The 57,211-nt window shown below is 42.1% G+C and carries 59 protein-coding genes and 2 pseudogenes (1 of these 61 cut by a window edge); 15 read left to right on the forward strand and 46 right to left on the reverse strand.

Annotation, left to right across the window (positions count from 1 at the left end; genetic code table 11):
• Positions 1–144 precede the first annotated feature (144 nt).
• Positions 145–1,353, forward strand: coding sequence for a hypothetical protein (locus HYI04_RS06220; RefSeq protein WP_178896011.1), 1,209 nt, complete (start codon positions 145–147; stop codon positions 1,351–1,353).
• Between the two features lie 28 nt (positions 1,354–1,381).
• On the opposite strand, the gene rplT is transcribed toward HYI04_RS06220, so the two are convergent.
• Both rplT and rpmI read right to left on the reverse strand, forming a co-directional pair.
• On the reverse strand, positions 1,382–1,741 hold the full coding sequence (rplT, locus tag HYI04_RS06225; protein ID WP_004692276.1) for a 50S ribosomal protein L20: 360 nt from the start codon (positions 1,739–1,741) through the stop codon (positions 1,382–1,384).
• Positions 1,742–1,752: 11 nt separating this feature from the next.
• Complete coding sequence (gene rpmI / locus HYI04_RS06230) at positions 1,753–1,947, reverse strand: 50S ribosomal protein L35 (RefSeq protein WP_004278281.1); 195 nt, start codon at positions 1,945–1,947, stop codon at positions 1,753–1,755.
• Positions 1,948–2,168: 221 nt separating this feature from the next.
• On the opposite strand from rpmI, the gene HYI04_RS06235 reads away from it, so the two are divergent.
• On the forward strand, positions 2,169–3,422 hold the full coding sequence (locus HYI04_RS06235) for an MFS transporter (RefSeq protein WP_178896012.1): 1,254 nt from the start codon (positions 2,169–2,171) through the stop codon (positions 3,420–3,422).
• A 104-nt stretch (positions 3,423–3,526) separates the two neighbouring features.
• Entirely contained in the window at positions 3,527–4,258 is a 732-nt protein-coding gene (locus HYI04_RS06240; protein WP_178896013.1) for an energy transducer TonB, read from the forward strand.
• Positions 4,259–4,362: 104 nt separating this feature from the next.
• On the opposite strand, the gene HYI04_RS06245 is transcribed toward HYI04_RS06240, so the two are convergent.
• From HYI04_RS06245 to HYI04_RS06255, 3 genes are all read right to left on the reverse strand, one after another.
• On the reverse strand, positions 4,363–4,791 hold the full coding sequence (locus HYI04_RS06245) for a YqaA family protein (protein WP_178896014.1): 429 nt from the start codon (positions 4,789–4,791) through the stop codon (positions 4,363–4,365).
• Position 4,792: 1 nt separating this feature from the next.
• Positions 4,793–5,086 carry a hypothetical protein gene (locus tag HYI04_RS06250; RefSeq protein WP_178896015.1) on the reverse strand — a complete coding sequence of 98 codons (294 nt, stop codon included), beginning with the start codon at positions 5,084–5,086 and terminating at the stop codon, positions 4,793–4,795.
• A gap of 115 nt (positions 5,087–5,201) precedes the next feature.
• Entirely contained in the window at positions 5,202–5,822 is a 621-nt protein-coding gene (locus tag HYI04_RS06255) for a glutathione S-transferase family protein (RefSeq protein WP_176537176.1), read from the reverse strand.
• A 324-nt stretch (positions 5,823–6,146) separates the two neighbouring features.
• Here HYI04_RS06255 and HYI04_RS06260 point away from each other — a divergent pair, with 324 nt between their 5' ends.
• Complete coding sequence (locus tag HYI04_RS06260) at positions 6,147–6,599, forward strand: Hsp20 family protein (RefSeq protein WP_178896016.1); 453 nt, start codon at positions 6,147–6,149, stop codon at positions 6,597–6,599.
• A 51-nt stretch (positions 6,600–6,650) separates the two neighbouring features.
• Here HYI04_RS06260 and HYI04_RS06265 read toward each other — a convergent pair.
• The 3 genes from HYI04_RS06265 to thrS form a co-directional block, all read right to left on the reverse strand.
• Positions 6,651–7,888 (reverse strand): IS3 family transposase gene (locus HYI04_RS06265; RefSeq protein WP_178896017.1). Its coding sequence is split into 2 segments (ribosomal slippage): positions 6,651–7,552 and positions 7,552–7,888, totalling 1,239 coding nucleotides; the frame shifts between segments, so codons are not numbered across the junction.
• A 101-nt stretch (positions 7,889–7,989) separates the two neighbouring features.
• On the reverse strand, positions 7,990–8,541 hold the full coding sequence (gene infC, locus HYI04_RS06270; protein ID WP_050796974.1) for a translation initiation factor IF-3: 552 nt from the start codon (positions 8,539–8,541) through the stop codon (positions 7,990–7,992).
• Positions 8,542–8,546: 5 nt separating this feature from the next.
• Entirely contained in the window at positions 8,547–10,469 is a 1,923-nt protein-coding gene (gene thrS / locus HYI04_RS06275) for a threonine--tRNA ligase (RefSeq protein WP_005400751.1), read from the reverse strand.
• 510 nt (positions 10,470–10,979) lie between these two features.
• Here thrS and HYI04_RS06280 point away from each other — a divergent pair.
• Positions 10,980–12,623, forward strand: coding sequence for an acyl-CoA synthetase (locus HYI04_RS06280; RefSeq protein ID WP_178896018.1), 1,644 nt, complete (start codon positions 10,980–10,982; stop codon positions 12,621–12,623).
• Positions 12,624–12,702: 79 nt separating this feature from the next.
• Here HYI04_RS06280 and yjgA read toward each other — a convergent pair whose 3' ends face one another.
• From yjgA to mazG, 9 genes are all read right to left on the reverse strand, one after another.
• Entirely contained in the window at positions 12,703–13,236 is a 534-nt protein-coding gene (gene yjgA / locus HYI04_RS06285; protein WP_005400753.1) for a ribosome biogenesis factor YjgA, read from the reverse strand.
• Between the two features lie 2 nt (positions 13,237–13,238).
• Positions 13,239–13,508: an HPr family phosphocarrier protein gene (locus tag HYI04_RS06290; RefSeq protein ID WP_010325935.1), complete on the reverse strand. Its 270-nt coding sequence runs from the start codon at positions 13,506–13,508 to the stop codon at positions 13,239–13,241.
• On the reverse strand, positions 13,505–14,356 hold the full coding sequence (gene rapZ, locus HYI04_RS06295; protein ID WP_159153643.1) for an RNase adapter RapZ: 852 nt from the start codon (positions 14,354–14,356) through the stop codon (positions 13,505–13,507). The genes HYI04_RS06290 and rapZ overlap by 4 nt, the downstream gene beginning before the upstream one ends.
• Positions 14,357–14,382: 26 nt before the next feature.
• Positions 14,383–15,225 carry a pantoate--beta-alanine ligase gene (panC, locus tag HYI04_RS06300; RefSeq protein ID WP_159153642.1) on the reverse strand — a complete coding sequence of 281 codons (843 nt, stop codon included), beginning with the start codon at positions 15,223–15,225 and terminating at the stop codon, positions 14,383–14,385.
• A 3-nt stretch (positions 15,226–15,228) separates the two neighbouring features.
• Positions 15,229–16,038, reverse strand: coding sequence for a 3-methyl-2-oxobutanoate hydroxymethyltransferase (panB, locus tag HYI04_RS06305; protein WP_004692301.1), 810 nt, complete (start codon positions 16,036–16,038; stop codon positions 15,229–15,231).
• Between the two features lie 36 nt (positions 16,039–16,074).
• Complete coding sequence (gene folK, locus HYI04_RS06310) at positions 16,075–16,563, reverse strand: 2-amino-4-hydroxy-6-hydroxymethyldihydropteridine diphosphokinase (RefSeq protein ID WP_159153641.1); 489 nt, start codon at positions 16,561–16,563, stop codon at positions 16,075–16,077.
• A complete protein-coding gene (gene pcnB / locus HYI04_RS06315; protein ID WP_159153640.1) occupies positions 16,560–18,029 on the reverse strand; it encodes a polynucleotide adenylyltransferase PcnB in 1,470 nt (489 codons plus the stop codon). The genes folK and pcnB overlap by 4 nt, the downstream gene beginning before the upstream one ends.
• A 137-nt stretch (positions 18,030–18,166) precedes the next feature.
• Positions 18,167–18,565 carry a ComEA family DNA-binding protein gene (locus HYI04_RS06320; protein WP_159153639.1) on the reverse strand — a complete coding sequence of 133 codons (399 nt, stop codon included), beginning with the start codon at positions 18,563–18,565 and terminating at the stop codon, positions 18,167–18,169.
• A gap of 18 nt (positions 18,566–18,583) precedes the next feature.
• Positions 18,584–19,345, reverse strand: coding sequence for a nucleoside triphosphate pyrophosphohydrolase (gene mazG, locus HYI04_RS06325; RefSeq protein ID WP_159153638.1), 762 nt, complete (start codon positions 19,343–19,345; stop codon positions 18,584–18,586).
• A gap of 118 nt (positions 19,346–19,463) precedes the next feature.
• Between mazG and HYI04_RS06330 the strand changes: the two genes are divergently transcribed.
• Complete coding sequence (locus HYI04_RS06330; RefSeq protein WP_159153637.1) at positions 19,464–20,231, forward strand: SDR family oxidoreductase; 768 nt, start codon at positions 19,464–19,466, stop codon at positions 20,229–20,231.
• Between the two features lie 38 nt (positions 20,232–20,269).
• Here HYI04_RS06330 and HYI04_RS06335 read toward each other — a convergent pair whose 3' ends face one another.
• Genes HYI04_RS06335 through cysM form a run of 4 tightly spaced genes read right to left on the reverse strand, consistent with a single transcriptional unit; the run spans position 20,270 to position 25,778 of the window.
• Positions 20,270–22,576 (reverse strand): bifunctional (p)ppGpp synthetase/guanosine-3',5'-bis(diphosphate) 3'-pyrophosphohydrolase, encoded by a 2,307-nt coding sequence (locus tag HYI04_RS06335; protein WP_004979149.1) that lies wholly within the window; start codon positions 22,574–22,576, stop codon positions 20,270–20,272.
• A 33-nt stretch (positions 22,577–22,609) separates the two neighbouring features.
• Complete coding sequence (rlmD, locus tag HYI04_RS06340; protein WP_159153636.1) at positions 22,610–23,998, reverse strand: 23S rRNA (uracil(1939)-C(5))-methyltransferase RlmD; 1,389 nt, start codon at positions 23,996–23,998, stop codon at positions 22,610–22,612.
• Between the two features lie 6 nt (positions 23,999–24,004).
• Positions 24,005–24,826 carry a 3'-5' exonuclease gene (locus HYI04_RS06345; RefSeq protein ID WP_004692313.1) on the reverse strand — a complete coding sequence of 274 codons (822 nt, stop codon included), beginning with the start codon at positions 24,824–24,826 and terminating at the stop codon, positions 24,005–24,007.
• A 22-nt stretch (positions 24,827–24,848) separates the two neighbouring features.
• Positions 24,849–25,778: a cysteine synthase CysM gene (gene cysM / locus HYI04_RS06350; protein WP_005400763.1), complete on the reverse strand. Its 930-nt coding sequence runs from the start codon at positions 25,776–25,778 to the stop codon at positions 24,849–24,851.
• Between the two features lie 153 nt (positions 25,779–25,931).
• Between cysM and HYI04_RS06355 the strand changes: the two genes are divergently transcribed.
• The 5 genes from HYI04_RS06355 (at position 25,932) to rsfS (ending at position 31,847) form a co-directional block, all read left to right on the forward strand.
• Positions 25,932–28,745, forward strand: a complete 2,814-nt coding sequence (locus tag HYI04_RS06355; protein WP_010325926.1) for an ATP-binding protein — start codon at positions 25,932–25,934, stop codon at positions 28,743–28,745.
• A gap of 113 nt (positions 28,746–28,858) precedes the next feature.
• On the forward strand, positions 28,859–29,647 hold the full coding sequence (locus HYI04_RS06360) for a crotonase/enoyl-CoA hydratase family protein (protein ID WP_010325925.1): 789 nt from the start codon (positions 28,859–28,861) through the stop codon (positions 29,645–29,647).
• A gap of 34 nt (positions 29,648–29,681) precedes the next feature.
• The gene (locus tag HYI04_RS06365) at positions 29,682–30,557 is read left to right on the forward strand and encodes an NAD(P)-dependent oxidoreductase (RefSeq protein WP_159153635.1); all 876 of its coding nucleotides are present in this window, start codon (positions 29,682–29,684) and stop codon (positions 30,555–30,557) included.
• A 15-nt stretch (positions 30,558–30,572) separates the two neighbouring features.
• Complete coding sequence (locus HYI04_RS06370) at positions 30,573–31,367, forward strand: hydroxypyruvate isomerase family protein (protein WP_159153634.1); 795 nt, start codon at positions 30,573–30,575, stop codon at positions 31,365–31,367.
• A 75-nt stretch (positions 31,368–31,442) separates the two neighbouring features.
• Complete coding sequence (gene rsfS, locus HYI04_RS06375; protein WP_004692321.1) at positions 31,443–31,847, forward strand: ribosome silencing factor; 405 nt, start codon at positions 31,443–31,445, stop codon at positions 31,845–31,847.
• A 47-nt stretch (positions 31,848–31,894) separates the two neighbouring features.
• On the opposite strand, the gene HYI04_RS06380 is transcribed toward rsfS, so the two are convergent.
• The 6 genes from HYI04_RS06380 to HYI04_RS06405 all read right to left on the reverse strand — a co-directional run bounded on the left by HYI04_RS06380 (position 31,895) and on the right by HYI04_RS06405 (position 37,760).
• Positions 31,895–32,503 carry a hypothetical protein gene (locus HYI04_RS06380; protein ID WP_159153633.1) on the reverse strand — a complete coding sequence of 203 codons (609 nt, stop codon included), beginning with the start codon at positions 32,501–32,503 and terminating at the stop codon, positions 31,895–31,897.
• A gap of 16 nt (positions 32,504–32,519) precedes the next feature.
• Positions 32,520–33,857 carry an ammonium transporter gene (locus HYI04_RS06385; RefSeq protein ID WP_159153632.1) on the reverse strand — a complete coding sequence of 446 codons (1,338 nt, stop codon included), beginning with the start codon at positions 33,855–33,857 and terminating at the stop codon, positions 32,520–32,522.
• 183 nt (positions 33,858–34,040) lie between these two features.
• Positions 34,041–34,742 (reverse strand): FG-GAP repeat protein, encoded by a 702-nt coding sequence (locus HYI04_RS06390; RefSeq protein ID WP_159153631.1) that lies wholly within the window; start codon positions 34,740–34,742, stop codon positions 34,041–34,043.
• A 97-nt stretch (positions 34,743–34,839) separates the two neighbouring features.
• Positions 34,840–36,294: an NAD(P)(+) transhydrogenase (Re/Si-specific) subunit beta gene (locus HYI04_RS06395; protein ID WP_004692329.1), complete on the reverse strand. Its 1,455-nt coding sequence runs from the start codon at positions 36,292–36,294 to the stop codon at positions 34,840–34,842.
• A gap of 3 nt (positions 36,295–36,297) precedes the next feature.
• Positions 36,298–36,621 carry a proton-translocating transhydrogenase family protein gene (locus tag HYI04_RS06400; RefSeq protein WP_004692331.1) on the reverse strand — a complete coding sequence of 108 codons (324 nt, stop codon included), beginning with the start codon at positions 36,619–36,621 and terminating at the stop codon, positions 36,298–36,300.
• A gap of 11 nt (positions 36,622–36,632) precedes the next feature.
• Entirely contained in the window at positions 36,633–37,760 is a 1,128-nt protein-coding gene (locus HYI04_RS06405; protein ID WP_159153630.1) for an NAD(P) transhydrogenase subunit alpha, read from the reverse strand.
• A 1,064-nt stretch (positions 37,761–38,824) separates the two neighbouring features.
• Here HYI04_RS06405 and HYI04_RS06410 point away from each other — a divergent pair.
• Entirely contained in the window at positions 38,825–40,015 is a 1,191-nt protein-coding gene (locus tag HYI04_RS06410; RefSeq protein ID WP_159153629.1) for an MFS transporter, read from the forward strand.
• A 62-nt stretch (positions 40,016–40,077) separates the two neighbouring features.
• Here HYI04_RS06410 and HYI04_RS06415 read toward each other — a convergent pair whose 3' ends face one another.
• On the reverse strand, positions 40,078–40,722 hold the full coding sequence (locus tag HYI04_RS06415) for a HEPN domain-containing protein (RefSeq protein WP_058868943.1): 645 nt from the start codon (positions 40,720–40,722) through the stop codon (positions 40,078–40,080).
• 695 nt (positions 40,723–41,417) lie between these two features.
• Positions 41,418–41,594: pseudogene (locus tag HYI04_RS17050) on the reverse strand (ATP-dependent helicase); the annotation flags it as partial.
• Here HYI04_RS17050 and HYI04_RS06420 point away from each other — a divergent pair.
• Positions 41,589–42,011 (forward strand): annotated as a pseudogene (locus tag HYI04_RS06420) (transposase); the annotation flags it as partial. The pseudogenes HYI04_RS17050 and HYI04_RS06420 sit on opposite strands and share 6 nt — an antisense overlap.
• 99 nt (positions 42,012–42,110) lie before the next feature.
• Here HYI04_RS06420 and HYI04_RS06425 read toward each other — a convergent pair.
• The 10 genes from HYI04_RS06425 to HYI04_RS06470 all read right to left on the reverse strand — a co-directional run bounded on the left by HYI04_RS06425 (position 42,111) and on the right by HYI04_RS06470 (position 50,898).
• The gene (locus HYI04_RS06425) at positions 42,111–43,178 is read right to left on the reverse strand and encodes an ArsO family NAD(P)H-dependent flavin-containing monooxygenase (protein ID WP_151707333.1); all 1,068 of its coding nucleotides are present in this window, start codon (positions 43,176–43,178) and stop codon (positions 42,111–42,113) included.
• A 101-nt stretch (positions 43,179–43,279) separates the two neighbouring features.
• On the reverse strand, positions 43,280–44,233 hold the full coding sequence (trxB, locus tag HYI04_RS06430; protein WP_151707332.1) for a thioredoxin-disulfide reductase: 954 nt from the start codon (positions 44,231–44,233) through the stop codon (positions 43,280–43,282).
• A gap of 17 nt (positions 44,234–44,250) precedes the next feature.
• Complete coding sequence (arsH, locus tag HYI04_RS06435; protein WP_178896019.1) at positions 44,251–44,955, reverse strand: arsenical resistance protein ArsH; 705 nt, start codon at positions 44,953–44,955, stop codon at positions 44,251–44,253.
• A 5-nt stretch (positions 44,956–44,960) separates the two neighbouring features.
• Positions 44,961–46,004 (reverse strand): ACR3 family arsenite efflux transporter, encoded by a 1,044-nt coding sequence (gene arsB / locus HYI04_RS06440; protein ID WP_178896020.1) that lies wholly within the window; start codon positions 46,002–46,004, stop codon positions 44,961–44,963.
• A gap of 7 nt (positions 46,005–46,011) precedes the next feature.
• Positions 46,012–46,485 carry an arsenate reductase ArsC gene (locus HYI04_RS06445; protein WP_178896021.1) on the reverse strand — a complete coding sequence of 158 codons (474 nt, stop codon included), beginning with the start codon at positions 46,483–46,485 and terminating at the stop codon, positions 46,012–46,014.
• A gap of 6 nt (positions 46,486–46,491) precedes the next feature.
• Positions 46,492–46,812, reverse strand: a complete 321-nt coding sequence (locus tag HYI04_RS06450) for a metalloregulator ArsR/SmtB family transcription factor (RefSeq protein WP_178896022.1) — start codon at positions 46,810–46,812, stop codon at positions 46,492–46,494.
• A 59-nt stretch (positions 46,813–46,871) separates the two neighbouring features.
• On the reverse strand, positions 46,872–47,306 hold the full coding sequence (arsC, locus tag HYI04_RS06455; RefSeq protein ID WP_151707328.1) for an arsenate reductase (glutaredoxin): 435 nt from the start codon (positions 47,304–47,306) through the stop codon (positions 46,872–46,874).
• A gap of 209 nt (positions 47,307–47,515) precedes the next feature.
• On the reverse strand, positions 47,516–49,345 hold the full coding sequence (locus HYI04_RS06460) for a ferrous iron transporter B (RefSeq protein WP_151707327.1): 1,830 nt from the start codon (positions 49,343–49,345) through the stop codon (positions 47,516–47,518).
• On the reverse strand, positions 49,335–49,592 hold the full coding sequence (locus HYI04_RS06465) for a FeoA family protein (RefSeq protein WP_004655745.1): 258 nt from the start codon (positions 49,590–49,592) through the stop codon (positions 49,335–49,337). Before HYI04_RS06465 ends, HYI04_RS06460 begins: the two co-directional genes overlap by 11 nt.
• 10 nt (positions 49,593–49,602) lie before the next feature.
• Positions 49,603–50,898, reverse strand: coding sequence for a cation transporter (locus tag HYI04_RS06470; RefSeq protein ID WP_151707326.1), 1,296 nt, complete (start codon positions 50,896–50,898; stop codon positions 49,603–49,605).
• Positions 50,899–50,984: 86 nt separating this feature from the next.
• Here HYI04_RS06470 and cadR point away from each other — a divergent pair, with 86 nt between their 5' ends.
• On the forward strand, positions 50,985–51,377 hold the full coding sequence (gene cadR / locus HYI04_RS06475; RefSeq protein ID WP_004655749.1) for a Cd(II)/Pb(II)-responsive transcriptional regulator: 393 nt from the start codon (positions 50,985–50,987) through the stop codon (positions 51,375–51,377).
• Positions 51,378–51,417: 40 nt separating this feature from the next.
• On the opposite strand, the gene HYI04_RS06480 is transcribed toward cadR, so the two are convergent.
• From HYI04_RS06480 to HYI04_RS06510, 7 genes are all read right to left on the reverse strand, one after another.
• Positions 51,418–52,311, reverse strand: coding sequence for a hydrolase or metal-binding protein (locus HYI04_RS06480; protein ID WP_151707334.1), 894 nt, complete (start codon positions 52,309–52,311; stop codon positions 51,418–51,420).
• A 105-nt stretch (positions 52,312–52,416) separates the two neighbouring features.
• Positions 52,417–53,460 (reverse strand): YqaJ viral recombinase family protein, encoded by a 1,044-nt coding sequence (locus tag HYI04_RS06485; protein WP_151707325.1) that lies wholly within the window; start codon positions 53,458–53,460, stop codon positions 52,417–52,419.
• A 143-nt stretch (positions 53,461–53,603) separates the two neighbouring features.
• A complete protein-coding gene (locus HYI04_RS06490) occupies positions 53,604–54,650 on the reverse strand; it encodes a DUF932 domain-containing protein (protein ID WP_151707324.1) in 1,047 nt (348 codons plus the stop codon).
• Between the two features lie 80 nt (positions 54,651–54,730).
• Entirely contained in the window at positions 54,731–55,030 is a 300-nt protein-coding gene (locus HYI04_RS06495) for a hypothetical protein (protein ID WP_151707323.1), read from the reverse strand.
• Positions 55,031–55,161: 131 nt separating this feature from the next.
• Entirely contained in the window at positions 55,162–55,542 is a 381-nt protein-coding gene (locus HYI04_RS06500; RefSeq protein ID WP_151707322.1) for a hypothetical protein, read from the reverse strand.
• Positions 55,543–55,553: 11 nt separating this feature from the next.
• On the reverse strand, positions 55,554–56,138 hold the full coding sequence (locus tag HYI04_RS06505) for a hypothetical protein (RefSeq protein WP_151707321.1): 585 nt from the start codon (positions 56,136–56,138) through the stop codon (positions 55,554–55,556).
• 17 nt (positions 56,139–56,155) lie between these two features.
• Entirely contained in the window at positions 56,156–56,416 is a 261-nt protein-coding gene (locus HYI04_RS06510) for a hypothetical protein (protein ID WP_151707320.1), read from the reverse strand.
• Between the two features lie 694 nt (positions 56,417–57,110).
• Between HYI04_RS06510 and HYI04_RS06515 the strand changes: the two genes are divergently transcribed.
• Positions 57,111–57,211, forward strand: partial view of a hypothetical protein gene (locus HYI04_RS06515; RefSeq protein WP_171494569.1) — the 5' portion only. The gene runs 49 nt beyond the window's last position; 101 of the gene's 150 nt are visible here — the first part of the coding sequence; the start codon lies at positions 57,111–57,113; its stop codon lies beyond the right edge, outside the window.

Raw genomic sequence — 57,211 nt, forward strand, 5'->3', positions numbered from 1 at the left:
ACTTTCAACTTTTGCCAGTGTTGATCTGTCAGCATGGTACGAGGCATAGCGAATAGTAAAATTGGGTTTGGCGATTTGATTTTACTACTTCGCTATTTTTTTAAGCTAAAAGTGTCAACACACCCTAGTTATCGGAATTAAAAAGTGTATCTAAATAGAGCTTATCGCCAAATTGCTTTTGTAAGCTATGGAAATGAATATTTAAATGGTGCCGTTGATACAGAGATCCTAGATAGACATCCATTATTATTCAACCATTTTCCAATATTACGTGATACTAAATACGGTACGCTTTTATGCGGTTCTGCTTCACATCTATTGGGTCGCCTACAAGAATCCGGAGCCATAAAACTGAGTTTACATGTTGCTCAAGACTTGCATATGGAACTCAATGACTCTTCAATTTTTTATTTTTCAACCGATAAAGAAAGTTTTTGTATTGTTGTGCATTATCCTCATAATGAATATAAAGTTTTAATCCTTAGCGATGAAAAACCAACATGGCAAAGTTTTGATGAATATGGAAACAAAGATTTTTATGATTATTCCAATTATTACCAAAATGTAGAGGCATACACGTTACACCACCCATCCCCTCAAGCAATTTCTACTATAGAACAAGACTTAAAGCCAATCAATTGGGATACTTTTTTTAAAGACACAGAAGCACGTCTTTATTTTAATGATATGGCAAAACAATATGGCAGTTATCCAATTCCATTAGATATCAATAATTGCTATGTCGGCGATTTATTCAATGATTCTATAAAAGAGCAGTATCCGATATTTCCATTCACTATTCGAAAAAATTACGCTTCGAATTTGATAGAAAATACAGCTTTATTAGAACAGCAATATTCCGCTGCATCACATTCAAAAAATGAATATTCCGATTATGTTCAAATGAATAGTAACGAAAAAGATACTTTTTCAGCAGCCTATAATCAACTGACCCTACTCCGCCCACTAATCTTTAAACACTGTGCAAATCAATATCAGTTTTCAGACATTAAAAATTGCAATTACTTGTCCAATATTCCCGAAACAACAAAAGATTCTTCTTTTTCTATTAAAAAAAACACCGTTCAAATTCCGACATCTAATGATGTAGTAGAAAATACCGCGCACCTAAAAGACATAGAACATCAAGTAGAAACAAAGAGCGTAGCTGTAAGCTCTTTTAATTTATTCAAAATCATGAAATTTTTATGGTACATCATTTGGTGTTACTGTGCATTGTGGACTTTGGCATTCTATTCCGTATCGTGGGGAAATACTTTTATACTAACGATTGCATTTTTATATGCACTTTATAAAAGCATCATTCATTCAAACAATAAAAAAGACCGCTAAAAAGCGGTCTTTTTTAAGTCTTAAAGACTTATGCAGCTAATGCATCTTTAGCTTTAGAAGCTAAAGCAGCAAATGCAACTGCGTCATGCATAGCGATGTCAGCAAGTACGCGACGGTCGATAATCACTTGAGCTTTTTTCAAGCCAGCGATCATACGGCTGTACGATAAACCATTTAGACGAGCACCAGCGTTAATACGCGCAATCCATAGAGCACGGAATTGACGTTTTTTCTGACGACGGTCACGGTAAGCGTATTGACCCGCTTTGATTACTGCTTGGAACGCTACGCGATATACGCGTGAACGAGCGCCGTAGTAACCTTTAGCACGAGCAAGAATTTTTTTATGACGGCGATGAGCCTGTACACCACGTTTTACACGAGCCATTTATAATCTCCTTAGATGTATGGGCACATACGACGAACTGAAGCAACGTCACTCACGTGAACCATTACACAGCCGCGTAATTGACGAATACGCTTAGCAGATTTTTTGGTCAAAATGTGGCGTTTGAACGCTTGTTTACGCTTGAAACCGTTAGCAGTAGCTTTAAAACGCTTAGCTGCACCACGGCGAGTTTTCATCTTAGGCATAACAACCTCTTTTGAACACCTGTTCGGAACGTTTGCACCATTGCAAAACGACCTGCAGGTAAGGGAGCGAATATTCTAATCGAACTTTGTCTAAAACAAAAGCAAATAATCAACAATAAAAGCAAGCTTAGTTTATTTCCCGATAAGCTTTAAGCGATGAATTTATAACCGAGGTTTAGTCCAAGTCGTATAATGCCTCATCCATTCCATACTGTACCCTTATGAACGCTACACAGGATGCTTTTGCCGCACTCCGATACCGAGACTTCTCTCTTGTTACACTCAATCAATTTTGCCTGACGCTTGCCATTTTAATCCAGGAAATTATTGTGGCGTATTCTTTGTATAAAATCACCAAAGACCCACTCACTCTAGGCTTGATTGGTCTGGCAGAAGCAATCCCCTTTATTGCGCTCTCCTTATGGGGCGGTTATTTTGCCGATCGCTTTAATAAGCAAACCATCATGAAAATCTGCTTATTCTTTGCCATTCCTCTGCCCCTAGTTTTATGGGGGTTATTTCATGCTTATGGCTTAAAGCACATTGAACTCTCCACCCTGTCATGGGGTGTTTATGCCGTGATCTTTGGCTTAGGAATAATTCGAGGTTTCTATAATCCATCTGCAACATCACTCAAACCCTTTTTAATTCCTCGGGAAATTTATGCCAATGGTGCCACATGGACCACCATTGGTTGGCAAAGTGGGGTGATTATTGGCCCGATGCTCGGTGGATTTATGCTGGCATTTTTAGGCCGTGAAACCAGTTTAATCAGTGTAGCGGTACTGCTCAGCCTATGTTTCTTACTCGTCAATCTTTTAAGCAAACGCACTTTTTCTAAAATAGAAACGGAACGTGTACTACAAAGTTTAGGTGAAGGTTTTCGCTTTATTGCTAAAACTAAAATTGTCCTCTGGGCCATCTCACTCGACTTAGTCTCGGTGCTGTTCGGCGGTGTGATCGCTTTACTTCCGATCTTTGCTGAAGATATTTTGAAAATTGGGCCTGAAGGATTGGGCTATTTACGGGCAGCACCATCGATTGGTGCACTCATCACCATGATTGCGCTGACGCGTTTTCCGCCCACCCGACATGCATGGCGCAATATGCTGCTTGCTGTTGCAGGTTTTGGCCTATTCACCTTATTGTTCGCTTACTCAAACTACCTCTGGTTGTCTTTGTTTGCTCTTGCTATGACGGGTGCATGTGACAGTATTTCAGTGGTAATTCGTCAGACCATTTTACAAATTTACCCTCCTGAAAATATGCGAGGCCGTGTTGCAGCGGTAAATGGCATGTTTGTGTCGAGTAGTAATGAACTGGGGGCATTTGAGTCAGGTCTTGCAGCAAAATATTTAGGCCCTGTGATTGCAACGGTTTTTGGTGGCAGCATGACGCTCTTGGTGGTCGCATTCAGTTGGGCTAAAACCAAAGACTTATTTGGTGTAAACATCACCCAAGCCGAGCAAAAATAGTTTTAATTTAACAATATAACTTGCGAGTCTTTCTAATTCAGGAAATACTCGCAACAATTATTTAAGTCATGCGCACTGGATGCGTTATAAAAGAAATCGATCATATGAAACCACTCTTCTTGCTCGCATTATCTACACTGCCCTTTCATCTCAGTCATGCAGCTCAACCACCATTAGAACTCACCATTCAAAAAAGTTCAGCTCAATCGGCGCATTTGACGACGCGTATTCAATGGCTAGATTTTCCCAAACCCCAATATAAAAATAGTGATTTAAACCAACAAAACCGTGCAGCAATTATTCGTGTGTATGCAGATGAAACAGGTGAAGTGACCAAAGCGACAGTCCAAGAAACGACTGGAATCAAAGCTTTGGATGAAAAGCTGGTAAATGCCGTGCTTCAAGCTAAAGTAAAACCGTTTATGGAGGACGACACCGCTTTAGCCGTCATTGGTTATCAAGTTTTTAATTTAAACCTAACCCCAGATGATGCCGAAGCATGTAACTATAGCTTTGACTCGAAGAACTGGCGTGCGCAGCAACAGCAGCAAAAAGTGCCTTTTCAATATCAGGTTCAACCTAAGCTTGCGCTAGATTCTACGCAGTTAAATAATCATGACCGTCAAATTAAATTTAGCTTTAAAGCCGATAAACATGGCAACATCAAGAAGCCTAAAATTATCAAAGGTTCAGGCATTTACGCGCTTGATCAACAAGTTTTACAAGCCGTTGCAAACAGCAAAGTTAGTGTTAAACGCACGGCAAGTAGACTGTGGCTCTATAAAAAATCTAAATTTAAAGATGCGATTGAATTCGATCTAAATGCTTGTCGTTAAAAATTTAGCATGACACGAGTTTTCACTCACTCGTGTCATCTCTATATCAACTTTAAACCCATTCAGCACATATAAGCATGTGGCTAGTTAGTCTCTGAAAATAATTAGAACTGACTAAACATCCAATACACAAAAAGATAGCGTCCTATTTTTGCAATACTCACCATCACAACAAAACGAACAAAGTTTTCTTTGAGTAATCCTGCAATGAGGGTAATCGGATCACCAATAACGGGCACCCAACTGAGTAATAAAGACCAAAAACCATATTTTTGATAAATACCCTGCGCCTGCAACATCTTTTGCTCTGAGATGGGAAACCATTTTTTGTTTTTGTATTGCTCAACTTTCAAGCCGAGCCACCAATTCACACAGCTACCTAGAATATTGCCTAGACTGGCGACAGCTACCAATAACCACACTGGATACTGCGTCTGAGCCAACAATCCCACCAAGACAGCCTCTGATTGCAAGGGTAGCAGAGTCGCTGCCCCAAAAGCAGAAAGGAAAAGTAGTCCTAAGGCCCACATCATTTTATGATTTTAAACCCAGCTTTTTCTTGGTTGAGCTATAGGCAAAACTTGACCAGATCAATGCCAGAATCAACAAAGACCAACGTGACCATGAATATTTATCGGCAATCGGTTCAATTGCAGCTCGAAGTACCACCTGATCTTTGGTATTCAGCAGTTCAATGATTTTTTGAATGTGTACCGCTTCAGCTACAAATAGCACCAAACATCCCGCAACCCCCACAATAATACTGAGATAGATTTTAGGATTCGCTTCAATAATGCGGGTTAAATTGAGAAAAAACTCTTTTTTCATTACACTAATGTCCAAACAACCTTTCAACAAAAAAGCCACCCATCGGTGGCTTTAAAGAATGGCTTATACCTTGAAGGCGCTAAGCTTAACACAGTTCAAGTCAGCGCTTCTGTAACTAATTCACTTGAAGCGCCAACGCACGCTGAACTGCAGGACGCGCTTGAATACGCTCCATATACGCCTTCACATTTGGGTAGTCATTTATATCAATTTGTTGCCATTCATAACGCAAAATCCATGGGAAAATTGCCATATCCGCTATCGAATACTCTCCAGCCACATAGTTTTGACCAAAAAGTTGCTTGTCTAGTACACCATACAAACGCTTGGTTTCATTGACATAGCGTTCAGTTGCATATCCAATACGTTCGGGAGCAAATTTACTGAAGTGATGGTTCTGTCCAAGCATTGGACCAAAACCACCCATTTGCCACATCAACCACTGCTCAACTTCAACACGAGACTGTTCGTCGCTTGGATAAAACTGTCCTGTTTTACGCCCTAAATACTGCAAAATCGCCCCTGACTCAAACACAGAAATGGCTTCACCTTTAGGACCATCTTGATCCACAATCGCAGGGATTTTATTGTTGGGTGAAATGCGTAAAAAGTCGGGTTGAAACTGATCATTTTCTAAAATATTGATGGGAAAAACTTGATACTCCAAACCCATCTCTTCTAATGCAATGCTAATTTTATGTCCGTTGGGTGTTCCCCAATAGTACAAATCGATCATGTGGTTATCCTGTTACTTTTCTCGTTTTAGTTCATATTGTCGAGGTTTGATACTGTTTATAACATGATTCCAGCCTAGAAACATTAGGTTAAACTGAAATTGAAATCTTAAAATATGCATGACTAGCTTCATATAAATAGAATAATTATCAACCAAAGAGAATTTTTTAAAAAACCTTATTTTTTAATCTTGAAATTTCATAGAGTATCCAAATATTAAAAGTACAGCAAACATCCACACCAATTATTGCAGTGACAACCATGCTAATCGAGTCGCATAGGTTGCTTATTTATATCACTTTTCCTAATAGTGGAGGTTTTATCAATGAGTAATTTAAGCTTAATGCCATTATTCCGTCGTAGTATCGGCTTTGACCGTTTAAACGATTTGTTTGATCATACAATGCTCAGTGAAGCACCACATTATCCTGCGTACAATATTGAAAAAGTCGGTGATGATCACTACCGCATTGTCGTAGCTGCGACTGGTTTTAACCAAGATGAGCTCACGATTGACTTAGAGAATCAGGTACTTAATATTTCAGGTCAACATGCTGACCAGACCAAAGACAATCATGCTGAGTTCTTGCATAAAGGCATCACACAGCGTTCATTTAAATTATCTTTACGTTTAGATGAACACATTGAAGTACAAGAGGCCAATTATGAAAATGGTTTACTCACCATCCAGCTACAACGGATTGTTCCAGAAGAAAAAGCGCCATGCCGAATTCCAATCGGACAGAAGAAATTAACAACTGAAAACACTGCGGCATAGTCAATCTGTCTTGTCCTGAAATAGATTGACAGTATTCCACTTCAAACCGAGTTAAGCAATTAGCTCGGTTTTAGTTTGCTCATACATCTGATTCGGGGTGTTCATATTTAAACTTAAATGTGGTCTATAGTAATTATAAATCATGATAGATTCCGTAATTAAGTGGTCTAACTCCTTCATGGTTTGACATCGTGTAGTTAAAAACTCCTGCTTTAATATTCCATTAATCCGCTCTGCTAATGCATTTTGATATGAGAAACACTGTTTCGCAAGGTATCCATCTGTCATGGAAGGACATATCCCATAATGGCGCAATGCCGATTGATATAGCTCAGAGCAATACTGAGAGCCTCTGTCTGAATGATGAATCATCCTAGTCGCTCGATCCGTCACATGCTGCATCGCCATATGTAGAGCCTGCATAACATTCTCCGCACGCATATCATTCGATAACTTATAACCTTTAATCTGTCGGGTATAAGCATCTGTCACCAAGGATAAATAATGCACACCTTCAGCACTCTCAACATAGGTAATATCACTAACAAAGACTTCATTGGCTTGCACTGCTGAATAATCCTTTAATAAATTTGGATGCTTCTTCATCCAATGCTTGCTATCCGTAGTTTTTGTATAGCGACGCTTAGGGCGAATCAATAAGTTATTTTCTTTCAATATTTTAAATAACTGATCCCGTCCACACTTTAAACCACGTTGCAACAATTTGCCTTTAATAAGCCAATACAGCTTACGTGTTCCGATACTTGGCATGAGACAGCGATATTCCATAATCAACTCGAGTATTTGTTCGGTTATTTGTGCAGTCATTTGAGCACGTTTTTCTGCTTGATAATAAGATTGTCGAGTGATTCCTAACCACTGACAATAACGTGAAACGCTTAGTCTTCTTTGGCTTTGCCAATCTTTGAAACGTGCTCGGTATACTTTTTTCCAAGATCAGTCCCACACTCTTTATCAATGTGATAAATCACATCCTGTATAAATTCAGTTTTGAGCTTTTCTGCGGCTAACTGTTTTTCTAATTGGCGGATTCGTTGTTGGGGTGTCAATTGGCGTTTAGAAGAAGTCGGCATATTCGAAGTCCAATCTTGTTGTCCGTGCTTGCGTAACCATACCAGCACAGTTGATCTTCCTTGAATACCATATTTTGCCTGAGCTTGTTTATAAGTAATTTGCCCTTTTTCTACTTCATGTACAACCATCATTTTAAAGGCAAAGCTATAATCACCTTGTGTACGTTTAACTCTTTGTTCTCGTTCATGTTCCATAAAATAAGCCTCTTAAAGGTGTAAACTTATTTCAGGACGGGACAATCAACAAAATAAAAAAAGCACTGCATAGGCAGTGCTTTTTTAAGATCAATGGATCATTACTTTTTCTTTTTAGGACCAAGCAACATACCCATTTGACGACCTTCCATTTTTGGTGATTGCTCAACAACACCAATTTCAGCCACATCTGCTTCAACTTTTTGAAGTTGAGCCAAACCAAGCTGTTGGTGCGCCATTTCACGACCACGGAAACGAAGAGTAATTTTTACTTTGTTGCCTTCTTCAAGGAACTTAGTGATTGCACGTAGTTTTACGTTGTAATCACCAACATCAGTACCCGGGCGGAGTTTGATTTCTTTCACCTGTACTTGATGCTGTTTTTTCTTCGCTTCTTTCTGCTTTTGCTTTAGATCAAACAAATGCTTGTTGAAGTCCATGATTTTACAAACAGGCGGTTCAGCGTTTGCTACGATCTCAACAAGATCAAGCTCAACACTTTCAGCAGCGCGTAATGCTTCTGCCAAGCTAACAATACCTTTTTGCTCACCATTTTCGTCTACAAGACGGACTTCTTTCGCACGAATTTCATCATTCAAAGCAGGACGGTTTGATTTGTTACCGCCCTGTTGATTACGGTCAGGCTGTTTAATCGCTGTTACTCCACAATGTACCGGCCGCGTTCGGCAACGGCTGCTTTTACTAGGTCAACGAAAGCGTCGATTGACATAGTACCCAAATTTGTTCCAGAGCGGGTACGCACGTTCACTGTACCTTCCTCTACCTCACGGTCCCCAAGTACCAGTAAGTAAGGAATACGCTCTAATGTACGTTCACGAATCTTAAAGCCGATTTTCTCATTTCTCAAGTCTGAAATCGCACGGAGACCGTTTTCTTTAAGTTTAGCGACGACTGACTCACATGCTTCCGCTTGTGAATCGGTAATGTTCATCACACATGCTTGAATTGGTGTTAACCAAGGTGGCATAAAGCCCGCATAGTGTTCGATTAGTATACCAATAAAACGTTCAAAACTGCCAAGTATTGCACGGTGCAACATTACAGGTTGATCACGATCATTGTCTTCAGTGACATATGACGCATCTAAACGTTCTGGCAAATTGAAGTCACATTGGATTGTACCACATTGCCATACACGGCCTAAGCAGTCTTTCAGTGAGAATTCAATTTTCGGACCATAGAATGCGCCTTCACCTGGTTGAAGTTCCCACTCCAAACCAGCAGCATCTAAAGCATCTGCTAAAGATTTTTCAGCCATATCCCAAAGTGCATCATCACCCACACGTTTTTCTGGACGTGTAGACAACTTCATTTGCACGTCTTCGAAACCGAAGTCTTTATACACATCTAAAGTCAGTTGAATGAAGTCAGCCACTTCTTGACCAATTTGCTCTTTGGTACAGAAAATGTGTGCATCATCTTGAGTAAAGCCACGAACACGCATAATGCCGTGCAATGAACCCGATGGTTCGTTACGGTGACACGAACCGAACTCGGCCAAACGAATTGGCAAATCACGGTATGATTTTAAACCTTGGTTGAACACTTGTACGTGACAAGGACAGTTCATCGGCTTAATTGCATAGTTACGGCTTTCTGAATGCGTCGTGAACATGCCATCTGCATAGTTTGCAGCATGGCCTGATTTTTCCCAAAGCGTGAAATCAACCACTTGTGGAGTACGAATTTCAAGGTAACCATTATCTTGTTGTACTTTGCGCATGTATTGTTCAAGCACTTGATAAATGGTCCAACCGTTTGGATGCCAGAACACCATACCTGGTGCTTCTTCTTGCATATGGAACAGGTCTAAAGCTTTACCAATTTTACGGTGGTCACGCTTTTCAGCTTCTTCAATACGTTTGATATAAGCTGCAAGCTGTTTTTTGTCTGCCCACGCTGTACCATAAATACGTTGTAACTGTTCATTCTTCGCATCCCCGCGCCAATAAGCGCCTGACATTTTAGTCAGTTTGAATGCTTTTAAAAATTTAGTATTTGGCACGTGTGGACCACGGCACATATCCAAATAATCTTGATGGTAGTACAAGCCCATTTCTGTTTCTTCAGGCATGTCTGCAATCAAGCGTAATTTATAATCTTCACCACGCGCTGTGAATTCTGCAATCACCTCATCACGTGGTGTCATTTTTTTGATGACATCATAGTCTTGATCGATGAGCTTTTTCATGCGCTCTTCAATGGCTAGCATGTCTTCTGGCGTAAATGGCTTTGCGCTAAAAATATCGTAATAGAAGCCATCTTCAATGACAGGACCAATCACCATTTTCGCTTCAGGGAACAATTGCTTAACCGCATGCCCTACCAAGTGAGCGCAAGAGTGACGAATGATTTCGACACCTTCTTCGTCTTTAGGCGTAATAATTTGAAGGCTGGCATCCGTGGTAATCAAGTCAGATGCATCAACTAAACGACCATCGACTTTTCCTGCAACTGTATTTTTCGCAAGACCCGGACCGATGCTCAGTGCAACGTCCATCACAGATACAGCTTGATCAAATTGTTTTTGATCGCCATTTGGCAAAGTGATAATTGGCATAAAAAATCCTTAAGGAGTGATGCCCCGTACCATGGAGCATATCACCGCGAGATTATGATCGAGGTAAAACCTCAAAAGATAAAAACGGTGGATAAATAAAATCAGTCGAATTTTACACGTGTTATCCACAGGATTAAACCTTTTCCCCTATAAAATTCACGTTTCAGCGCATTTTGAATTTATTTGCCAGTCCATCAGCCTCCCTAAAATGAGGGGGATTGATGTTCCGCAATCCTTATCGCTACATTTTATAATGACTCTATCGGTCACTTTTTATTGAACAATACAGCAACACAAGCATACACATTTTGCTTAAAAAGCAGGCTAAAATCTAATTAAAAGAGTTTATATCGCACAGAATCCATAGATTCAGTTTAGATAAACTAAACAAAAAAAATTCAATAAATTCATCTAAAAAGAGCAACTCGACTAAAGCATAAATGCAAGATGGCTGAAAAATGCATATCTTTTAATCAATGGAAAAATAATACTGAATTTGGAGTGATCAACATGGTGAGTGCTTATGATGAGTTACCAAGAACCCCCGCAAACTTTGTGGCTTTGTCACCGCTACGTTATTTAGAACGAGCTGCTTATATTTACCCTCATCAAGATGCCATCATTCATGGGCACCGCCATATTTCATGGCGTGAAACTTACCTTCGCTGCTGCCAATTTGCCTCACAATTACAAAAACTGGGAATCACAAAAAACGATACTGTCTCTGTTTTGCTGCCCAATGTCCCTGCAATGATCGAAGCACATTTTGCAGTCCCAATGGCAGGTGCTGTGCTCAACACATTGAACACGCGCTTAGATGCCAAAACCATCGCATTTATGCTTGATCATGCAGAAACCAAAGTCTTATTGGTGGATCCAGAGTTTGCATCGGTTGCACAAGAAGCCTTGGCTTTGGTCGGACGCGATATTTTCGTGATTGATGTAGATGATGCTGAGTACGAAAACTGTTTTGCAGCCCCGATTGGGCAAATCGAGTATGAAGACTGGTTAACCGAAGGCGATGAGAACTTTGAATGGCATTTACCTCAAGATGAATGGGATGCCATCAGCCTTAACTACACCTCTGGCACCACAGGCAACCCCAAAGGCGTGGTTTATCACCACCGTGGCGCTTATATCAATGCAGCCAGTAATATTATTGCTTGTGGCATGACACCACGTGCGACCTACTTGTGGACCCTCCCCCTGTTTCACTGCAACGGTTGGTGCTTTGCATGGACTATGGCAGCCAATGGTGGCACCAACATCTGTTTACGTAAAATTGACCCTGAACTCATTTTTAAACTCATCGCTGAACACAAAGTTGATTATTTCTGCGGTGCGCCGATTGTGTTATCAATGCTGATCAATACTCCAGAAGAGCAACGGGTTCACTTTGAGCACCGTGTCGAAGTGATGGTGGCAGGTGCTGCGCCTCCTGCTGCAATCATTGAAGGCATGCGTAATATTGGCATCAATGTCACCCATGTCTACGGTCTCACTGAAACCTATGGTCCTTCTGCGCTTTGTGCCTCTCAAGCAGGTTGGTCAGACTTATCGATTCAAGAACAAGCGCAGCTGCACTCACGCCAAGGTGTACCGTACCCACTGCAAGATGGCATGAAAGTCCTTGATCCAGATACCATGCAACCTGTACCGCATGATGGTCAAACCATGGGTGAAATTATGTTCCGTGGCAACATTGTGATGAAAGGCTACCTCAAAAACCCTGAGGCGACCGCAGAAGCGTTCGCTGGTGGTTGGTTTCATACAGGCGATCTTGCAGTCTGCCAACCCGATGGCTATGCCAAAATTACTGACCGCTCTAAAGATGTGATCATTTCTGGAGGCGAGAATATTTCATCACTAGAAGTTGAAGAAATTCTCTATCAACATCCTGCTATTTTAACGGCTGCGGTGGTCGCGAAACCCGATCCTCGTTGGCAAGAAGTGCCCTGTGCATTTATTGAACTCAAAGCAGGTAAAGAAACCACACCTGAGGAAATCATTGAATTCTGTAAGCAACATCTGGCACGTTTTAAAGTCCCGAAAGATGTAGTGATTACAGAAATTCCAAAAACGTCGACAGGCAAGTTACAAAAATTTGTTCTACGCGATTGGGCCAAAGAGCGTGCAACGGGCGAGTTTAGCTAAACATTCAGCAGTCTATACAAGCAAATACTCTCAAATAAAAAAGCGACCTTGAAGGTCGCTTTTTTTATGTCTAAATGACTTAATTATCTGAAATTAAAGCCACTTGCTGAATGTAGTTAAACAACTTCAAACGCGAAGCTTTAAGTTGTTCTTCATCAGCCTGCTGTTTCATATCACGGTGAATACGCAATACATGCTGACGAATGGTATGACGTTCCGCGGCATTATAGGTTTTGGAAAACTCATTAATGACCACATCACCATCTTTGATCATACGATCAACCCAACGCTGCAATTGAGCGGTTTTTTTCGCGCCTTGTTGCGGTGTCAAATAAGACAAAATCACCGTTTCATCTTCATTACGCAACAACTTCCCAATGCGTAAAAATTGGCGACGACGAGCTTCATTTGATGTAATCAGTTTCACATCCAAAAGGGCTTCAATCAAACGCTCTTCAACAGGTAAGTTTTGAATTTGTTTAGTGTTCAACTCTGCAAGTTGAGAACCCAAAGATGCCATACGTTGTACGGCTTTTTTCTGTTCAGTTTTACTTGCACGTCCTTCTAAAGATTCAAAGTCCTCTTCAGTAAAACTATGCGGTCGACGTGCCACGATTAATCTGCCTCGTAAAATTTTGCTGCAAATAGTGCCTGAATCTCAGATAAAGCTTGTTCTTCATCTGCGCCTTCAAGCACCAAGCGTAAAGTGGTGCCCTTTCCTGCGCCTAGCATCAGGAGGGACATAATATTTTTGGCATCCACCAATTTGTCTCCTTTTCCAATTTGGATTGAAGAACGGAATTTGGTGGTCACTTCAATGAGCTTGCCAGATGCACGCGCATGTAACCCTAGTTTATTAATTACGTCAACAGTTGTGTCAATCATGCCCAGTGCTTCATTTCTCGATGGAGGACCTGAATAGACCATTTTGCCTCAAGGGCTTTTTTTAGTCTATCCACAATATATACAGAGCGATGCTGCCCACCCGTACAACCAATTGACACGGTCATATAGTGACGATGCCCTTCAGCAAAAGCTGGTAACCATTTATCTAAAAACTTATAAATATCTTCGAACATTTCGTGCGTTTGCTCACTTTGTTCCAAAAATTTTTGCACAGGGGCATCTAGTCCTGAATACTTCCGCAGTTCTAAATCCCAATGGGGATTGGGTAAATGTCGAACATCAAACACATAGTCAGCATCCAACGGAATACCGTGTTTAAAGCCAAAAGACTGCAAAATCAAAATCAGGTTATCCGACTGCCCCAACTTTGACAGCAAGGTATGCTTTAAGTCGTGCACACTTTTATCGGTGGTATCAATATGCACAGTTGAGCGCAAATTAATCGGCAATAAAAGGGTTTTCTCTTCTTGAATGCACTGATTCAAACTTTGAAAGCGTGTCGCCAACGGATGCGGACGACGTGAAGCACTAAAGCGCGCAATCAGCTCTTGGTCACGCGTGGTCAAATAAATAATATCGACCGTACCATGCCTTTGCAATTGTTCAAACACCAAGTCGAATTCTTGCAAATCTGCACGTGTACTGCGTACATCCACACCAAGCGCCAACTGCTCAAGATTATTTTCCCGATCCAGTTTAGCCACAATCTCTGGGAGTAAGGCCAAAGGCAAATTATCAATACAGTAATAACCAAGGTCTTCCAATACTTGTAATGCAGAGGATTTACCCGAACCAGACTGTCCTGTAACAATTAAAATGCGCTTCATCTTAATCCTTTGAGAGGTGAGCTTGCCTAAATATGTTTCACTTTCAAGTTATCAATTAAACGAGTTGCCCCGAGTTTTGCCGCAACAAAAAGTACCACATCTTGGTCAAACGCATCCAATTTCTGCAATGCAGGTGTGCGTGCTTCCACATAATCCACAACAAAACCAGCCTGTGTCAATGTCGCCTTTATATTTGCTAACACATCAGCTAAAGCGGTACCGGCTTGTAGTGACTGTTCTGCCGCTTTTAAACTTTGATAAATGATCGGTGCTTTTTGACGGTTTTCTTCGCTTAAATAACCATTACGGGAACTTAAAGCCAAACCATCTTCTGCACGTGCAATTGCCACACCCATCACTTCAAGTGGCATATTCAAATCATGAACAAACTGACGAATCACAGCCAACTGTTGATAGTCTTTTTCACCAAAGAAAGCAAAATTAGGTTGCACAATATTGAACAGTTTCGTCACCACAACGGCAACACCATCAAAATGACCTGGACGTTGTAGACCACACAAATCATTGGTGATATCTGAAACAGTAATATTGGTCAAACGTGGACTGTTGCCATACATTTGCTCAACCGATGGTGCAAACACGATGTCACAACCAACCTCGGCCAACAAGCGCTGATCTTGTTCCAAAGTGCGTGGGTAACTGTCAAAATCTTCATTGGGTCCAAATTGAATAGGATTCACAAAAATGCTGACTACAACCACATCACAGAGTTTTTTCGCTTCGCGCACAAGGTTCAAATGCCCCTGATGCAAGTTGCCCATGGTCGGGACGAAACCAATACTTTTTCGAGCCGTTCGCGCAGGATTCAATGATGCTGATAGGCCTTGGATGGTGGTTTCAGTTTTCATGTTTTACAGCTCGACTTGGAATGTTTGTTCTTTCGCAGGGAATGAGCTATCAAGCACCGCTGCATGGTATGCCTTGAACGCATCCAAAATCGCCGTTTCCCCTGCTTGTTCTTTCATAAAGTTACGCACAAATTTTGCAACACGACCAAAAGTCAGTCCAAGCATGTCTTGTACTACCAAGACTTGACCATCGGTATCCACACCTGCACCAATACCAATGACAGGTACATGTGGGAACAACTCACTAATTTCTTTGCCGAGCTGCGCAGGCACACACTCTAATAACAGCACCGCAGCACCTGCATCAACCACCGCTTGGCAGTCCGCAATCAGTTGGTCTGCTGCTTCACGTGTACGTGCTTGTAATTTATAGCCACCAAACACATGTACAGACTGTGGGGTTAAACCTAAGTGTACACATACAGGAATACCGTTGCGTGTCAAAACCTGAACCGTTTCAGCCAGCCATGCTCCACCTTCGACTTTGACCATTTGTGCACCCGCTTGCATCACTACTTTTGAGCTTTGCAAAGCATCATTTAAGGTGGCATAGCTCATAAACGGTAAATCGGTCATGATTAAGGCATGCTGGTTACCACGGCGTACAGCTGCGGTATGGTAAGCCATATCTTCAACTGTAACAGGCAAAGTGGAATCACGACCTTGAATGGCCATACCGAGTGAATCGCCAATTAAAATGGTATCAATTTCAGCAAGTTCCATTGCCTTTGCCATACTTGCATCATAGCAAGTCAGGCAGGAAAATTTGCGACCTTCTGCTTTAAATTTTCTTAAGTCATTTAAACTAATCATCAAACTATTCCTTTCAACATCTTTAGCTCGGCTAAATTAAATCTCTGCCCAATTGCCTGCATCCAGCACGCTCAACGTGGGTTGTTGTACAACAGGCAACTGTTTCAACGCAATACCATCAATGTGTAAATTGGGGTCTAAATCCAGCAATGGAATCAACACAAAATCACGTTCCATCACACCGACATGTGGCACGGTTAAGCGTTCATGCTGAATTTTCTCTTCTGCATAAATCAGTAAATCTAAATCTAAAGTGCGCTCACCCCAATGGCGTAAACGTAAACGTCCCGACTCTTGCTCAAAACGTTGCAGTTCATCCAGCAAAGCCAACGGCGCCAAGTCTGTACTGAGTTGCACCACGGCATTTAAATAATTGGGTTGATCTTGCGGCCCCATCGGTGGGCTTTGATACAACTTGGAGATCTTCACACCGCCAAGACTAGCCAACTTGTGCACCGCTTCAGTCAAAATCACTTTAGAGTCGCCTAAGTTGCTACCTAGACCAATGTACGTGACGATGCTCATTGTGTCGGTCCAAAAATCACGCTGCTTAAATCACGCTGAACACGTTTACGTTTTAAAATCGGGTGATCTGCGCCAATCTCGGTCGAGCTGTGACCTGTTCCTTTACCAGTCTGGGTACGAGTTTCAGCGTGTTGCTTCGGTTTACGTGCGCGACGGCTGCGCGATTCTTGCTCTTGCACCAAAGGCTCAATTTCATGACTTACCGTTTTAGCAATCGCCGCTTCTTCAGCACTTGCTTTACCACTGCGACGTGATTTTGCACGTTGGCGGTTATATTGGCTGATGGCACGTTCTTTTTCATCGGTGCTCATCAACTGATAGGCATCCCACCATTGTCCCATGCCGAGCGTGCCGTCATCACCGGATTTTTCGCGAAGCAACAAGAAGTCAAAGCCTGCACGGAAACGTGCATGGCTAGATAAGGCTTGAATTTGCTGTGCCTTTGGGTTGAGTAAACGAGTTTGCATTTCCCACACTTCACGAATGAAGGTTTCAGCAAAGCGCGGAATAATAGTCCGCGTGGCTTGGCGTTTTAATACATCAAGTCCCGCTTGTGCACGAGCTTCAGCCGCAACCACACCTTTACCGCTATAAAACTCACAACGCTCTAAGAACGGCTGCCATAACAACACCGCATAAAAAAATGCAGGATTGATGGTTTTGCCCACTTGAATACGCTGATCGGTATTTTTAGCAGCACGTTCAATAAATGGGGTGATATTCGGTTGGATATCTGCAAATAACTGCTTCCAAATGCCGAAGTCAATCAGCATTGGCAACACACGATTTAGATGCCCCATCGTGAACAGCTTCTGAGATTCATCATATAAACGGTGCGGCGATACATCACGCAGCAACTGTGTCATTTCCAAGGTAAAAACGTCGAGAATTTGCTGATCGATTGAGAAACCTAATTTTGCAGCAAAACGTAAAGTCCGCAGCATTCGCACAGGATCTTCTTCAAAACGCGTTTGTGCATCGCCCAGTAGACGTAAGGTTTTATTTTTAATGTCATCCACAGCATGACAGAAATCTAAGACAACGCCCTTACGTGGCTGATAATACATTGCATTAATTGAAAAATCGCGGCGAGCAAAGTCTTGCTCGATTGTGCCCCAATTGTTATCACGCAAAATCATGCCTTGCGCAGAGGTGACTTCTTTCTTCGGCGGTGCACGGAAAGTTGCCACTTCAACCAACTCACGACCTGAATAGACATGAGCCAGCTCAAAACGGCGTCCGATAATACGGCAACGTCGTCCGAAAACTTCTTTTACCTGTGACGGTGTTGCATTGGTCACTGCATCAAAATCTTTGGGATTTAGGCCAAGCATCATGTCGCGAACACCGCCACCGACGATATACGCTTCATAGCCTGCCTTAGTTAATGCATCGATCACATCTAAAATGTAAGAAGGTAATTGAGCGGTTGATAAACCACATTTTGACGCGCGCAAAGTTTGCAAAAGCCGCTGTCTCCTACGCCTAAACGTAAAATTCTAAGATGACGCTAATCATATATCTAACACAATCAAAGGGCAATTTGATTATCGAAAGCAAAGCAGGATTCTGATCAATTCACGAATAAATGATACTGCTTTTTTCACAAGCCTAAACGGGTTTTATTTTTTGCAAAAATTGCCGGTCCAATCCCGCGCACCTGTTGTAACTCATCTATGGTCTTAAATGGCCCTTGTTTCTGGCGATAGGCCACAATTGCCTGTGCCTTTTTTAGACCCACACCCTGAAGTTGCTGTAATTGATCAACACTGGCTTGATTTAAACTAATTTTATTTGTGCTCGACACAGGTTGAGCCTGAACAGGAGACACAGCACGTTTCACGCTTTTAGGAGCTTGAATACGATCATCCCACGCCTGCTGCTCTGCTTTCCAGTTCAGATAGTTCTGATCAAAAGACTGTGCATAACTACTGGGTATCCACGCCAGTAAACTCAGTAATAACAACGCAATGATCAACAAACTTACTTTTATTTTTATCAATTCAAGCCACCATTTTTATTATTTCAGTTGTAATTTGGCTTGCTCCCACAGTTGATCCATTTCTTCTAAGGACATCTGCTCAATCTTTTTTTGTTGTTGCAAAGCTTGATCTTCAATGAAAGCAAAACGAGTACGAAATTTATGAATCGTACTCAAAAGCGACATTTCGCTTGAGACGCCCAGTTTACGTCCAACATTGATCATTGAAAATAAACAATCGCCAAATTCATCTGCTATTTCATCGGAATTTTGCTGTTGAACCGCATCTTTCAGTTCAGCTAATTCTTCTTCAAGCTTGGCATATGCACCTGCTACATCAGGAAAGTCAAAACCGATCCGTGCTGCATTTTTTTGAATCTGTTCCGCTTGTTGTAAGGCTGGGCCATGCTTGATGCTGTCTAATCGTGACTGTGCCTTACCTTGTTTTTCCTGTTGTTTAATTTGCTTCCAAAGCTCGCCTACATCTTCGGCAGACAAAGCTGAAAACTGCTGTGCTTGAAAAACATGGGGATGACGACGAATCAGTTTTTCTGTGATGGCATGGACCACATCTTGAAAATTAAAAGCCCCTTGCTCGGTATACATCTGTGACTGAAACACCACCTGTAGCAGTAAATCACCCAACTCATCACGCACCTCATCAGCTTTACCTGAACGCACGGCTGCTTCAACTTCATAAGCCTCCTCAATGGCATAGCGGGTTAAACTTTCTGGGGTTTGCTGTTGATCCCATGGACACTTTTCACGTAATTCACGCATCACGTTAAGCAATTGTTCCATGTTTATCTCTCTTCAAAAATCAAATTGATAAAAATTACATTATGACGGCATTCATTTGTTATGCTCAATCCAATCACAACAATAACATCAAGAAAAAGAGCAACAAGGAGCAGTTTCAATGCGCAGTATTTTGATTAGCGGTGCAGCCCAAGGTATTGGTGCGGCCATCGCCCGCTTATTTTATGCACATCACTACAAAGTCGGGATTTATGACATCAATAGCGCTCAAGCCGAACAGCTGGCAGCTAGCCTCGGCCCAAATGCCAAAGCAGGACAGCTCGATGTTTCCAACTATCAAGATTGGCAAACTGCTTTAGCCGAGTTTGTCGCATGGGCGGGCGAGCTCAATGTTTTGGTCAATAATGCAGGAATTCTATTCTCAGGGCCTTTTGAACACACAGAGATCAGCGCACATCACAAAACCATCTCGATCAATGTTAATGGTGTACTGAATGGCTGCCATGCTGCATTGCCCTATCTCAAACAAGCGAATTTTGCCCGCATCATCAACCTTTCATCGGCTTCAGCCATCTATGGTCAAGCTGATTTGGTCTCGTACTCTGCCAGTAAGTTTGCAGTACGCGGTATCACCGAAGGCTTAGATACCGAATGGCAGAAATATGGCATTCGCGTATTAGATGTTATGCCGCTATTTGTACAAACTGCCATGGTGCAAGATATGCAAGCGAAGAGTATTCAAAACATGGGGGTACACTTAACTACAGAAGATGTAGCGCAACACGTTTTTCAACGTGCTGTTGCAAAAGATACGGCACTCACTGCAACCCATCAAGCCGTGGGCGCCAAAGCCAAGCTTTTATTTCAACTGAGTAAAATCAGTCCCCAATTTCTCAATCGCCTGACCAATTTGTACCTTTCCAAATAAAAAGAGCCTGCAATTGCAGGCTCTTTTTTTTAATTCGCTTAGTTACCTTGCACCAAACGACGCGCACTAATAATGCCCGGTTGTTGCTCCAATCGTGCCAACAGTTTTGATAGTTGCGATAAACCTTTAACTTCAATCAACAATTTCATATTGGCAATACCGTCTGCTTCAGAGATGGTGTTGACCTGACGAATATTGATTTGATCGGAGAAAATCACTTGGGTCAAATCTTTGAGTAAACCACGGCGATCATAAGCTTCCACCACAATTTGTACACTCTGACCACGCGTTGGCTGCATTTCCCAATCGGCTTCTACTGCACGCTCCGGTTCATTTTGAATCATGCGTAAGTAGTCAGGACATGCCACTTTGTGAATGCTCACCCCACGGTTCAAAGTGATATAACCCGCAATTGACTCACCATGCACAGGCTGACAACACTGCGCCACATGCAGCTCAACGTTATCTAAACCATCAATCAAAATGCCATGCGCTGACAAGGTATGACTAGCACGTGGATTCAACGTTGGCTTCAGCACCAGTTCAGGTTCGTCCTGATCCAAATGCATATGGCGGTTCACCTGATTGATCAAGGCATGCAGACTAATGTCACCATTGACCAGTGCAATCAGAATATCTTCACCCGCTTTAACATTGAAATGATTGCAGTAATCATTCAAATCAATACTTTTTGGGTGAATTGCTAAACGTGAAAGTTCTTTGTTGAGCAGGTCACGACCCACTTCCAAGTTTTTACTGCGGTCTTGTTGTCTAAACCAATGGCGCAGCTTGTCACGCGCACGTGCCGTCTTGATATAACCTAAAGAGTTCACCAACCAATCACGGTTTGGCTCACGGTCTTTCTTGGTTAAAATCTCAACTTGCTCACCCGTTTTTAAGGTATAAGTCAGCGGAACATAGCGCTGATTCACTCGCGCGGCATAACACTTATTACCGACTTGAGTATGCACATGATAAGCAAAGTCGAGTACGGTCGAACCACGTGGGAGCTCTTTAATATCGCCATCACGGCTAAATACATAAATCTTCTCAAAATCCTCAAAATCTTGAATTTGCTCAAAATTTTCAGAGTCTTCATCCGACTTATGTACATTCGCATCGTTGCGCTCTTGATAGTGTTCAAGTACTGCACGCAATGAATGTAAACGATGGTTAAAAGAGCGATCGGTATTCTTACCGCCCTCTTTATAGTTAAAGTGCGAACACACCCCAAGCTCTGCTTCTTCATGCATGCTCTTGGTACGAATCTGAACTTCCAGTGATTTGTTTTCCGCAATCACAGCCGTATGCAGTGAGCGGTAACCATTGGCTTTGGGATTGGTAATATAGTCATCAAACTGATGCGGTATATGCCGCCAAATTTGATGCACAATCCCCAGCGAGTGATAGCACTCAGGTACGGTTTTAACCAAGACTCGAACGGCACGAATGTCATAGAGCTGATCGAAGCTCAGGTTCTTACTTTTCATTTTTCGATAAATCGAATAAATGTGTTTTACCCTGCCGCTAATTTCAGCTTCAATACCATGCTCATTCAAAGATGCACGCAATGTATCAATCACAAACTGAATATATTGCTCACGCTCCAGTCGCTTTTCATTCAGCAGCGTCGCAATTTCTTTATAGCGATCGGGTGCTAAATAGCGAAAGGCTAAATCTTCCAGTTCCCACTTTAACTGCGCAATCCCTAAACGGTGTGCCAGAGGTGAGTAAATGGTTAAGATTTCTCGTGCTACACGCTCTTGACGTTCTTTAGATGAAGTCGCCAATTCACGCAGTGCATAAGTTCGCTCAGCCAATTTGATCAGTACAACGCGCACGTCTTCCGTCACTGAAATCAACATTTTATAAATGCCGTTTAAGTGCTCGCGCTGATTGTTATTAAAGTGATCTTCGAGGCGTTTATTCTGCTCGATGAGATCAGACAACTTACCCATGGCCAAAGTGCCTTTGACCAGTGCATGCACTTGTTCGCCAAAATGCTCTTGTACTTCCGCCAATGGAATCACGCCTTCACGTACACCACGATAGAGCATCGCAGCAGCCAAGGTGTCTTCATCGACATGTAAATGGGCCAGAATATCCGCCATTTCAATACCGGTATAAAAGGTATTGGAACGATGATTAACCGTGGTTTCTAACTCTTTTTGTAAAGTCAAATTGGCAACTTCTTCGAGTTGCTCAAGCTTCGCATCATCTAATATGCTTCGAACACGATCTAACCATTCAGCCAAATCATGTTGAGCTTGTTCGGCATGCTCTACAGTCGCCTCCTGAGACAACTCATTAAGTCGCCCAGGTAGTTGCTCACGTACTGTGACCATACCCTTCTCCTACACTTTTACGCTTCATATTCTTTAATCGTTTATCTCATTATCTTTTTCAAACAATGCTATCGACTCAACGTGACCTGTGTGGGTAAACATGTCCATCACACCGGCTTTGACTAATCGATAACCCTGTTGTACCAACAGCCCCGCATCCCTTGCGAGTGTCGCTGGATTACACGACACGTAAACGATTCTTTTTGCACCAAAGTTAGGCATATAATGCATTATTTCCTCTGCGCCTGCACGTGGAGGATCTATCAATAATGCATCAAATCCTTGATTTGCCCAAGAATGATGCGAGAAATCTTTTGTTAAATCTTGTGAAAAGAACTTCAACTGACGAAGAGCATTACGTTCCGCATTTTCTGCACCACGTTGAACCATTTCTTCACTGCCTTCAACACCAACCACTTGTCCTGTTGCTCCCACGCATCGAGCCAAAGGCAAAGAGAAATTTCCTAGACCACAGAACAAATCGAGAACACGTTCTCCTTGTTTTAAATCTAGCAAGTCACATGCCAATTTCACCATTTGCGGGTTAATGGTTGAGTTTACTTGAGTAAAGTCATGTGGGTTAAATCCAAATGCCACATCAAAATCACTTAAACGATAATGTAAACGCATCTCTGCATGTTCATCATCCATACGCTTTAGACTGTCTGGGCCAGCAGCTTGTAAATACAATTGCCACCCTCTGTCTAACGCAAATTGTTTTAATCGGTTGACATCCTCGGTGTTTAATTTTTCAGTATGTCGCACCGTAAGGGCGATGTCACTATCCCCCATGGCCAATTCTATATGACCAATGGCCGCTTTGGCTGTTAGACTTTGGAGTAACTGCTTCAAGCGTGTGATTGAACCAAACGCTTGATCTAACACCAAACAACGATCAATTGAAGTCAGTTTATTGGTTTGACGCTCTCGAAAACCCACGACCAATTGGTCTTTGTGCGGCAAATAACGCACCCCAATGCGTGCTTTACGGCGGTAGTCTTCACGTAAAGAGCGCAAAGGTGGCAACCATTCTTCAGGTTGAATCCCAGCAAAATGCTGCAAATGTGATTTAAGCACTTCTTGCTTTAAACGAATTTGTTCATCGGGATGAATGTGCTGCATATTACAGCCACCACAGCTTTTAAAATGCGGGCACTTCGGCTCAACCCGAAAAGCAGAGGCTTCACTGAGGAGTTGAACAGCATCGGCTTCCTCTAAACGCTTTACCGCATGGGTAATCTGCGCTTTAACCGTTTCACCCGGCAACGCATAGCTAATAAAGACTTTTTTACCCTGCTTGTCCGCAGGATGGTCTGGATGCGAACCATAGTGCGCAATGCCGCGTCCTTCATGCGAAAGTGACTCAACCTGAAAAATATAACTGGGCTGTTGAGTTGGACGAGGTTTGGCTCTATGTTTCATGTGTACCTAAAGATGGGAAGGAGAAAAATCGGCAGCGGTAAAAGCCGTCTGCTGTGAGGTCTCACGCCACACCGACAAAAAGTCTTGATGCTGCGGTTGGGCCTGTAAAAACTGGATGGTTTGATCAATAAAATGACGGTGGTCTTGAGCGAGCAATTGCCCTTTGAGCAAGAGCCAACGCAAATACACCAACCATGTATTTAGCACATCACCTTCACAATAACTGGTGAGTTTGAGCCATTCCTGCGCCCGAACATATTCAGGTACATGATAAGCCCCATCGCCTCGTTTACCGGGATACCCCAATAAATGAGCAACATCATCTAGCTTTTGGAAATGACGTCCATTAAACATTGCCATCACATCCATCAGATCGATGTGACGCTGATGATAACGGTTCTGATAGTTATTATAGCGCTTTTGTGTGTCAATTTCGCCCTGATCGAACAAAGCAGGTGCAGTTAAACCATGATACATAGCGCGAAGCATGATTACAGGTAAGTCAAACTGAGCGCCATTCCAACTCACTAAAGTTGGTAAGCGCTTATCAAATATGGATAAAAACTTACTGAGGATTTCTGCTTCCGAATATTGCTCACGGCTAAAAGAAAAAAGTTTCATCTGGCCTTGGTCATCCAACCACAAGCCTGAAATACACACAATTTCATGCAAAGCCAAACGCTGAAAATCCATGCCTGATTCTTGGCGACGCAATTTGGTCAGTGCCGCCTCCAAATCAGCCTCAGGCAAATCTAAACCATATAAATGCGCCCCCGATCTCAAATCTGTCATTGTTTCGATATCAAAGGTGAGAACGGGTAAACGCATAGCAGGACTCTCTTTTATTGTTTTATTCAGGATCGACCACAGAGAAAAGACCCGTCGATAAATAACGGTCACCACGGTCACAAATAATGCACGCAATGACAGCACCAGGGTTTTCTTCAGCAATTTTAATCGATGCCCACACCGCACCACCTGAAGAAGTTCCTGCGCTAATCCCTTCTTTTTGCGCCAATTTACGCATGGTTTTTTCCGCTTCAATTTGCGGAATATCAATAATTTGATCAATCCGACTGCGGTCAAAAATCGTTGGTAAATATTCTTCAGGCCAGCGGCGAATCCCTGCGATACTTGAACCATCCGATGGCTGTAAGCCAATAATTTGAATGTCGGGGTTCATCTCTTTGAGATATTTAGAGACCCCCATAATGGTACCTGTAGTGCCCATTGAACTTACAAAGTGAGTGATTTTGCCACCTGTTTGCTGCCAAAGTTCAGGCCCAGTCGTTAAATAATGTGCTTCAACATTATCAGGATTACCAAACTGGTTGAGTACATGCCCTTTGCCTTCTTCTTGCATTTGCAAAGCCAAATCACGTGCACCTTCCATGCCCTGTTCTTTGGTCACTTCAATCAGTTCCGCGCCATAAGCACGCATTGCATCTTTACGTTCTTGGCTCATGTTGTTGGGCATAATCAGTTTCATCTGATAGCCACGCATCGCAGCAACCATCGCCAGTGCAATGCCGGTATTTCCACTGGTCGCTTCAATCAAGGTATCGCCCGGCTGGATTTGCCCTCGCTTTTCCGCTTGCATAATCATGTTATACGCGGGACGGTCTTTGACAGAACCTGCGGGGTTGTTGCCTTCTAACTTTGCCAATACTGTTGCTTGAGTGTGACTAGCCAGACGCTGTAAACGCACCAGTGGAGTTTTTCCAACATAGTGATCTAACAAAAATTCGTCTGCTTGAAAATCAGTGGATGTAGTACTCATTCTTTGCACCTTGATCGAGGTGCGCCTATTGTATGGAAAAATGCCAGTCCCTGCACCCATTTAGCGTGCTTTTTCGCGAAAGTGATTAAAGCACCATCGATTTTTTATAAAGCGTGCTACACTTCAAAGCATAGGGAATAAATCACTTGCACCATGTCAAATATCAATAAAAAGTTATTTAATCGTCTGCACTTAAACCATGCTTATGGACAGCTCATTGCACTTATTTTCGTGCCGATTATGATTTTGGCCTGTGTAGGTGCATTACTGGTTATTACCGAAACTTCAAATGCAGCCAAAGCCCAGCAGCGACAAATGGCGATTGCGATTTTAACGCGCTACCAGCTGGATGCAGAAGCGGCGATCAATTTGGTGAATGCCTCCCCTTGGCAGTATGAAAATGCACGTTATTTGATGCAAAAGATGTTAGATGAAAAACATCTGATTCGTGCCGCAATTATTGATGAAAAAGGCAATAACAAACTCAGCATTGGCTACCAAGACCAAGCGCCGTGGCCTGCGTTGAAAAAAAATACTGATTTTTTTGGCCCGATGAATTTTAAAGGTAATACAGTATATGGTTTGCCCATCAACCAATTTACAGGCACGCCTGCGCAGTTGGTGGTTGAATTAGATAACCAGCCTTTACAAATTGCCCGTTATCGCGTGTTGATTGTGTTGATTGCGACAGGTCTGTTGACACTATTACTACTTTTACTCTGTTTAAATTTCTACTCGCGACGCTGGATTGCGCCGATGTATGAAATTCGCATGCAGCTACAACGTTTAAATGCCGACACCCTCGATCAACACATGCTGATTAACAGTACTGGTGAATTACGCTTACTACAGCGCGATATTGCCAATGTGGTGAAACGCCTGCATTTTAGTTTTTTAGAATTGAAAGAACACACTGAGCAGACGGAAGACGATTTACGTCGAACCCTTGACACTTTAGAAGTACAAAACATTACCTATCGTCAAGCGCGTGACCAAGCCATTTCAGCAAGTCAGTCCAAGTCTGTATTCTTGGCCAATATCAGCCATGAACTGCGCACGCCACTGAACAGTATTGATGGTTTTATTCACCTGTTACTGCGTCAAGACAACCTCAACAATGATCAAAACCTGTATTTACAAACCATCCGTAAATCATCTGCACACTTACTAGCACTGATTAATGATGTTTTAGATTTTTCAAAAATTGATGCCGGTAAACTAGAACTCGATACTGCAACTTTTGATTTAGAAGAAGCAATTTTTGATGTTATGGATATGCTATCTCCTCTTGCTGCACAAAAGCATATCGATATGGCCTTTTACTATGCCGACAATGTGCCAAAGCATGTGGTTGGAGATGCCCTACGCTTCAAACAAATTTTAACCAACCTGATTTCCAATGCCATTAAGTTTACTCCTGATGGCGAGATCATCGTCCGCGCAAGAATGGAACAAGATGATATTGGACAGTGCCTATTGCACTTTAGTGTACAAGACAGCGGCATCGGACTCAGTGGAACCGACCGCAAAAAACTGTTTGAGTCTTTCTCGCAAGGTGATGCTTCAGTCACGCGCCAATTTGGCGGTACAGGTCTAGGCTTAGCGATTTCCAAACAGCTAGTGCATTTGATGCAGGGGCAAATTGGATTTGAGGACAACCAAGAACGCGCGCCCACCGAAAAAGGTTCCACCTTCTGGTTTACAGCCATGTTTATGGTCAATGAAGAAGATGAGTACGTTGAGCATCCTCAGTTTAGCGACATGCAAGTGGTTTCGTATTTGGCACATCCTGCAACGGCCAATATTCTGCGTCATTATCTTGAAGACTATGCTGTGGAGCACATCGAATCGAGTTCAATTTTAGACTTGTTCAGTCACCTCAACAGACTGCCTCAAGATGTGGAAAATACATGGTTAATTGTTGATCACAGTGGCGATACCGAAGCCTTATTAAAAGAAATTCGTCAGCGTTATAGCGGTAACCTTGCGGTTTATGGTTACCAGATGTCACTCGATTTGACTACGCTGAATGAGTATCGCGCACGACCCTTATACCAACCGCTCAGTCGGAGTGCTTTGATTCAATTACTCAGCAATCAACCGCTATTTGAAGAAGATGAAATGGAGTCCTTCAATGGTCAAGGCTTACATATTTTAGCGGTGGATGACCATCTCCCTAACCTGATTGTCCTTGAAGCCCTGCTGGGCGAATTGAATGTCAAGACAACAAAAGCTTTAAGCGGTCAACAAGCCTTAGAGATTTTACAAGAGCGTGCTGAACACGACAGCAAAGCTTTTGATTTGGTATTTATGGATATTCAAATGCCTGTCATGTCGGGGGTCGATACCACACGTGCCATTCGTGCGCTGGAGTCAACCATTGAAAACCATAAACGTTTGCCCATCATTGCCCTCACCGCACATGCATTAGCCGATGAAAAACAAAAACTACTGCAAGTTGGCATGGATGACTATGTCACCAAACCGATTCAAATTGATCAGATTATTCAAATCCTGACCCATTGGACCACTGATCGCTTCAACAAAGGCTCACCCGTTGAAAAAGCCATCGTGATTGAAGCACTCGATCCTAAGGTACTCGACTGGCAGCAAAGCTTACAGTTAGCCGCCAATAAAGAAGACTTAGCAGTCGACTTGCTGCGTATGTTAATGGATAGTTTTGATACTGAGCTGCATGAAATGAAACAGTTGATTGAAATGGAAGATTTCCCACAATTGGAGCATGTGCTACACCGCCTGTATGGTGCAACACGCTATGTCGGTGTACCCAACTTACAAGAAGCAACAGGGACATTTGAACAGTTTGTTTCAACCTTACGTAAAGAACGTCGTAAAGCAGATGAACAATTTGTTCAAGAAACCATCAAGCGTTTCAATGAACTCAAAGTTGTGATTGAACAAGTACAACATGCGGCACAGCAAATTTTAATCAAACATAGCCCATAAAACATTCAAAAGAGCATGACACCTAAGACAAGTTGTGACGTGACTCTTGGTGTCATTTATCCGTACGAGAGCTATGCTATGCTCCGTGCGAGCAAAAAATAAGAGTTCTCATCATGGCTTTACTTCGCATTGAAAACAAAAACGGCATTGCCACTGTTTCACTTAACCGTCCAGATAAACGCAATGCGATGAGTTTCGACTTGTTACGCGAATTGGTTAAAACTGCTGAAAAAATTAAAAAAGACCGCAGCATTCGCTGTGTCATCCTCACTGGTGAAGCGCAAGTCTTTAGTGCAGGCATTGATCTTGCCGATTTGAACAATCCGAAGAATCGCGCCTATGCCGCATGGGAACTGATCAAACCTGGACAAAGCCTCTTTCAAAAAGCTTTCCTAATTTGGCAAGAACTGCCTGTTCCTGTGATTGCCGCGATTGAAGGATTTTGCTTTGGCGCTGGTATGCAACTGGCTTTAGCGGCAGACATTCGTGTCGCACACCCTGCAACCAAAATGTCGATTATGGAAAGCCGTTGGGGACTGGTTCCTGATATGGGACTGACGCGTTCTTTGAAAGGTTTGATCGGACTAGATCTTGCCAAAGAGTTAACGCTTACGGCACGTATTTTCGATGCAACTTATGCCAAAGAAATCGGCTTAGTCACACATCTTGATGAATCACCGCTTGCTAAAGCCCAAGCCATTGCAGAAGAAATGTTACAACGCTCACCAGATGCACTCATGGCCTCAAAATATGTGTTGGATGCCATGCAGCATAAGCCTAAAAAATCCTTACGTTTGGAAAAAATTTGGCAGCTCAAATTACTGTTAGGTAAAAATAGCCAAATCGCACGTAAAAAAGATAAACAACCCGACGCGCAGTATCTACCACGCCAATACAAATAACAGTATTTAAGCACTGACAATCAAAGAGGGTCCCATGAGTTTCGATCGACACACTAAAATTGCATTTCTTGGCATGGGACTCATGGGCAGCCGTATGGCCACCCGCTTACTTCAAGCGGGTTTCGAGGTCGCTGTATGGAACCGCACCCGCAGTGCCTGCGATGCACTCATTGATTTAGGGGCGACAGACTTAACGCTACAGAATATTGCCGACCATCCTGTAATCCTAACCTGTTTAGCGGACGACAAAGCCGCACTCAGCGTTTATGAACAAATCGAACCGTTTTTGACGGCGAAGCAAGTGATTATCGACTTTTCCAGTCTTTCGGTGGAGCAAACCCTGAGCCTTGCAGCACGTGCCGAACAAAAACAGGTGCAATGGATCGACTCACCTGTTTCAGGGGGAACTATCGGTGCGGAACAAGGTACGCTGGTCATCTTTGCTGGTGGCGATGCACAGACGATTCAAGACTTGTCTTTGATTTATAATATCTTGTCGCAACGTGTCACCTGTATGGGCAACACAGGAACAGGACAAGCCACCAAAATTTGTAATCAACTGATTGTGGCAGCCAATAGCACGCTGATTGCAGAAGCGGTTGCTTTAGCATCCAAAGCTGGCGTGGACACTCGCTTACTCGCACCTGCGCTTGCAGGCGGTTTTGCCGATTCGAAACCCTTCCAAATTTTAAGTCCACGTATGGCGACTCATCTGTTTGAGCCCGTACAGTGGAAAGTTCAAACCCTGTCCAAAGACTTGAACAACGCCGTGCAGCTTGCTGCGCAGCACCAACTCGACATTCCTGTTGCAGCGCGAGCACTTCAGCAATTGCAAGTACACCAACAACAAGGCTATGCTGAAGCTGATCTTGCCTCAGTCATATTACAAGTAGAACAACAAGCCAAATAAAATCAGGAGAAAATCATGACCAAACTTGCTGTAAATTTATCCATGATTTTTACCGAAGTACCGTTGCTTGAGCGTTTTGCTTTAGCGCAAGCTGCTGGCTTTAAACATGTGGAAATCCAATTTCCCTATGAACTCAGCATTGAACAAATTCAAACTCAGCTGACGCTTTATGACCTAAGTCTCTGCCTCATTAACGTTCCTGCGGGCGACTTAATGACTGGTGGCAATGGACTCGCGGGTGTCCCCGGCAAAGAGCTAGAGTTTCATCACGCTCTTCAGTTAGCAGTGCAATACGCTAGCGCACTCAAAGTGCCAAATGTGAATATCCTTGCGGGTAAACAACCCCTAGATGCCGACCTACTGCCCTGTTTAAATACCTTGTCCAAAAACCTGAAACTGGCCTGCCATATGTTCAGTGAACATGACATTCAGCCTGTCTTTGAAATGATCAACGGCACCGATATGCCGCGCTTCTTAGTGCAAAATATTGCTCAAGCACAGGAAATGTTAGAAGCAGTACAACATCCTGCACTTAAAATGCAATACGACTGCTATCACATGGCGATGATGGGTGAAGATGTGTTGCAAGGGCTACAAGAAAATATTCAAGCTATTGGTCACATCCAATTTGCAGACTGTCCGGGGCGGCATGAACCAGATACTGCACAAATTATGTATGCAAATATTTTTGAATGGCTACAACACAGCCGTTATGACGGTTTTATTGCGGCGGAATATCGACCAAAAACTGTTTCAACTCAGTCCTTTGCATGGAAGGCAAAATACTTTGCCGCACATCCTCAAAGTTGAGCCATTGCAGATTTGAAATTTTCGCCTAAAAACGCTATATTATAAGATGAGTTATTGTCCGGAAAAATTCCCTTTATGAATTTAGAACCATCGCCCAGCGCTTCTAATTCTCACGATTTCGCAATGAATACCCAAGCTGCCGACGTACAAGCTTGCTTAAAAGTTGTACATGAAGCCCTTGAAGATGTAAAAGCAAAAGATATTTTAGCGATTGATGTCAGCCTAATCAGCAACGTCGCTGATGCAATTGTGATTGCAAGCGGTACATCAACGCGTCACATCAAAGCACTTGCTGATAACGTTGCTGAAGAAGCACGTAAAGCAGGCTTCCGCCCTCTCGGTGTCGAAGGCGAACGTGATGCAGAATGGATCTTGATTGATCTTGGCTTTGTTGTTGTGCACGTGATGTTGCCAACAGCACGTCGTTTCTACGACCTAGAAAGCCTTTGGCGTGCAGCCCCAGAAGAAACTGTAGCCTAATATGAAAAGAGCGACCTGAAGGTCGCTTTTTTTATGTATATTTTTATTTAAATTAAGCGATGCATATCGATCATTGGGTAACGCTCTTTCACTTGGCGCTTCACATGGGCATAGAGTTGATCTGCTTTTGCTGGACCATAAAATTCACAATAATTTTCATAACAGACCGTCAAGACCTGCGCATATTGAGTCATGGGCAAAGCTTCAAGTACTGCTCGATCATCCAAGGCCTGATATGTATCAATCACAATAGATAAAAGGTCTAGCTGCGTTTTCACCTCACGCTCAAACTCCTGCACATCAACGGCTTTGACTGCTTGACAGATATTTTGCATAAAAAACGTCAATGCATCGAGTAACACCACTCCCCCTTGTTCGCTTTTCGATGCTTTTGCAGATGGGTTCAACAACACTTGTTTTTCAACTTGGGCCATCTCGGCCAAGACATTTTTGAGCATGTCTTTTCGAAAGTAACGTAATTCTTCTGTGGTGCAAATTTCACTCAAAAAACGATTCAGGACAAAGGAGGGTTGATCACCATATTTCGCTTCCCAGTGATTCAATACTTGCTCTAAAAGTGTTCCTTGTAAGTACTGACTCAGTCCACGCTCGATCGCTTGGCGTTTTTGTAAAATAGTTAATGTTTCAGTCGACATGAGCTATCCTCTTTCATTAATGACGTTTGGTCATATCATCAGTTTCAAACGTCACATCACGCTGAAACTCGGGATAAGACAGTTCTGCATGTTCGGTATAGTCCAAGCCACGTTGTTCATGTTGTTTACTCACCCGCAAACCACCAAGCACAACGTCTAAAACTTTAAAGACGATCAACGCCACACCAAAACCCCAAGCAAAGGCTGTCAAAATACCCAAGCCTTGTACCGCAATGACCCCCGCATTAAACATTTGGTTTTCAAAAAATAGCCCCGCTGCCAATGTGCCCCATGCCCCACAAAAACCATGCACAGTCACCGCATCGACCACATCATCCAAGCGGAGTTTTTCCATCACCACTGGTAAAATACTGACCAGTACACCTGCAACCGCCCCACTGATGATGGCATACAGTGGACTCATGGTTGCACAACCCGCCGTAATTGCAACCAGCCCACCCAAGGAGGCATTAATGGTGCCGCGCATTAAAATTGCTTTACCACGTATTAGGGTATAAACCATATAGGCAACTGCCGAAGCACACGCCGCCAAATGCGTATTCAAGGCAATCCGCCCAATACTCACATCCGCCTTCACAGTAGAGGCCGCATTAAAACCAAACCATGCCAGCCATAGAACAAAACCGCCTAGCGCCACCAACGGTAAATTATGTCCTGCCAAATAATGGACCTGTCCATTGCGCCCAAACCGCCCTAAACGAGGCCCCAACACAATAATTCCGGCTAAAGCCACCCATCCACCAATCGAATGCACCACCGTTGAACCTGCAAAGTCAATGAAACCCATGGCTTTTAGCCAACCCTCGCCATCAAATAAGCTCCCCCAAGCCCATGCACCAAAAATCGGGTAGATCAAACCACTGACCACCGCAGCACTCACGATATACGCCACAAAGTGAATCCGCTCAGCCATCGCCCCACTGGCAATCGTCGTGGCGGTAGCCGCAAACATCATTTGAAAGAACAAGAGGTTCCAGTGCCAGTCATCCAGAACATTGGGGGCAAAATGCGAAGTTCCTATCCAACCACTCGAATTGACACCAAACATCAAACCAAAGCCAATCAACCAAAACACCAAGCCCCCTAAACACGCATCCATATAGTTTTTCATGAGTACATTAATGGTGTTTTTAGAGCGCACCGAACCACTTTCAATCAGGGCAAAACCTGCTTGCATGAAAAACACCAAGATGCCACCGAGCACCACCCAGACACTGTCAAGCGAGAGACGAATTTCTTGAATATTTTGAGCCTGTGTTGGCAGGGGTTCTGCAGCAAAACTGGGTAAAGTAATACAGCACACAAAGAAGAGTAAGTATTTTATTTTTTTCATGAATAATCCCCAAAAGATTATTCATCTCAATTGCAAAATCAATGCCAGTGTTTCAACACCTTACAGATATTTAATCATGATCCATGCCCACCAATATAAATGGACAATTCAAACAAGGCGAAAAAGCGATACACCATAAAAGGGCCAAAGCACATTTATCAGCTGATTGATAAAACATAGCTTTTAGTTTTTATAGTACTCATCCACAGCATAATAGTGGACCTTCTCTACCCATCGACCACGATTCAGCGTTCGCTCCGTCACTTTAACCTTTCCCTCTTGAACTGTTGCATCTTCAATAAATTCTTTGACTAAACTCAAACCGTGTTTAGGAATTACAATATATTCCGAACGGATGTGATAACAACATCCACTTTTATTGAAGGTTAAGATTCTTTTCTGTTTTTGATCGACCTCAAACATGCCCAAATTTTCATGAGTTAAGGCCGATAACTCCTGACTCAGCACAAATTTATTTTTAGTCCGATGAAAGACATAAACATCGTAAGTTGGCCCGCCATAAGCACCATAATTACCATTACGGATGGCGACATCCTCACTGCCGTCAAAATTAAAGTCGGCAAAAATCACGGCACTTTGCTCACCATAAAGCTGCACCACATTGACAGACGGTTTATCAGTTTCGTCCAGATCCATCGTCAATTCAGCCGAGGAAAACCGCTGAAAGCGCTGTGTTGTCCCTTTTAGGTAAAGATCAATATTGGCTTGTCCATCGCAGCTCCTGTCCGTACAGTTCGTCGTCATTTTTACATCATAGCGTTTCGATGCATTTTTTATTTCGAAGACTTGAGCCTGAGTAGTTTGACTCAAAACAAACACACCAAATATCAGCAGTACATGAAACCAGATCTGATTTATGTTCATATTGTTTTCTTATTGAAAAGCTAAACATCATCTTAGCAAAAGCTGCAAACATAAAAAAACCACCCGAAGGTGGTCTTTATACACTCTAGGAGGAGAATTAGTGTCCACCACCATTGATTGCTTTGGTCATATCTTCAACCACTTTCTTCGCATCACCGAAGATCATCATGGTTTTTTCGTTATAGAACAAGTCGTTGTCTAGACCTGCATAACCTGTCGCCATAGAACGTTTGATGACCATAATGGTACGTGCTTTATGTGCTTCAAGAATTGGCATACCATAGATTGGAGATGTTGGATCGTCTTTCGCCGCAGGGTTGACTACGTCATTCGCACCAATCACAAGCACCACATCTGTTGCAGGGAAGTCAGAGTTAATCTCATCCATCTCTAAGATGTCTTCATAAGCCACGTCAGCTTCAGCCAAAAGTACGTTCATATGACCCGGCATACGACCAGCAACAGGGTGAATGGCGAAGCGCACTTTTACACCTTGTTCTTTCAAGATTTCACACAGTTCTTTCACCGCATTTTGTGCACGGCCTTGTGCCATACCATAACCCGGTACGATCACAACACTATCTGCATTTGACATCAAGAAGCCTGCGTCATCTGCTGAACCAGAACGATGGTTTCGCTGTGCTTGTTCGCCTTTGTCTGCAGAAGCTACCGCAGTTCCACCCATTGCACCACCAAACAAAACGTTGATGATTGAACGGTTCATGGCTTTACACATGATGTAAGACAGAATCGCACCTGAAGAACCCACCAGTGAACCCGCAACGATCAACATGTTGTTTTCAAGTGTGAAACCAATACCTGCTGCTGCCCAACCAGAGAATGAGTTCAATAGCGATACCACCACCGGCATATCACCACCACCGACTGGTGCAATCCACACCCAACCGAATGCAAGTGCCAGTGCAGTCATGGCCCAGAATGCATTCATATTGCCTGTTGTGAAGAAGTACACACCACATGCCAGCATTGCAAGGAAAATCAGCGCTTGTACAGGCTTAACCCATGCACCAGAAATGGTTTTTGCCCATTTTTTTGCAGCCAATTTACCATAAGCAAATACAGACGCTGTAAAGGTAATCGCACCGACAAAACAGCCCACGAACAATTCAAATAAATGAACCTTGCTCATGTGTGCATGTTGCACACCCGCAGCAGTTAATGCCGCTTCATTTTGTGCAAATAAGGCAGTCAGTTGGTTGTTATGTAGAATTGCCGCGATTGCAATTAAAACAGCAGCCAAGCCCACCAAAGAGTGCATCAATGCGACCGTTTCAGGCATCTGCGTCATAGGTACAGTACGTGCGCGGGCAATACCCACAATCGCACCCAGCACCATCGCACCGCCAATCATCCAAATCACAGGATGATCTGCCACAAAGAAGGTGGTCACTACAGCAATCGCCATTGCGATCATGCCGTAGCGGTTACCTTGAATCGCTGTCTTCGGGCCAGACAAACCACGTAAAGTTAAGATAAAGAGGACAGCACCAATCAGGTAGAACCAATCCGCATAGTCTCGAATGAATTCCATATATTAGCCCTCTTTTTTCTTTTGCTTTGGCTTGAACATTTCAAGCATACGCGCTGTTACTGCGAAGCCACCGAAAATATTGATACTTGCTAAGAACACCGCAATTGCACCTAAGATGCTCACCACATTCACACTTTGGAATGCAACATTCGCATCAACACCAATTGCAGGAATCCCCACCGTTTGAATCATTGCGCCCACCACGATGATCGATGACAACGCATTGGTTACTGCCATAAGCGGTGTATGTAGTGCAGGCGTAACGCCCCACACGACGTAGTAGCCTACAAAGATGGCAAGGACGAAAATTGTAATTGTTTCAACCATGATCTATCTCCTTAACCACGCTTCAGCAGTACTTGACCGCCATGAGTTACTAGAAGGGCTTTTTGAATTTCTTCTTCAGGATTGATGGCAAAGTTTTTCTCTGCATCAAATAAAGTATCTAAGAAGTTCAAGACATTTCGTGCATACAAAGCAGAAGCTTCAGTTGAAACTGTAGACGGAATGTTTGGAATACCTAAAATGGTTACGCCGTTGTCAGTCACAACATTTTCACCATTTTTAGAGCCTTCAACGTTACCGCCTGTTTCAACCGCCATATCAAGGATGATTGAACCTGGTTTCATTTTGGCAACCGTTTCAGCTTTAATTAAGCGAGGTGCATCACGACCAGGTAAAAGTGCAGTGGTAATCACGATGTCTGCATTTGAAACAGCTTTATCTACAATGATGGCTTGATCGCGGATATAGTCTTCACCTGGCATCCAGCCATAACCGTTTTTAGCAGCGGCAGCAGCTTTTTGCTTTTCTTCATCAGACATAGGAACGTCTAACCATTTGCCACCCAAAGATTCCACCTGATCTTTCGCAGTCGGACGTAAATCCGTTGCTTCAACCACAGCACCCAAACGTTTTGCTGTCGCAATCGCTTGTAGACCAGCAACACCGACCCCCATGATCACGACACGTGCAGGTTTTACAGTACCCGCAGCCGTCATCAACATTGGGAACATGCGCTGGTACTCTGCCGCAGCAAGAAGCACTGACTTGTAACCCGACAAGTTAGCTTGTGAAGATAATACGTCCATGTTCTGCGCACGAGATAAAGTTCGTGGTAGTAGCTCCAAAGCAAATGCAGACACTTGTTGTGATGCAAATTGATCAAGCTCCGTATTACGGTACGGGTCAAACATGGCAATAACCGATGTATTTGGCGCAAGCTTTTGAATTTCAGCACCCTGAGGGGCACGTACTTTCAAAATCATTTGGCTACCGGTATAGGCATCATCTGTCAGCTTAGCACCGACTTGCTCATAAGCACTGTCGATATAAGCAGCTTTCACACCTGCTCTACGTTCAATCACTACACTATGACCAGCACTGATCAACTTTTTTACCGTTTCTGGCGTTGCGGCTACACGATTTTCACCGACGACAGTTTCGGCTGGAATTCCGATCTGCATGAGCGTCCCTCAAGCTAGTTTTTCTTAAAGTAAACATCACCGATTAGGCAATGTTTTCTCACAGGATGTTCTTATGAATTTTTGGATTCTAATGAAACTTTTTTAAAATACCACCCACTATTTATTTAATAAATACCCATATACTGAACTGGTGATTCATAAAAAATATTGGGTGATATCTCGTTTATTTACTTTGAATCCGCTTAAAAATTGATTTATTTCTCTTCAAATTCTGAGCTAGAGATCTTTTCACACTAAAATCTGTACTTTTTTTGCACAAAACCAAGTCCTTTAATTCCGCAGTATTGATCTTTTTGACCAATCCAAGAATATGAACCACCACGTTTAGATTAACCCGAATCCGTCATTCATCGAGCTTTACCATCTGTCGTCACGCAGACTTTGCAGACATTGACTTAAATGACAGTTTTGCCCCATTTGCAAAAGCTTCGAATTGGCCTGTCCCTATTTTTCATCGATCAAAAATGCCAATGCTCAAAATTTAGCTCAACTAAAACGCGTATTTGGAATGGATCATCTAAAAATACAAGGAGGGGTTGATCGCGTTTAACTAGATCTGAAACGAGAAATAACCAACAAAAATGTTTTTTTCATATTTTATCGGATGATAATGGCACGCATTGACATACTAACCCCAAGCAAAAATGCACCATAATTGAGCAAAAATACCTTAAATAGATGAATATTTCAGTAATTGGTCCCAAATCTTTGATGTGTAAGATGAGTAAAAATGATCGAATGCAACAATTTCATACAAAATAGACAGGCATGTTCAGAATTTTTTAAAGATTTTTATTATTTTTTGACAGGAAATTCGAAACATCATCATTTTTTGATTGTATTAGATGAAAACGTCGGCCTGAGAACAGGTCATACTATTTGCTGTGTCTTCATCTTCGACTTATTTTTTTATGCAGCCTTTTCTCGCTTGTTTTAGGCTTTTGAATCAGCTTCGTATACAATTTCTGAAACGATGCATCTATTTAGCTCAAAGCACGATGTAAACGTCATTCTAAAAAATACTCCCTCATCAAAGGCTCATTATGAATACTTCTTTCGACATCAGTCGAGACAAATCTCTGCTCTGGCTGATGGCAATTGTCTGCGGCTTATGTGCAGGGGCAAACTATTATTGCCAGCCTTTGATTTCCTCTATTCAGCAAAGCTTTCAAGCACCAGAAGAACAAGTAGCTTTGACCGTGACCTTTGCTCAAGTCTCCTATGCTTTGGGTTTACTGTTCATTGTGCCCTTAGGCGACATGTTGAACAAAGCCAAACTGATTCCATTCCTGATGTTTGGCGCATCTGCTGGGCTGTTTATCTGTGCGACATCCACCAACTTATCGATGCTCTGGCTAGGCACCATTATTACAGGACTCTTTTCAGTTGCAGCACAAGTGCTGATTCCTCTGGCTACGATGGCAGTCAAACCTGAAAAAACGGGAGAAGTGGTCGGTTTCCTCATGAGTGGCTTACTGGTCGGAATTTTACTATCGACCAGTGTGGCGGGATTACTCTCAGATTTATGGCACTGGAAAATGATTTATGTGCTGAGTGGCATCGCCATGTTTGCTTTGGCCCTTCTGATGAAAGGAAAACTCCCCCAACTACCAAAACTTAAAATCACCTATTTCGACATTTTTAAGTCCATGGGGAGTCTGCTGCAACAAGAGCCTCGTTTGGTGTTTCGCTCAATCACGGGTGGATTTGCTTTTGCTGCCATGAGTATGCTGTTTTCAACCATTGCCCTACTTTTAACCTCTGAGACATTTCAACTTTCGGATGTTTTAGTCGGCGTGGTAACTTTAGTCGGCGTATTTGGTGCACTCTCCACTCAGTGGATTGGTAAATGGGCCGATCGCGGTTATACCCTGCTTTTGACTTGGGTCGGCTGCGGGACGTTAGCCCTCAGTTGGGTGTTCCTATATTTAGGCGGGAGTTCACTCATCAGCTACATCATCGGTTATGCACTGATTAACTTAGGGCTTGCAACCACACACAGTTGTAACCAAAACGTGATTTTCCGTTTACGCCCCGATGCGAAGTCTCGGGTGAACTCCATCTATATGACCTTATATTTTATTGGTGGTGCGTGTGGCTCGGCACTAGGTGTCTATGCATGGCATCACGGCGGTTGGAGCAGTACGTGTTTAGTCGGTATTACACTGGTGATGATGGCAGGTGTCTTTGCTCTGCTGGATACCCTATATAGCAAAAGACATGGTATTGCTTAACCCTCAAAAAAGACAGTTTACTGAGTAAACTGTCTTTTTATTTGGACACTACTTTTTTAGCTCTAACTGACCTGAGCCACGGGATAAAAAGGTTTCCCCAAATCGAGGCTATCGGCATTTTCCAAAGCAATGTACAAAAATGCGGGCAGCAAAGCCGATAAAATTTGACAGCCATCTTGTAGCTGCTTGCGGTTCAACGAACTCTTATAGGTTGAACCGCCATGCATCAGCTGATTTCTCAAGGTATATAAACGGTTAAACAGTACCAGTAAAATATCGACCGAATGCTTCTGCTGTAGCGCTTTCGCCACTTTCTTCTTTTCTTGTTCAAGCTGAGCCTTACAGACCTCTAAAGCAATTTTCTTATTTTGATAGTCCCAATACCCTTGATAGGTGTATTGGTTGTCTAAGAGCATACGAATAGGCTGACTAAATTTGTCCCATAAAATGCTATAAATTCTATGATCGACATCATGTTGGCAAATTAAATGTAAGAACTGACGTAAACTCTGTTTGTCCTGACTTTGCCCCAAGTCTTGTGCATATATCGCATTGAAGGAAATCCAGAGGCTGATAAATTGTAAATCGGGATCATGATCGAGCAGTAATGCCTGCTTCAACCAACTCAGCCCGCGATGTATTCTCAGATTAAACTCATCACTCTGTTGTACTTTTTTAGTTTTAAAAATTTCTTCTAAAAGCAACATCGGCTTTTCCTATACTTTATTCTTCTATGTATTCAACATACTGAATGATTAAGCTAAATTCAATTCAACCCTGCTAGGACATAGTGATTGATAAATCCCGCTAGTTCAGTGTGAAGGTTCTATCGAAAAAAAACATTCTGTTTTCTATATTTCAATGTATCTAATGAATATTGGCTGCTCCTCTTACCATTAATTATAAGTTCTAAGCTTGATAAAAGCAGATAATATCTCTCAATGAATGTATTCCATTTTTGTGATAGTATTGCGTGCTATCGGAAATACCTGAATAAAAATGAAGCATCGAGTTTCATTTTTCGTCCATTCCCAAAGATCCTCCTATCAGTAATGAATGCATTTCAGCTCATTACATTGTGCTGTATCGTGCTCAATAAATGGATTGACGCTTTGGCTTTGCGACATCTGATTTTCATGTAATTTCCCACATATTTCTTTGCACCACTTCTACTTCAAAACATAGTGCGTTAACCATGTATTTGCCGATAGAAACTGATGAACACTGATGAAGAGTCTGATTTTTTAATGAATACTGACAAAACCATTGAAACCCCTCAATCTCCACGAATCAGTGTTGCACCGATGATGGATTGGACAACAAAATAAAATAATCCATTAATTTACAGCAACTTAAAATAAAAAAATTAAGTTAAGGTGTAAATTTGGAGTAAACTTTATTTTTATGTATCAAAACATAAATCTTCAATATTTTCACTCCCAAATAGATTATTCACAGTTACAAGAGCTGTATCAGATAGTGTTTGAGTAGCTAACACAGCTAGTCTTGTCATTGGACGAGAAATTTATACATAAAATAGATTACGGGCTCTATGAAAACCATCGAAGTTTGCCGTAGTCTAAGCTGGAAAGACTACAAGGCTGTTACCTCGGGTCTGAAAGCGATTTATCAGGCAAGTACAGAGGAAAATGCTTTAAAGTCCCTAGACATCTTCTGTGATCAATGGAATCACCAGTATCCCAAAATTGGAGAATCCTGGCGGGCCAATTGGGAAAATATCCGAACGATCTTTAGCTATCCAGCCGAAATACGTCATGCAATTTATACAACAAATGCGATTGAGTCGTTGAATAGCGTAATACGCCATTCAACGAAGAAGAGGAAAATCTTTTCATCTGATGACTCAGTAAAGAAGGTCATTTACTTAGCAACATCAAATGCTGCGAAGAAATGGACGATGCCAATTCAAAATTGGCGTTTAGCAATGAATTGGTTTACGATTCAGTTCGATGATCGATTAAAAGATCATTTATAAAAAATGGAACTTACACAAAATAATTTACAGGCTCAATATCCATAAAGTATTGAGGGGCAATGCAAACCTATCTATACACTGCCTTAAAATGCATAGCTCTTAAACATTAGCCAAATAAGCATCTATTTCATCTACCGTTGCTCTTGCTGTTCTAGAAACCCCAATTAATGTTGCAGATGCCATGCCTGTCCATTCCCCATAGCCAACCAACCAAAGGTTATTTACTTTTATTGAGCGTCCATCATTCACAGCAACTGTCTGATCAGGTTCTACTACATCAAGACTTCTTAAGTGATTCAATGAAGCTTTAAACCCTGTACACCAAATCACAGCATCTACAGCTTGTGTTGAACCATCAGCCCATATAACCGAATTCTCTTCAAATGCAGTAAAAGGTTCTCGGCTATGTAATACGCCACGTTCGCGGGCCTCTTTGACACTGTCAATCATGACAATATCACCCAGACCACCAACGGGTTGATCAATCACACGACCTTCCTGTTGAGCTTTTAAACGTTCAGTTGCCCGAAGAAATAAAACACGCCCATCAACATCATCCGATAAAAATTGAGGTGGTGTTACTGTGACCCAAGTGGTATCTGCAACTTTTGAGACTTCGGCAAGAATTTGTGCCCCTGAATTACCACCACCAACCACGATCACTTTTTTATTAATAAAAGGCTCTGGATTTACATAATGGGCTGAATGCGTTTGTAATCCTTCAAATCGTTCATGTCCTTCATAATGCGGAATATAAGGTTGACTCCATGTTCCTGTCGCACTGACCACCGCTTTAGCTCGCCAATATTGATCGCCAGCATACACATCTAAATAGCCATCTTTTTGTTCGATATGATCGACATGAACTGGTCGAATAATCGGAAATTGATAGCGTTGCTCGTATGCAGACAAGTAGTCAATCACTTCATTTCGCGTCGGGTAGGTTTGTTCAGTTGTTGGCATCATCCAACCTGACAACGAACTCCAAGTATTTGGAGAAAAAAGACGAAGAGATTCCCAAGCATGTGACCATGCACCGCCCGCCTGAGATTGGTCATCTAAAATAATAAATGGAATTTTCTTACGTTTGAGGAAATAAGCTGTGGCAAGGGCTGCCTGACCGCCACCAATAATGACTACATCGACTTCAGCTTGTAATTGAGTCAAAGCTTCTCTCCTATTATTTATTGTCATAATCAAAATAACGCCCAGTCTGCTCAACAGACTGGGCGTATTTCATACAATTTTCAAGCGTTTAAATGAGCCTTTCAATTGCTTAATTGATCAAGATACTTTTCGGCATCCAAAGCTGCCATACAGCCTGAGCCTGCCGAAGTAATTGCTTGACGATAAATGCTGTCAGCAACGTCACCCGCAGCAAATACCCCTGCCACAGAAGTTGCTGTTGCATTGCCTGAAGTACCACTTTGTACTTGAATGTAGCCATCACGTAGGTTGAGTTGGCCGTCAAACATACCTGTATTCGGTTTGTGACCAATAGCAACAAATAAGCCCTGAACTTCAACATCTTGTATGCTTTCGTCCAAAGTTGACTTCAAGCGAACTGAAGTAACACCAGTATTATCACCTAAGACTTCATCAACTTGATTGTTCCAAAGAATACTAATTTTGCCTTCTTTTTCTTTGGTAAAAAGATGATCTTGTAGAATTTTCTCTGAACGTAAACTGTCTCTACGGTGAACTAAGGTGACATGTTCAGCAATATTAGAAAGATAAAGTGCTTCTTCAACTGCTGTGTTACCACCACCCACGACCATGACTTTTTGATTCTTATAAAAGAAACCATCACAAGTTGCACATGCGCTGACACCTTGACCCATGAATTTAGCTTCAGATTCAAGACCCAAGTATTGTGCTGTCGCACCTGTTGCAATAATCAGTGCATCACAAGTAAAGTCTTCCATGTCGCCTTTTAGCACAAATGGACGGACGCTTAAATCAACTTCATTGATGTGGTCATACACAATTTCTGTACCAAAGCGTTCAGCATGGGCTTGCATTCTTTCCATAAGTGCAGGACCAGTTAAACCTTCTGGGTCGCCCGGCCAGTTATCTACCTCAGTGGTCGTTGTTAATTGACCACCAAGTTGTATACCCGCTATCAATGTAGGTTTTAAGTTTGCACGTGCTGCATACACAGCAGCACTATAACCCGCAGGCCCTGAACCTAAGATCACTAATTTAGAATGTCTCTTTTGCATTTCTGATCACCTAAAGTTTATAAGCTACGTTGATTGACACGCTTAGATAATTCTTCTGCCGACTCTTTTCGCTCTGAATAACGGTCCGTGAGGTACTGACTCTGCCCACGAGTGAGCAAGGTGAACTTATATAGTTCTTCCATTACATCGACAATTCGATCATAGAAGGATGAAGGTTTCATCCGTCCATTTTCCTCAAACTCTAAAAAAGCTTTAGGAATAGACGATTGGTTCGGAATGGTGATCATCCGCATCCAACGGCCTAAAATACGCATCTGGTTTAAGCTGTTAAAAGACTGTGAACCGCCACTGACCTGCATCAAAGCTAAAGTCTTACCTTGCGTTGCACGAATTGCACCGCCTGCCAATGGTATCCAGTCAATTTGCGATTTGAAAATTGAACTCATGGAGCCATGACGCTCAGGCGAACACCACACCATGCCTTCTGCCCAAGCGAGTAAATCATGCAACTCTTTAACCTTTGGATGTTCAGTGTCCGCATCTTCAGGTAAAGGCAGCCCTTTAGGATGAAAGATTTTTACTTCAGCGCCAAACTGCTCCAAGATACGACCAGCTTCCATCACCACCAATCGGCTGTATGAACGCTCTCGGTTAGAACCATACAGCAGCAAAATACGGGGTGGATGATCTAGCACTTTAGCTTGTACTTTTTCTAAAGTCGGTTGATCGAGAAGATTCATATCTACATTTGGGAGAGTCATAGAAATTACACCTCTTCTTTAAAAAACTTTTTTCTAAGCCACAAAGACACACTGACTAAAGCAATCAACACTGGTACTTCAACCAATGGGCCAATCACAGTCGTGAATGCGACAGGTGAAGCCAAACCAAAGGTTGCAATCGCGACAGCCAGCGCCAATTCAAAGTTATTTCCCGCAGCTGTAAAAGAAATAGCTGTGGTTTTAGGATAGTCATTCCCCATCCACTTGCTCATAAAGAAGCTGATGAAGAACATCACGATAAAGTAAATGGTCAGTGGAATCGCAATACGCAAGACATCGAGTGGCAAACTCACCACGTCGTTTCCTTTGAGGCTAAACATCGCCACAATCGTGAACAATAACGCCAACAAACTCAGTGGACTGATCTTAGGTAAGAAGACATGTTGATACCAATCCAGACCTTTAGCTTTTACTAGAGTGAATCGCGTCATAAAGCCAAGGAAAAATGGAATTCCCAAATACACCAGTACTGCATGGGTAATAGTCCAAAAATCGACATTGATTACCTGTCCTGCAACACCAAAATAAGGTGGCAAGAAGGTTAAGAATAGCCAAGCATAAGTACTGAAGAATAAGATCTGGAAGATACTGTTAAAGGCCACCAATGCAGCAACATATTGGTTATCCCCACAGGCTAAACCATTCCAAACCAAGACCATGGCAATACAACGAGCCAGTCCTATCAAGATTAAGCCTGTCATGTATTCAGGATAGCTGTGTAGAAAAATGATGGCTAATGCAAACATCAGAACAGGTGCGATGAGCCAGTTTTGTACTAAGGATAGCGTCAGCGTTTTCTTATCTTTAAACACCTGTGGCAAAGCTGCATAGTCTACTTTGGCTAATGGTGGGTACATCATCAAAATTAAACCAATCGCAATTGGAATATTAACGGAATCCACACTCATTTTATCCAATGCCACTGAGGCTTGTGGAAAGAACACGCCTATCGCTATTCCGAACCCCATCGCAATAAAAATCCATAGTGTGAGGTTACGATCTAAAAAGGATAATCTTTGTTGAGCCATGATGTTCTCATTCAATATCTGAGATGTGATTGATTGCAGCAATCAATTCAGGACGAGACATGTGCGCTGTATCCAGTGCAAATAACGCATCTAAGCGACGATTGATATGGTCTACAGTCACTTGGAATGCTTTGAGCTTCTCTTCTTTCGGCAAGTCTAAATACGAAGGATCAGCCAAGCCCCAATGTGCCTTGATTGCTCCACCTAAATACAGTGGACACGCTTCTTGCGCAGCCGAATCACAAACCGTAATCACTACGTCAGGTTGATATTGTTCACAATCATCAATGGTTTTACTCCACAAACCATCTGTTGAAAGACCTAGATTTTCTAAAGTTTCTATGGTCAGTGGATGTACTTGCCCTGATGGCTTACTACCTGCACTGTATGCTTTCCAACCCTCTGGGGCACGACTATTAAACAGCACTTCTGACAGGATGCTACGGCAACTATTTCCAGTACACAAAAAAAGGAATTTCATATTGTTCTACTCGCAATAACTATTGATTTGTTGAAATGATGGAGCAACTTTTTGCTGTAAATCAGCATTTTTAAGGGTATTAAGTACGTCTATACACCAAGTAGGTAAATTGGGATTGAGACTGTAATAGACCCATTGTCCTTGACGTCGATCTTGTAAAAGACCAGAAGAGCGTAATAAGGCTAAATGCCGTGAAATCTTGGGTTGGCTGAGTTGTAGTTTTTCAGTCAAATCACAAACACATAATTCTTTATTCTCAGTAACTAAAGTCACGATATTGAGTCGAGTTTCATCTGATAAGCATTTAAAAAAATTTACTTGGTCCATTCTTAATTCCTATTCACTCATTTGGATATACGGATAATCATATGCAAAAAGTAAATTTTTTAATTCACTCGTTGACCATTTTCATCAATCACTTTTTCACCATCCTCTTTCGTAAAGGCTCCCTTCTGAGGTAGTGGTAGAATATCTAAAACAACTTCTGAGGGACGGCTCAAGCGAGTGCCTAATTCAGTAACAACAAATGGTCGATTAATCAATATTGGATGATCAAGCATAAAACCAAGTAACTGCTCATCACTCAAATCACTACGATCAAGGTCTAAATCCCGATAAGGATCTACATTCTGGCGAATGGCCTCTCTTACTGTTAATTTTGCGTCCTGAATCAATTTAACTAATTCGTCATAACTAGGTGGTGTAATGAGATATTCAATCACAGTTGGCTCAATCCCTGTATTACGGATCAATGCCAAAGTATTCCTAGATGTTCCACAAGCTGGGTTGTGATAAATCGTCACATTTGATGAAGTTGTCATCGAATTGAGCTCTTTTGAGAATTTATAGCATCTTTATATTCGAATTTCCATATATATGCAATACCATATATTGAATTTTTAATAATGTCTTCGAAAATAAATACCATCTAAAAAAGCTTTTCACTATCAATTGAATGGCAATAATACAACTAAATTAAAAGCCTCTTTAGAAGGCGACTATTGATTTATGTCAACAGCCGCCTTTTAAATTAAAATCGACTTATGACTTGATAAGTTATAAAAGAAAATAGGTAAGCCAACGAAAATAGATAAACAGCCATTACGACTGGTTGTTTCCAACTCCCTGTTTCTCTTCGAATAGTTGCTAGTGTTGCTAAACAATGCGGGGCAAAGATAAACCAAACTAACAATGACATACCTGTCGCTAGCCCCCATCCATCTGGTCCAGATATTTGAGATAATAAGGTCTGGGTAACTGCATCTTCATCACCAGACATTGCATAAATCACTCCTAATGCAGCAATAATCACTTCACGAGCTGCCATTGCAGGAATCAAAGCAATACAAATTTCCCAAGTAAATCCAATTGGAGCAAATATTGGATGGATTAGATGTCCTAACTGTCCAGCAATACTATAATTGATTGGTGGCATTGTTGGATTATCAGGTGGTAAAGGGAACGTTACCAAGAACCATAATAAAATAGAAAGTGCGACAATAATTCCACCAACTCTTTTTAAGAATATAGTTGCTCTATCATAAAGCCCCAAAGCTACATTTCGAACATCTGGAATACGGTATGTAGGTAATTCAAAAATGAAAATACTTTCAGTTTTATCTTTTCTGACTAATTTCAGGAATAAAGAAACCAATAAAGCGGATACGATTCCTGACATGTAAAGCCCGAACAGAACTAGACCTTGTAAACTGAGCCAACCATAAACCAACTTGTTTGGAATGAATGCAGCGATCAGCAAAGCATATACAGGTAGTCGTGCAGAACACGTCATTAAAGGTGCAATCATAATCGTTGCTAAACGATCTCTTTCAGAGCTAATACTTCTAGTCGCCATGACTCCGGGAATTGCACAAGCAAAGCTCGAAAGTAACGGAATAAATGAACGCCCACTTAAACCAGCTTTAGACATCAGCTTATCTAACAAAAAAGCAGCTCTAGGTAAGTATCCCGATTCTTCTAAAATTAAAATAAAGAAAAATAAGATCAGAATTTGAGGCATGTACGCGAGTACACTACCAGCACCTGCAATCACACCATCAACGACCAAACTTCTTAAAAGTGGATGAGTGATCAGAGGTCCTATCGCTCCACCAAACCATGAAATCGAATCCTCAACGAAGGAAATTAATGGCTGAGCCCAGATAAAGACAGCCTGAAACATTACAAACATGGTAAAGGTCAATATTAATAATCCAAAAACTGGATGTAAGAATATTTTGTCCAAGAAAGCCGTTCGTTTATCACCATTATCATTTTTCAAGATGACTTGTTTTGTAATATATTTGATTTGGTCAAAGTGACTCAGATCAGAATGATAAGGGGCAACAAACAAATTCTTTTGATCCAATTGAGTCAATAGCCCCTGAATGCCTTTTGTTTTTACAGCTACTGATTCAACAACAGGAATACCTAAAAGCTGAGATAGCTTCGTTGTATCAATTGCAATCCCACGCTTTCTAACCTCATCCATCATGTTAAGAACAAGTAACATTGGTCTGTTTAAAGCCCTGACTTCAAGTACAAGACTTAAATGAAGATGAAGATTCGTAGCATCGACAACACATACAAAAATATCAGGTATGACTTCGCCTCTTAATTCACCAAAGCATACTGCTCTAGTTACCTCCTCATCTAAACTGCTCGGTTTTAAACTATAAGTCCCAGGCAAATCCAATACTCGAACGGTATCACCAGAAGGTAGTTTAAAAAATCCCTCTTTCCGTTCTACCGTTACCCCAGCATAATTTGCAACTTTTTGACGAGTCCCTGTGAGGGTGTTAAAAAGTGATGTTTTACCGCAATTAGGATTACCAACCAGTGCAATATTTTTAGTTTCCATTGGTAATCTCTACAAAAATTCGTTCTGCTTCATTTTTTCTTAAGGCGAAACGTGATGTTTCGATTTGAACCAACACAGGATCACCACCAAAAAGCCCTTTCGCAAGCACTTGTAAGGATTCACCTACTCTAAAGCCCAGCAGTTCTAAACGTTCCAGAACAGGATCATTTTTATCTTGATACTGTTCACCCTTTTTAAGATCAATGATTTTTACAGTCTGGTCTTGCTTTACTTGAAATAAATTCATTGTCTGCACCCTATTTCAACGCCAAAATTTTTCGAGCGCCATTCAGTACAAACAGTGAAACAAGAATACCAATAATCAAATCTGGGTAAGCTGAACCAGTCCATGCGACAAGTACACCTGCTAAAATAACCCCCATATTTACTATTACGTCATTAGCTGAAAAGATCCAACTCGCTTTCATATGGGCTCCGCCATCTCTATGCCCAGAAATGAGATACAAGCACGTCACATTGGCAATAAGTGCTAAGAAGCCAATAATGATCATCAAATCTGACTCTGGCTCACTACCGAACATGAAACGTCTGACAACATCAATAATAACGATCAAAGCTAATAAAAGTTGAATCCATCCTGCAAAATGAGCTGCTTTTAATTGGTATTTTGCCGCTTTCCCTACCGCGTAAAGTGCTATACCGTAAACGGCCGCATCAGCAAACATATCAAGAGAGTCCGCAATGAGACCCGTCGATGCGGCAATAATTCCACTTATGAATTCAATAAAAAAAAGAATACCATTAATCGCTAGTAATAATTTAAGGACTTTCGCCTGCTTAGTCGGATCTGGTGTTTCAGGCAATTCCCCAGTGGCTTTTACTGTTTCCACAAGCTTTGCACCAAAACCGAGGGCTTCAAGTTTTGTGGTAATTTCATTAATCCCATTTGTATGGAAAACAACTAACTGTCTTTGTGCCAAATCAAATGATAAACCTTTAACGTCATGCAAGGGAGAAAGAGCCATTCTGACCATTTGCTCTTCTGCCGAACAATCCATCTTTGGAATCAGAAAAGTACTGGCTTCTTGTGCGTGCTCTTTATTTTCATAAGCTTCAGTTTTATTTAATTTTGCTCCAAATCCAAGAGCTTCAAGTTTTGCAGTGATTTCATTATTTTCACCATTATGCAGAACTTTTAGGTTTCGGTTTGGCAAATCAAATACCAGCCTCTTAACATCTACTAATGAAGATAAAGTCATCCGAACCATTTGTTCCTCTGCGGAGCAATCCATTTTCGGGATGTTATAGTCACTGATGAAAGTCGCTGTATCTTCACTCCCCCGAATCGTTTCAGGTGAAGTTATCGAATCCGAACCACAACATAAATTCGACTGCGTAGAACACGGCTGGTTACTACCGCAAGTATCTTTTTCATCAGAGTTAGCTCCTTGCTGTAACTCATTACCACAACAAGAGCTTTTACTTACTTCAGTAGCTGAATCTTTACCTTTACAAGAATCTGTTTCTGATTCATTTTGTTTTTGCTTGGTATCGTCACAAGAACTTTCTTTATTACAACCGCAACCACTCATTGATGTGCCTATAGTCATATCTTTACTTATTGCATATTAAAATCCCTATAGCTACTATAGAGTCAAGCTAGTTTTTGTTGATTACCATGTTCTTAAAAATAGGTGAGTTATCTGAGAAGACCTCTTGTTCAGTATTAACAATCAGGTTCTATGAAAAAGAAGGTTTAATCCCACCACCTGAAAGAAATCAGGGTAACTATCGACTGTATTCTGAAAACTATATTGATAGACTAAAATTTATTGTCAATTGTCGAACATTGAACATGAATCTTAGTGAAATCAAGAAATTATTAACTTATAAAGATACTCCTGCCCAAAATTGTTCTGAAGTAAACGAACTTATTGATTCTCATATCAGAGATGTACAAGATAGTATTAGAAACCAACAGAAACTCATTGAGCAGTTGTTAGAAATTCGGAAAACCTGTGACGGTTTATGTACTGCTGATAAATGTGGCGTATTAAAGAATTTAGCTTGAGCTATTTATAGCTAAGGGAACTTAAAAGTTCCCTTAGCTTTTAAGTTAGTGCTTTAACATTACGAGCTAACTCTTGTCTCATTGTCGTTACACACGATAAAGTGCCGCATTGGTGAGGCTCCTCTTTCTCATTTGAATTATAAAACTCCTCAATAATATCTAAGCCCTCTTCACCTCCCACCTCAAAAGTAGCATTACCATAACCCTGTCGTGCCACATGATCCAAAGCCTCCTGATAAAATCCTGCTACCTTACTTTGTTCATCAATCTGTTTCGCTGACGTAATTGCTTCCTGCAAATTAACACCATCCCGTAAAGTTAAGTCTACGTAGTAGATCGGTGTACGGTAGCTTTGGGTTGTGCTTTTCCCCCTCAGAGTGAGTTGCAATGGCAAACATGAAAGCAAATCACCTGAAGCCGCATGGTAGTAACGAAGCCGTGCCGCCAAAGTTCGGATGCTATTAAAACCTGTGGTTCTAAAAATGAATGTACCCAACTCATCCGACTCATCTAAGTTCACGTAAAGTCGTCCATAAGGTTTGCACTGTCCACCTTGGGCCAAAGGACATAAATCAGGTGATGGACATTGGTGTTGTTCAACCCCGTTTTGTCCAAGTCGCTGACAAGTTTCACCATTTCCTGTACAAATTGGTCGGCCTGTTTGTCGATCAAAAAGAGTGTACTCAGCTCGTAGATTCAGTTCAGGATCATTAAAAATCATCCGTACTGGAATGGTTCTGAGTTTTTGATTGGGTGCTTTGGCACGAAGCTGCTCATCCAAGGGATGCTTCACCCATCCCTCTTTGCCTTGGATTTGACTGGTAATCGTGAACTGGTCATCCTTTTCGGGCAATCGTTTACCGTTCTTTTCGACCACTTTACCGATACTGATGCGCCCGAGTATAGGCGGTGTAATGGCTAAACCTTTAATCATGATGATTTCCTCTTTTGAGTAAAATAAATTAGACATAAAAAATCCCATGCGCTGAGGCATGGGATTTCTAGGTTGGTTGGATATTTTGCTTAGGCTAAATCGGCTTCAATCATCATTGGTATAGATATTGAAGCGCCGTGAACCTTGTTTACTTTGTGGAAATTGATTCAAATATTCAGGGTATTGCTTGAGTAAAGCCTTGCTGTCTAAGCTGATTGAGTCTTTAGACTTTTTCCACGTCACTGAGCCTGTTAAGAATGTTGCTCGTTCAGCCTGTTGCATCTTGGCTTGCAGTTGATGCTTAAGCAGATCGAATTGCTCCTGATGCTTTTCAATTTGGTTGCGTGCTTGAATCAGTTGTTCAAACTGTTGATTGGAACTTTCGTCTTCGGATAAATCTGTGGTGCTGAGTGGTACATGTTCGGGATAGAGTAGCTGTAAGGCTTTGGCTGCCGATTCACTGGCATCGGCTTCGGGTGGAACATCCTTTTCTACGCACTCCCAGAAATATCGTTCAGCATTGATGATGTGTTGAATCACCGATTCAGAACGAATGACTTTAAAGATGCGAGTTTCATGTCCACAAATCAATACGCAGATATGTGCGGCTTTCTTGCCTGTCACTGCCAATTGGTGTTGTACCTGACACAGTACGTATAAAGGCACACCATCTCGCCACAGTTTGGCGCCATATTCGCCTGCGGTTTTACATTCCAATATTTGTACATCGGCATCACCTGTTACGGAATAATCCAAATTGGCGAGCATGAAATGTTTATCAGCTTCGGGATGTTGTAACACCGCATTGACCCGACGGACTTTGTAGTTGGTGTGCATGCTGTAGTACTCAGCCACCAAGGGTTCAAGCCGTTTACCCCAGTACAAAGGCGCATGACCTTCACTTTCACCCTCAATGGATTGTTGAATCCGACCTGTTTTGATCATCCACAATTCGAGCATCGACATATAAGGATTGAGTCCACAAGCGGCAGCACAGTCACTACTGCCAATGCCTTGGCGACGCACTTCTAGCCATTCGGCTTGACTTAAGTTTTTGGTCTCTAAAAAGCGTTTTGGATGGCTGAGTTTAGGGCGGTGCGCATGGATATTTGCTCGAGTAGGATGAGGTTGAATTAAAGCTGAGTTCATATAGATGTCCTCTGATTATTAAATTTTAGACATAAAAAAAGCCACATCTGGAGATGTGGCAAAGAGGTATTCGAGTTCAAGGAGATTTACAGGATCATGTTGATCTGATGTGATTATCTTAAATTCGGAATCTGAATCTAAACTTAAACAATTAAGCGTAATGCTTGTTCAAGCCCACGTTGCTTAAGCCCTGCCCCTGCACCGAACCATGCTGAATCTAAGCGATGATCCTGACTCATGGCTCGACGTTCATGATCACAAAATTCCGTAATGGAACACAGTAAGCCATAAGCGGTGTCTTTGGCTGAACTGAGTTCTGCCCCACGGCCATGCCCATTAAACATGGTCATGACTTTTGACATAGAACGTCCATTCGGTTCAATCTTGTTGTCAGCTTTAGTAGCTGAGTTGGCTTGTGTGGCAACATTGCGATAGAACTGAATAATACTGTCATCTTGCTCGGTTGGACTGATGCTGGTGTTATTAAACACCGCATCGAAATAAGCTGCCGCTTCAGTCTGTGTGACTTTACGTTGACTGAGCTGTTTCATTTCATACATATGTTCGTTCCATGCCCGCACTGAAATCCCCAATTGCTGTTTAATCTTTTGCGCATCAAACTTGGTACTATGTGGCACTTTGACTACGCCTGCACTTGTGTTCTGACCTTTTAAGGCAATAGCTAGAGTGTTATTACACACCACGCGAATACTGGTAAATTGCGCCGTGGTCGCCAAAGTGCCATCACACGCCGTAGCTAATAAAATATAGCCATTGCTGACATCTTTGCCTTTTAAGGCAGAAGTCTGTCCTGTTTTGGCTAAAGCCCAGAATTTCTTGCCACCTTTCAGTACCCCTGCGGTTTCCAGTTCAAAGCCTGATTGTTCAGTCAAGTCTCGATAGAATTCTAGAATCTCTCGGGGTTGGACTTCCTGATAACGCTGACTGACCACCGATAAAGGCGCATGTGTGTCGGAACGGTATAAAACCCGCTGTTCATCATGCGGTAGGATCAAGCTTTGTCCTTTATGGTTTTCAGCCATATAACTCACATTCGAGCTTTCAATCTGCCAGTCCATGCCTGCTTGTTTGGCCCAGACTTCAATCGGTTGGTTTGGGGTAAGCTGATTGCCTAAACCATGCCAAGGGGTTTGTCCGACATAAGCCATTTGTTCAAGTTGATGTGCCATGGTGAACCTTCCTAAAATAAGTGTGTGATGTAAAGTTTTAAAGAATGTATGAATTCAACTATGTAAAGGCTGAGATGCGATTACTTCGCCCATGCAAAGGTTTGTTGGCAATCCAAGCAGACGTAGTGCACGGCATCGGTGTAATACTTTTCAAAGCAGTATTGGCTGATCACCACCAAAACCCCGCCGATGACCACCCCGATCGCCGCACCAATAAAAGGTGAAACGCCTGCTTTTTTGGCGACCTGCATGCCGAACATCGCCATCTGTGTGGGGGAAATACAACGTTGCAGTTGTTCAAAATAATTAAAGTTGGGATTGCCTGAATCGGTCTGTTGAACATGGACAGACTGACAAAAAGGACAGCGAATAAGAGACATTGAATATTCCAAGTAGACTGAATTCAGTACAAAAGCTGAATGGCGGGCATAAAAAAACCGCATCCATTAAGGACGCGGTTTGGTTTGGTGTGTAGCTTAAATTGAGTGCTTTGGCTTAGTGTTGAACTGAGTTATTGAAAGCTATAGCTTGCAGTACCTTGGTCGGTTTCAACATCGACACGTACCACATTGTTATAGCCACAGCCTGTTAATTTCAGTCTTAAACGTAGACCCATTTTAAAATGCTGGGGATATTCCAACGATCTGCGATAGCCTTCATAACTGCATTCACCGTTGTTGATCAGCACATTGGTGACATCAATCGGATCTGCGCTGTTAGAACGGATGGTCAATACCGTAGCGGATTGATTTTGCGCATACCAGTTACTGGTATCTTTGACATCCAGTTCTACCGTAAATGTATTTGGATCAAGGCCAGAGTTACACCCACTCAACAACATTCCTGTCGTTACAGTCACTGCCAGTAGGATCGGTTTAAAAAATTGCTTCATACATTTTATCCTCAGCAGTAGTTATAGCTCACGCCATAATCGCCCGTATTTAAATCAATGCTGACCAGATGAATTTCACAGTCTGTGCCATTATCAAATTTATAAACGTAGTAACGATTACCCGCCTGCTCCGATTCCAGTGCTCCGTGTTCCTGTAAGCTGAAGTTTTTCACTGATTTGCCTGTATCTTTTGCGGCTTTGGCAAAGACATAGCGTTGATATTTATCTATGTTGTCCTGCTCAAACTGAGGCAGTTCGTTATAAGGCAGCATCGACAGCAAGGTATCGACAGACTTTAAGTTTTTATCAAATTCAAAGCTGAGCAATTCAGGTTCATGGCCTGATAGGCTCAGACTTTTACTCCCTGTGGTAAGCTCTTTGACATCAATCCCATCCACTTCTGCTGCTGCAATTTCAGTTGATCCTGTTGCTTCTGAACTGGCAGATTCCAAAGGCTGTGCAGAGCTAGCCTCAGAAGTGCTGGCTTGAACCGTTTTCTCAGTTGCATATTTGGGGCTAAAGAAATAGAAGCCTGCAATAATGATTAGGGTCAGCGCTAAAATCGCAGCCAAACCCAATATGGTTTTTTGGTTCATCTCAAATGCTCCCATCTTTAGTTGGGTACAGTGACTTGACCATTCTGAGCATTAAAGTGAACGAAGCGCGGGCAACCACCCTGAAAGTTCACCGTGAAATTACGCCAACCACGGTTGCCCGGATTGGTTTTATACATGCACTGATACACCCCGCCACCCAAATTGCGAGCCTTAACAAAATAGGCTTCACTGGCTTGCGCAAACCAGCCTGCCTGCGCCAATGATGCACCTGCAAGTAGTAATGAAATAAGGGCAGTTTTTAGGAAGGTTTTAAACATAATCATTTTCTCTTTTTATAGGCATCACTGGTCTTGGTCTCAATCAGACGCAGTGCTCCCCATGCATGAATGTTGGAATGAATATCTATGTTTTTTTGAAGTGTTATAGACGATAAAGCACACAGATCTATGACCCTCAAAACAGCATGAGAGATTCATCTTCATATCGGTAATATGTACTTGAAAAAGTTTTATTCTTAGAAAGTCATCGACACAGCTATGCATTGACTGCACAGCATCAGGTCTAATCACCCAACGGTACAAACATGAAAAAAGAGAAATATAAAAGACGGTCTTGATGTAAGCGCATGGCGTACTCCTTTGTTTTAAAAGAATCCTGCCAAATCACTGTCAATTGATGGTGGCAGAACGAAGGAGGGTTGACAGACTGGTAACAAAGAAACCAGCACGCGCAAGCGCGTCCCCCCTCCGCCCTACCGCAAAGAAAGGGGGACGAACGGGTCCACAACATGCAAAATGAGATTTCGCATATTGTCTTTGTTAATGGGTCTGTCAAAACCCGCTGACGATGTAGGTCAGCAGGCTAAGGATAATCTGCGCACTGTAGAGCGTCAAGCAATCAACTAGTGCATAAAAATTTAATGTTATATTTCATCATCGGTAGTATTGAAACGTCAGACCTTTTTCTGCATATTGATCCAACTCAAATTTTTTTGATTAAAGGGGATCCAATATGAGACAAGATCTAAATCTTGAACAGCAAGAAGAAGATTATAGAGAAGCTCGAGAAAATGAGATTCAGAAAATTGCTGAATCGAATAATGTATCGAATGA

This window comes from Acinetobacter sp. SwsAc2 (genome assembly GCF_013391465.1).
GTDB classification, from domain to species: Bacteria; Pseudomonadota; Gammaproteobacteria; order Pseudomonadales; family Moraxellaceae; genus Acinetobacter; species Acinetobacter johnsonii.

What these genes read in the sequence shown, in the direction of transcription:
- HYI04_RS06495 (WP_151707323.1), bottom strand. Translation starts at nt 55,030, where the DNA reads ATGTCTCTTATTCGCTGTCCTTTTTGTCAGTCTGTCCATGTTCAACAG.
- HYI04_RS06485 (WP_151707325.1), bottom strand. Translation starts at nt 53,460, where the DNA reads ATGAACTCAGCTTTAATTCAACCTCATCCTACTCGAGCAAATATCCAT.
- HYI04_RS06380 (WP_159153633.1), bottom strand. Translation starts at nt 32,503, where the DNA reads ATGTCGACTGAAACATTAACTATTTTACAAAAACGCCAAGCGATCGAG.
- HYI04_RS06365 (WP_159153635.1), top strand. Translation starts at nt 29,682, where the DNA reads ATGAGTTTCGATCGACACACTAAAATTGCATTTCTTGGCATGGGACTC.
- cysM (WP_005400763.1), bottom strand. Translation starts at nt 25,778, where the DNA reads ATGAGTACTACATCCACTGATTTTCAAGCAGACGAATTTTTGTTAGAT.
- HYI04_RS06370 (WP_159153634.1), top strand. Translation starts at nt 30,573, where the DNA reads ATGACCAAACTTGCTGTAAATTTATCCATGATTTTTACCGAAGTACCG.
- HYI04_RS06500 (WP_151707322.1), bottom strand. Translation starts at nt 55,542, where the DNA reads ATGAAGCAATTTTTTAAACCGATCCTACTGGCAGTGACTGTAACGACA.
- rsfS (WP_004692321.1), top strand. Translation starts at nt 31,443, where the DNA reads ATGAATTTAGAACCATCGCCCAGCGCTTCTAATTCTCACGATTTCGCA.
- HYI04_RS06280 (WP_178896018.1), top strand. Translation starts at nt 10,980, where the DNA reads ATGGTGAGTGCTTATGATGAGTTACCAAGAACCCCCGCAAACTTTGTG.
- HYI04_RS06415 (WP_058868943.1), bottom strand. Translation starts at nt 40,722, where the DNA reads ATGTTGCTTTTAGAAGAAATTTTTAAAACTAAAAAAGTACAACAGAGT.
- HYI04_RS06510 (WP_151707320.1), bottom strand. Translation starts at nt 56,416, where the DNA reads ATGTTTAAAACCTTCCTAAAAACTGCCCTTATTTCATTACTACTTGCA.
- thrS (WP_005400751.1), bottom strand. Translation starts at nt 10,469, where the DNA reads ATGCCAATTATCACTTTGCCAAATGGCGATCAAAAACAATTTGATCAA.
- HYI04_RS06255 (WP_176537176.1), bottom strand. Translation starts at nt 5,822, where the DNA reads ATGATCGATTTGTACTATTGGGGAACACCCAACGGACATAAAATTAGC.
- HYI04_RS06400 (WP_004692331.1), bottom strand. Translation starts at nt 36,621, where the DNA reads ATGGTTGAAACAATTACAATTTTCGTCCTTGCCATCTTTGTAGGCTAC.
- HYI04_RS06330 (WP_159153637.1), top strand. Translation starts at nt 19,464, where the DNA reads ATGCGCAGTATTTTGATTAGCGGTGCAGCCCAAGGTATTGGTGCGGCC.
- HYI04_RS06385 (WP_159153632.1), bottom strand. Translation starts at nt 33,857, where the DNA reads ATGAAAAAAATAAAATACTTACTCTTCTTTGTGTGCTGTATTACTTTA.
- HYI04_RS06480 (WP_151707334.1), bottom strand. Translation starts at nt 52,311, where the DNA reads ATGATTAAAGGTTTAGCCATTACACCGCCTATACTCGGGCGCATCAGT.
- HYI04_RS06235 (WP_178896012.1), top strand. Translation starts at nt 2,169, where the DNA reads ATGAACGCTACACAGGATGCTTTTGCCGCACTCCGATACCGAGACTTC.
- rpmI (WP_004278281.1), bottom strand. Translation starts at nt 1,947, where the DNA reads ATGCCTAAGATGAAAACTCGCCGTGGTGCAGCTAAGCGTTTTAAAGCT.
- HYI04_RS06395 (WP_004692329.1), bottom strand. Translation starts at nt 36,294, where the DNA reads ATGGAATTCATTCGAGACTATGCGGATTGGTTCTACCTGATTGGTGCT.
- HYI04_RS06460 (WP_151707327.1), bottom strand. Translation starts at nt 49,345, where the DNA reads ATGGAAACTAAAAATATTGCACTGGTTGGTAATCCTAATTGCGGTAAA.
- mazG (WP_159153638.1), bottom strand. Translation starts at nt 19,345, where the DNA reads ATGGAACAATTGCTTAACGTGATGCGTGAATTACGTGAAAAGTGTCCA.
- HYI04_RS06240 (WP_178896013.1), top strand. Translation starts at nt 3,527, where the DNA reads ATGAAACCACTCTTCTTGCTCGCATTATCTACACTGCCCTTTCATCTC.
- HYI04_RS06335 (WP_004979149.1), bottom strand. Translation starts at nt 22,576, where the DNA reads ATGGTCACAGTACGTGAGCAACTACCTGGGCGACTTAATGAGTTGTCT.
- panB (WP_004692301.1), bottom strand. Translation starts at nt 16,038, where the DNA reads ATGATTAGTTTAAATGACTTAAGAAAATTTAAAGCAGAAGGTCGCAAA.
- arsH (WP_178896019.1), bottom strand. Translation starts at nt 44,955, where the DNA reads ATGACTCTCCCAAATGTAGATATGAATCTTCTCGATCAACCGACTTTA.
- HYI04_RS06445 (WP_178896021.1), bottom strand. Translation starts at nt 46,485, where the DNA reads ATGAAATTCCTTTTTTTGTGTACTGGAAATAGTTGCCGTAGCATCCTG.
- HYI04_RS06355 (WP_010325926.1), top strand. Translation starts at nt 25,932, where the DNA reads ATGTCAAATATCAATAAAAAGTTATTTAATCGTCTGCACTTAAACCAT.
- arsB (WP_178896020.1), bottom strand. Translation starts at nt 46,004, where the DNA reads ATGGCTCAACAAAGATTATCCTTTTTAGATCGTAACCTCACACTATGG.
- HYI04_RS06405 (WP_159153630.1), bottom strand. Translation starts at nt 37,760, where the DNA reads ATGCAGATCGGAATTCCAGCCGAAACTGTCGTCGGTGAAAATCGTGTA.
- HYI04_RS06290 (WP_010325935.1), bottom strand. Translation starts at nt 13,508, where the DNA reads ATGATTGACACAACTGTTGACGTAATTAATAAACTAGGGTTACATGCG.
- panC (WP_159153642.1), bottom strand. Translation starts at nt 15,225, where the DNA reads ATGAAAACTGAAACCACCATCCAAGGCCTATCAGCATCATTGAATCCT.
- HYI04_RS06505 (WP_151707321.1), bottom strand. Translation starts at nt 56,138, where the DNA reads ATGAACCAAAAAACCATATTGGGTTTGGCTGCGATTTTAGCGCTGACC.
- HYI04_RS06470 (WP_151707326.1), bottom strand. Translation starts at nt 50,898, where the DNA reads ATGAGTGGTTGCGGTTGTAATAAAGAAAGTTCTTGTGACGATACCAAG.
- rapZ (WP_159153643.1), bottom strand. Translation starts at nt 14,356, where the DNA reads ATGAAGCGCATTTTAATTGTTACAGGACAGTCTGGTTCGGGTAAATCC.
- HYI04_RS06410 (WP_159153629.1), top strand. Translation starts at nt 38,825, where the DNA reads ATGAATACTTCTTTCGACATCAGTCGAGACAAATCTCTGCTCTGGCTG.
- arsC (WP_151707328.1), bottom strand. Translation starts at nt 47,306, where the DNA reads ATGACAACTTCATCAAATGTGACGATTTATCACAACCCAGCTTGTGGA.
- trxB (WP_151707332.1), bottom strand. Translation starts at nt 44,233, where the DNA reads ATGCAAAAGAGACATTCTAAATTAGTGATCTTAGGTTCAGGGCCTGCG.
- HYI04_RS06250 (WP_178896015.1), bottom strand. Translation starts at nt 5,086, where the DNA reads ATGAAAAAAGAGTTTTTTCTCAATTTAACCCGCATTATTGAAGCGAAT.
- rlmD (WP_159153636.1), bottom strand. Translation starts at nt 23,998, where the DNA reads ATGAAACATAGAGCCAAACCTCGTCCAACTCAACAGCCCAGTTATATT.
- HYI04_RS06465 (WP_004655745.1), bottom strand. Translation starts at nt 49,592, where the DNA reads ATGAATTTATTTCAAGTAAAGCAAGACCAGACTGTAAAAATCATTGAT.
- folK (WP_159153641.1), bottom strand. Translation starts at nt 16,563, where the DNA reads ATGAGCATCGTCACGTACATTGGTCTAGGTAGCAACTTAGGCGACTCT.
- HYI04_RS06260 (WP_178896016.1), top strand. Translation starts at nt 6,147, where the DNA reads ATGAGTAATTTAAGCTTAATGCCATTATTCCGTCGTAGTATCGGCTTT.
- HYI04_RS06245 (WP_178896014.1), bottom strand. Translation starts at nt 4,791, where the DNA reads ATGATGTGGGCCTTAGGACTACTTTTCCTTTCTGCTTTTGGGGCAGCG.
- HYI04_RS06345 (WP_004692313.1), bottom strand. Translation starts at nt 24,826, where the DNA reads ATGCGTTTACCCGTTCTCACCTTTGATATCGAAACAATGACAGATTTG.
- rplT (WP_004692276.1), bottom strand. Translation starts at nt 1,741, where the DNA reads ATGGCTCGTGTAAAACGTGGTGTACAGGCTCATCGCCGTCATAAAAAA.
- HYI04_RS06390 (WP_159153631.1), bottom strand. Translation starts at nt 34,742, where the DNA reads ATGAACATAAATCAGATCTGGTTTCATGTACTGCTGATATTTGGTGTG.
- cadR (WP_004655749.1), top strand. Translation starts at nt 50,985, where the DNA reads ATGTTCTTAAAAATAGGTGAGTTATCTGAGAAGACCTCTTGTTCAGTA.
- HYI04_RS06490 (WP_151707324.1), bottom strand. Translation starts at nt 54,650, where the DNA reads ATGGCACATCAACTTGAACAAATGGCTTATGTCGGACAAACCCCTTGG.
- HYI04_RS06360 (WP_010325925.1), top strand. Translation starts at nt 28,859, where the DNA reads ATGGCTTTACTTCGCATTGAAAACAAAAACGGCATTGCCACTGTTTCA.
- HYI04_RS06450 (WP_178896022.1), bottom strand. Translation starts at nt 46,812, where the DNA reads ATGGACCAAGTAAATTTTTTTAAATGCTTATCAGATGAAACTCGACTC.